The organism is Corynebacterium sp. HMSC064H12, from assembly GCF_001809925.1.
GTDB lineage: Bacteria > Actinomycetota > Actinomycetes > Mycobacteriales > Mycobacteriaceae > Corynebacterium > Corynebacterium jeikeium_D.
In genome coordinates this window covers 161,518-214,618 of the sequence record NZ_KV799341.1, presented here as the reverse complement: position 1 = coordinate 214,618, position 53,101 = coordinate 161,518, and the positions used below count along the sequence as shown (strand labels likewise).

Annotated in this window: 51 protein-coding genes (1 of these 51 cut by a window edge); 12 read left to right on the top strand and 39 right to left on the bottom strand. The window is 59.3% G+C overall.

Annotated elements, in window-relative coordinates:
- Nucleotides 1–68: 68 nt before the first annotated feature.
- Nucleotides 69–1,094 carry an o-succinylbenzoate synthase gene (locus HMPREF2681_RS05880; protein ID WP_016422030.1) on the bottom strand — a complete coding sequence of 342 codons (1,026 nt, stop codon included), beginning with the start codon at nt 1,092–1,094 and terminating at the stop codon, nt 69–71.
- A gap of 13 nt (nt 1,095–1,107) precedes the next feature.
- Between HMPREF2681_RS05880 and HMPREF2681_RS05875 the strand changes: the two genes are divergently transcribed.
- Nucleotides 1,108–2,088 (top strand): 1,4-dihydroxy-2-naphthoyl-CoA synthase, encoded by a 981-nt coding sequence (locus HMPREF2681_RS05875; protein ID WP_016422029.1) that lies wholly within the window; start codon nt 1,108–1,110, stop codon nt 2,086–2,088.
- 110 nt (nt 2,089–2,198) lie between these two features.
- Here the strand turns inward: HMPREF2681_RS05875 and HMPREF2681_RS05870 are convergent, their stop codons facing one another.
- From HMPREF2681_RS05870 to arfB, 14 genes are all read right to left on the bottom strand, one after another.
- A complete protein-coding gene (locus HMPREF2681_RS05870; RefSeq protein ID WP_080969612.1) occupies nt 2,199–2,858 on the bottom strand; it encodes an ABC transporter ATP-binding protein in 660 nt (219 codons plus the stop codon).
- 179 nt (nt 2,859–3,037) lie between these two features.
- Complete coding sequence (locus HMPREF2681_RS05865; protein WP_042389120.1) at nt 3,038–4,087, bottom strand: FecCD family ABC transporter permease; 1,050 nt, start codon at nt 4,085–4,087, stop codon at nt 3,038–3,040.
- A 95-nt stretch (nt 4,088–4,182) separates the two neighbouring features.
- Entirely contained in the window at nt 4,183–5,304 is a 1,122-nt protein-coding gene (locus HMPREF2681_RS05860; protein WP_224783767.1) for an ABC transporter substrate-binding protein, read from the bottom strand.
- Nucleotides 5,305–5,518: 214 nt separating this feature from the next.
- Nucleotides 5,519–6,919 (bottom strand): MATE family efflux transporter, encoded by a 1,401-nt coding sequence (locus tag HMPREF2681_RS05855; protein ID WP_016422025.1) that lies wholly within the window; start codon nt 6,917–6,919, stop codon nt 5,519–5,521.
- On the bottom strand, nt 6,916–8,001 hold the full coding sequence (locus HMPREF2681_RS05850; RefSeq protein ID WP_080985592.1) for a PLP-dependent cysteine synthase family protein: 1,086 nt from the start codon (nt 7,999–8,001) through the stop codon (nt 6,916–6,918). Before HMPREF2681_RS05850 ends, HMPREF2681_RS05855 begins: the two co-directional genes overlap by 4 nt.
- A gap of 20 nt (nt 8,002–8,021) precedes the next feature.
- A complete protein-coding gene (locus tag HMPREF2681_RS05845; RefSeq protein WP_016422023.1) occupies nt 8,022–9,515 on the bottom strand; it encodes a type III PLP-dependent enzyme domain-containing protein in 1,494 nt (497 codons plus the stop codon).
- A gap of 31 nt (nt 9,516–9,546) precedes the next feature.
- The gene (locus tag HMPREF2681_RS05840; RefSeq protein ID WP_070653449.1) at nt 9,547–10,545 is read right to left on the bottom strand and encodes an ornithine cyclodeaminase; all 999 of its coding nucleotides are present in this window, start codon (nt 10,543–10,545) and stop codon (nt 9,547–9,549) included.
- 164 nt (nt 10,546–10,709) lie between these two features.
- Nucleotides 10,710–11,462, bottom strand: a complete 753-nt coding sequence (locus tag HMPREF2681_RS05835) for an ABC transporter ATP-binding protein (protein WP_016422021.1) — start codon at nt 11,460–11,462, stop codon at nt 10,710–10,712.
- Entirely contained in the window at nt 11,459–12,409 is a 951-nt protein-coding gene (locus tag HMPREF2681_RS05830; protein ID WP_016422020.1) for an ATP-binding cassette domain-containing protein, read from the bottom strand. Before HMPREF2681_RS05830 ends, HMPREF2681_RS05835 begins: the two co-directional genes overlap by 4 nt.
- A complete protein-coding gene (locus HMPREF2681_RS05825) occupies nt 12,406–13,233 on the bottom strand; it encodes an ABC transporter permease (protein ID WP_016422019.1) in 828 nt (275 codons plus the stop codon). Before HMPREF2681_RS05825 ends, HMPREF2681_RS05830 begins: the two co-directional genes overlap by 4 nt.
- Entirely contained in the window at nt 13,226–14,164 is a 939-nt protein-coding gene (locus tag HMPREF2681_RS05820) for an ABC transporter permease (protein ID WP_224783768.1), read from the bottom strand. The genes HMPREF2681_RS05825 and HMPREF2681_RS05820 overlap by 8 nt, the downstream gene beginning before the upstream one ends.
- 135 nt (nt 14,165–14,299) lie before the next feature.
- Complete coding sequence (locus tag HMPREF2681_RS05815; protein ID WP_016422017.1) at nt 14,300–15,970, bottom strand: ABC transporter substrate-binding protein; 1,671 nt, start codon at nt 15,968–15,970, stop codon at nt 14,300–14,302.
- Between the two features lie 223 nt (nt 15,971–16,193).
- Nucleotides 16,194–17,120 carry a pyridoxal kinase PdxY gene (gene pdxY, locus HMPREF2681_RS05810; protein ID WP_222865278.1) on the bottom strand — a complete coding sequence of 309 codons (927 nt, stop codon included), beginning with the start codon at nt 17,118–17,120 and terminating at the stop codon, nt 16,194–16,196.
- A 41-nt stretch (nt 17,121–17,161) separates the two neighbouring features.
- Entirely contained in the window at nt 17,162–17,605 is a 444-nt protein-coding gene (arfB, locus tag HMPREF2681_RS05805) for an alternative ribosome rescue aminoacyl-tRNA hydrolase ArfB (protein WP_070546394.1), read from the bottom strand.
- A gap of 141 nt (nt 17,606–17,746) precedes the next feature.
- Here arfB and HMPREF2681_RS05800 point away from each other — a divergent pair, with 141 nt between their 5' ends.
- The 6 genes from HMPREF2681_RS05800 to HMPREF2681_RS05775 all read left to right on the top strand — a co-directional run bounded on the left by HMPREF2681_RS05800 (nt 17,747) and on the right by HMPREF2681_RS05775 (nt 23,539).
- A complete protein-coding gene (locus tag HMPREF2681_RS05800; protein ID WP_070546372.1) occupies nt 17,747–18,529 on the top strand; it encodes an SDR family oxidoreductase in 783 nt (260 codons plus the stop codon).
- A gap of 16 nt (nt 18,530–18,545) precedes the next feature.
- Complete coding sequence (locus HMPREF2681_RS05795) at nt 18,546–19,226, top strand: alpha-ketoglutarate-dependent dioxygenase AlkB family protein (RefSeq protein ID WP_070546371.1); 681 nt, start codon at nt 18,546–18,548, stop codon at nt 19,224–19,226.
- A gap of 33 nt (nt 19,227–19,259) precedes the next feature.
- Nucleotides 19,260–20,489, top strand: a complete 1,230-nt coding sequence (locus HMPREF2681_RS05790; protein ID WP_049192988.1) for a sensor histidine kinase — start codon at nt 19,260–19,262, stop codon at nt 20,487–20,489.
- Between the two features lie 52 nt (nt 20,490–20,541).
- Entirely contained in the window at nt 20,542–21,249 is a 708-nt protein-coding gene (locus tag HMPREF2681_RS05785; RefSeq protein WP_070546369.1) for a response regulator, read from the top strand.
- 116 nt (nt 21,250–21,365) lie between these two features.
- Nucleotides 21,366–22,109 carry an ABC transporter ATP-binding protein gene (locus HMPREF2681_RS05780; protein WP_049172353.1) on the top strand — a complete coding sequence of 248 codons (744 nt, stop codon included), beginning with the start codon at nt 21,366–21,368 and terminating at the stop codon, nt 22,107–22,109.
- Nucleotides 22,106–23,539, top strand: coding sequence for an ABC-2 family transporter permease (locus HMPREF2681_RS05775; RefSeq protein ID WP_070546367.1), 1,434 nt, complete (start codon nt 22,106–22,108; stop codon nt 23,537–23,539). The genes HMPREF2681_RS05780 and HMPREF2681_RS05775 overlap by 4 nt, the downstream gene beginning before the upstream one ends.
- A gap of 23 nt (nt 23,540–23,562) precedes the next feature.
- Here the strand turns inward: HMPREF2681_RS05775 and HMPREF2681_RS05770 are convergent, their stop codons facing one another.
- Both HMPREF2681_RS05770 and msrA read right to left on the bottom strand, forming a co-directional pair.
- Nucleotides 23,563–24,744 (bottom strand): YkvI family membrane protein, encoded by a 1,182-nt coding sequence (locus tag HMPREF2681_RS05770; RefSeq protein WP_016422008.1) that lies wholly within the window; start codon nt 24,742–24,744, stop codon nt 23,563–23,565.
- A gap of 99 nt (nt 24,745–24,843) precedes the next feature.
- Complete coding sequence (gene msrA / locus HMPREF2681_RS05765; RefSeq protein ID WP_016422007.1) at nt 24,844–25,500, bottom strand: peptide-methionine (S)-S-oxide reductase MsrA; 657 nt, start codon at nt 25,498–25,500, stop codon at nt 24,844–24,846.
- A gap of 102 nt (nt 25,501–25,602) precedes the next feature.
- On the opposite strand from msrA, the gene menE reads away from it, so the two are divergent.
- Genes menE through HMPREF2681_RS05750 form a run of 3 tightly spaced genes read left to right on the top strand, consistent with a single transcriptional unit; the run spans nt 25,603 to nt 28,874 of the window.
- On the top strand, nt 25,603–26,751 hold the full coding sequence (gene menE / locus HMPREF2681_RS05760) for an o-succinylbenzoate--CoA ligase (protein ID WP_070546365.1): 1,149 nt from the start codon (nt 25,603–25,605) through the stop codon (nt 26,749–26,751).
- Between the two features lie 56 nt (nt 26,752–26,807).
- On the top strand, nt 26,808–27,704 hold the full coding sequence (locus HMPREF2681_RS05755; RefSeq protein ID WP_016422005.1) for a 1,4-dihydroxy-2-naphthoate polyprenyltransferase: 897 nt from the start codon (nt 26,808–26,810) through the stop codon (nt 27,702–27,704).
- Nucleotides 27,705–27,713: 9 nt separating this feature from the next.
- On the top strand, nt 27,714–28,874 hold the full coding sequence (locus tag HMPREF2681_RS05750; protein ID WP_049192983.1) for an alpha/beta fold hydrolase: 1,161 nt from the start codon (nt 27,714–27,716) through the stop codon (nt 28,872–28,874).
- On the opposite strand, the gene HMPREF2681_RS05745 is transcribed toward HMPREF2681_RS05750, so the two are convergent.
- Nucleotides 28,871–29,230 (bottom strand): DUF4229 domain-containing protein, encoded by a 360-nt coding sequence (locus tag HMPREF2681_RS05745; RefSeq protein WP_016422003.1) that lies wholly within the window; start codon nt 29,228–29,230, stop codon nt 28,871–28,873. The genes HMPREF2681_RS05750 and HMPREF2681_RS05745 overlap by 4 nt on opposite strands.
- Before the next feature lie 193 nt (nt 29,231–29,423).
- On the opposite strand from HMPREF2681_RS05745, the gene HMPREF2681_RS05740 reads away from it, so the two are divergent.
- On the top strand, nt 29,424–29,690 hold the full coding sequence (locus tag HMPREF2681_RS05740) for a hypothetical protein (protein WP_016422002.1): 267 nt from the start codon (nt 29,424–29,426) through the stop codon (nt 29,688–29,690).
- Here the strand turns inward: HMPREF2681_RS05740 and rfbA are convergent.
- The 17 genes from rfbA to HMPREF2681_RS05655 form a co-directional block, all read right to left on the bottom strand.
- Nucleotides 29,687–30,562, bottom strand: coding sequence for a glucose-1-phosphate thymidylyltransferase RfbA (gene rfbA / locus HMPREF2681_RS05735; protein ID WP_070546364.1), 876 nt, complete (start codon nt 30,560–30,562; stop codon nt 29,687–29,689). The two genes, HMPREF2681_RS05740 and rfbA, sit on opposite strands and share 4 nt — an antisense overlap.
- A 20-nt stretch (nt 30,563–30,582) precedes the next feature.
- The gene (locus HMPREF2681_RS05730; RefSeq protein WP_016422000.1) at nt 30,583–31,272 is read right to left on the bottom strand and encodes a dTDP-4-dehydrorhamnose 3,5-epimerase family protein; all 690 of its coding nucleotides are present in this window, start codon (nt 31,270–31,272) and stop codon (nt 30,583–30,585) included.
- A gap of 102 nt (nt 31,273–31,374) precedes the next feature.
- Entirely contained in the window at nt 31,375–32,367 is a 993-nt protein-coding gene (gene rfbB / locus HMPREF2681_RS05725) for a dTDP-glucose 4,6-dehydratase (RefSeq protein WP_016421999.1), read from the bottom strand.
- 52 nt (nt 32,368–32,419) lie between these two features.
- A complete protein-coding gene (gene ccsB / locus HMPREF2681_RS05720) occupies nt 32,420–33,430 on the bottom strand; it encodes a c-type cytochrome biogenesis protein CcsB (RefSeq protein WP_016421998.1) in 1,011 nt (336 codons plus the stop codon).
- Between the two features lie 172 nt (nt 33,431–33,602).
- Nucleotides 33,603–35,291, bottom strand: a complete 1,689-nt coding sequence (locus tag HMPREF2681_RS05715; protein WP_070546362.1) for a cytochrome c biogenesis protein ResB — start codon at nt 35,289–35,291, stop codon at nt 33,603–33,605.
- A 14-nt stretch (nt 35,292–35,305) separates the two neighbouring features.
- Nucleotides 35,306–36,166 carry a cytochrome c biogenesis CcdA family protein gene (locus tag HMPREF2681_RS05710; RefSeq protein ID WP_070546392.1) on the bottom strand — a complete coding sequence of 287 codons (861 nt, stop codon included), beginning with the start codon at nt 36,164–36,166 and terminating at the stop codon, nt 35,306–35,308.
- A 23-nt stretch (nt 36,167–36,189) separates the two neighbouring features.
- On the bottom strand, nt 36,190–36,804 hold the full coding sequence (locus HMPREF2681_RS05705; RefSeq protein ID WP_016421995.1) for a TlpA disulfide reductase family protein: 615 nt from the start codon (nt 36,802–36,804) through the stop codon (nt 36,190–36,192).
- 55 nt (nt 36,805–36,859) lie between these two features.
- A complete protein-coding gene (locus HMPREF2681_RS05700; protein WP_076772585.1) occupies nt 36,860–37,558 on the bottom strand; it encodes a histidine phosphatase family protein in 699 nt (232 codons plus the stop codon).
- A gap of 7 nt (nt 37,559–37,565) precedes the next feature.
- Nucleotides 37,566–38,912 (bottom strand): glutamate-1-semialdehyde 2,1-aminomutase, encoded by a 1,347-nt coding sequence (hemL, locus tag HMPREF2681_RS05695; RefSeq protein ID WP_049190552.1) that lies wholly within the window; start codon nt 38,910–38,912, stop codon nt 37,566–37,568.
- Between the two features lie 35 nt (nt 38,913–38,947).
- Nucleotides 38,948–41,539, bottom strand: a complete 2,592-nt coding sequence (locus tag HMPREF2681_RS05690; protein ID WP_016421992.1) for a heavy metal translocating P-type ATPase — start codon at nt 41,537–41,539, stop codon at nt 38,948–38,950.
- 19 nt (nt 41,540–41,558) lie between these two features.
- Nucleotides 41,559–41,939, bottom strand: coding sequence for a hypothetical protein (locus HMPREF2681_RS05685; RefSeq protein WP_016421991.1), 381 nt, complete (start codon nt 41,937–41,939; stop codon nt 41,559–41,561).
- Nucleotides 41,936–42,580: a hypothetical protein gene (locus tag HMPREF2681_RS05680; RefSeq protein WP_016421990.1), complete on the bottom strand. Its 645-nt coding sequence runs from the start codon at nt 42,578–42,580 to the stop codon at nt 41,936–41,938. The genes HMPREF2681_RS05685 and HMPREF2681_RS05680 overlap by 4 nt, the downstream gene beginning before the upstream one ends.
- A gap of 45 nt (nt 42,581–42,625) precedes the next feature.
- The gene (gene hemB / locus HMPREF2681_RS05675; protein WP_070546391.1) at nt 42,626–43,684 is read right to left on the bottom strand and encodes a porphobilinogen synthase; all 1,059 of its coding nucleotides are present in this window, start codon (nt 43,682–43,684) and stop codon (nt 42,626–42,628) included.
- 47 nt (nt 43,685–43,731) lie between these two features.
- Nucleotides 43,732–45,399, bottom strand: coding sequence for a bifunctional uroporphyrinogen-III C-methyltransferase/uroporphyrinogen-III synthase (locus HMPREF2681_RS05670; RefSeq protein WP_070546360.1), 1,668 nt, complete (start codon nt 45,397–45,399; stop codon nt 43,732–43,734).
- A 204-nt stretch (nt 45,400–45,603) separates the two neighbouring features.
- Nucleotides 45,604–46,536, bottom strand: a complete 933-nt coding sequence (gene hemC / locus HMPREF2681_RS05665; RefSeq protein ID WP_049190547.1) for a hydroxymethylbilane synthase — start codon at nt 46,534–46,536, stop codon at nt 45,604–45,606.
- A 15-nt stretch (nt 46,537–46,551) separates the two neighbouring features.
- Nucleotides 46,552–47,994, bottom strand: coding sequence for a glutamyl-tRNA reductase (locus HMPREF2681_RS05660; RefSeq protein ID WP_042388369.1), 1,443 nt, complete (start codon nt 47,992–47,994; stop codon nt 46,552–46,554).
- A gap of 224 nt (nt 47,995–48,218) precedes the next feature.
- Nucleotides 48,219–48,461, bottom strand: a complete 243-nt coding sequence (locus HMPREF2681_RS05655) for a glutaredoxin family protein (protein WP_016421985.1) — start codon at nt 48,459–48,461, stop codon at nt 48,219–48,221.
- Nucleotides 48,462–48,625: 164 nt separating this feature from the next.
- Here HMPREF2681_RS05655 and HMPREF2681_RS05650 point away from each other — a divergent pair, with 164 nt between their 5' ends.
- The gene (locus HMPREF2681_RS05650) at nt 48,626–49,750 is read left to right on the top strand and encodes an HAD family hydrolase (protein ID WP_016421984.1); all 1,125 of its coding nucleotides are present in this window, start codon (nt 48,626–48,628) and stop codon (nt 49,748–49,750) included.
- A 244-nt stretch (nt 49,751–49,994) separates the two neighbouring features.
- On the opposite strand, the gene HMPREF2681_RS10945 is transcribed toward HMPREF2681_RS05650, so the two are convergent.
- From HMPREF2681_RS10945 to HMPREF2681_RS05635, 4 genes are all read right to left on the bottom strand, one after another.
- Nucleotides 49,995–50,096, bottom strand: a complete 102-nt coding sequence (locus tag HMPREF2681_RS10945; RefSeq protein WP_003855542.1) for a 30S ribosomal protein bS22 — start codon at nt 50,094–50,096, stop codon at nt 49,995–49,997.
- Between the two features lie 243 nt (nt 50,097–50,339).
- Nucleotides 50,340–50,531, bottom strand: coding sequence for a helix-turn-helix domain-containing protein (locus tag HMPREF2681_RS05645; protein WP_005509751.1), 192 nt, complete (start codon nt 50,529–50,531; stop codon nt 50,340–50,342).
- Between the two features lie 263 nt (nt 50,532–50,794).
- Nucleotides 50,795–51,604, bottom strand: coding sequence for a pyrroline-5-carboxylate reductase (gene proC, locus HMPREF2681_RS05640; protein ID WP_016421983.1), 810 nt, complete (start codon nt 51,602–51,604; stop codon nt 50,795–50,797).
- Nucleotides 51,605–51,706: 102 nt separating this feature from the next.
- Nucleotides 51,707–53,101, bottom strand: the 3' portion of a protein-coding gene (locus HMPREF2681_RS05635) for a hypothetical protein (protein ID WP_016421982.1). Its footprint extends 9 nt past the window's final position; 1,395 of the gene's 1,404 nt are visible here — the last part of the coding sequence; its start codon lies off the right edge, out of view — the gene reads right to left on this strand; its stop codon occupies nt 51,707–51,709.

Below are 53,101 nucleotides of genomic sequence, written 5' to 3'. Positions count from 1 at the left end.
GTGGTGATGCATTCACCGCCTGAACCTACCGGGCTCAAAGTGTCATAAACCTAGTCACTTTCTTGGCGTTATAGATGGGCGTACGCCGCGCGGAGGCGGTCGAACCACCAATCGCGGCGGGGGCCCGGCGCGGCGAGCTCGGCCAGGCGGGAAGGGTCGGGAGCGGGGTTGGTGACGGGCAGTCGGCCATCGATAAGTGGCCGGGGCTCGATGACGTCCTCGATAAACAGCGAGGACGTGGCCAAACCCGCCGCGTTCGGCTCCGGCTGCAGCTCTGTGGCAGGCAGGGCCGCCGCCGTGAACAAACCGGCGGCCATGCCAACACCGGTGTCCAGGGCGCTGGCGACCGTCACCTTCATCGCGAGCTCCTCGGCCAACCGAAGCAAGCAGCGTGGTCCACCAAGCGGCGCGACCTTCATTACGCCCACGTCCGCCGCCTGTTCGCGCGCAACCAAATACGGATCCTCGGCCTTGCGAATCGACTCATCGGCAGCAATCGGGCAAAACTCCCCCACTGTGTCGCGGACCGCGCGGAGCTCGGCGACAGTCGCAACGGGCTGCTCCATGTACTCCAGCGGCCCCAACTCATGAGCGGCGCGGATGGCCTGCTCCACCGACCAGCCACGATTCGCATCCACCCGCACCACAGGTTCATAGCCATAGGCTTCGGCCACCGCGGTGCGGACGGCGGCTACGCGCTCGATGTCGTCGTTAAGCGATTGGCCGCTCTCTGCGACCTTGACCTTAAACGTGCGGCACCCGGGGTAGCGCGCCACGACCTCCGGCACCTGGTCGGGTGTGACGGCGGGGATGGTGGCGTTGACCTCGACAAACTCGCGCTTCGGGATGGGCAGGCCGACGTATGCGCATTCGATGGCCGAGCGCAGCCACGCGGCGGCCTCGGACGCCTCGTATTCCAGGAAGGGAGCGAACTCGCCCCAGGTGACGGGGCCGTCGATGAGGAGTGCCTCGCGGGTGGTGACGCCACGGAATTTCACTGCCATGGGCAGCGCGACGACGTGGGCGCGGTCGAGGATGTCATCGATGGGCGGAAGCTGGATGTTGGGCGCAGCGGACACAGACATACCCCTCATGCTAGAGACCTTTATGCTGGAAGCCATGACTGATACCGCGAAGTACTCGACCGATAACCCCTTCCGCCCCGAGCAGTGGAAGACGGTTGATGGTTTTGAGGATTTGACCGACATCACCTACCACCGCCACGTCGGCGAGGGCCGCGAAAACGGCATTGTGCGTATTGCGTTTGATCGCCCGGAGGTTCGTAACGCATTCCGCCCGCATACCGTCGATGAGCTCTACCGCGCGCTCGACCACGCGCGTCGCACCCCGGATGTCGGCGTTGTGCTGCTGACCGGTAACGGCCCGAGCACCAAGGACGGTGGCTGGGCATTCTGTTCGGGTGGTGACCAGCGCATTCGCGGTCGTTCCGGCTACCAGTACGCCACATCCCACGAGCATGACGACGCTACCGCGGACGCATCCACCATCGATACCGCGCGTGCCAAGGTCGAGGGTGGCCGCCTGCACATCCTGGAGGTGCAGCGCCTGATTCGCACTATGCCGAAGGTTGTCATTGCCGTGGTCAATGGTTGGGCCGCAGGTGGCGGACACTCCCTGCACGTGGTGTGTGACCTGACACTGGCATCCCGCCAGGAGGCCCGCTTTAAGCAGACCGACGCTGACGTGGGATCTTTCGATGCCGGCTATGGCTCGGCCTACCTGGCGAAGCAGGTTGGTCAGAAGTTTGCCCGCGAGATTTTCTTCCTCGGCCGTTCCTACGACGCTGAGACCATGCACCGCATGGGCGCTGTCAACGAGGTCGCCGACCACGCTGAGCTGGAAGATGTCGCGGTGGAGTGGGGCCGCATGATCAACGGTAAGTCCCCAACGGCGCAGCGCATGCTGAAGTTCGCTTTCAACCTGACCGATGACGGACTGATGGGCCAGCAGGTCTTCGCGGGCGAGGCTACTCGCCTGGCGTACATGACCGACGAGGCCGTCGAGGGCAAGGAAGCGTTCCTGGAAAAGCGTGACCCGAACTGGGACGAGTTCCCGTTCTACTACTAGGGGCAGTTAGGGGGGGGGCGCCGGCTGGGGCGCTCGTCGGGCCCTGCACTTTAGCGCTCATTCGTGGCTGTAGAACAGCCGAGAGCGTGCGCTACAGTCACGGGTCTGCGCTAGAGTGCCTCCGACGCTTCGACCGCCAGCCCGCCATTGCGAGTCGGGAGCACCGCACCTTCTACCTGATAAACCTCTCGCAGCATAGCTTCATTAATGACCTCTGCCGGAGGCCCTGCACTGCTGACCCGACCATCGGCTAGAACAACCACATGTTCGCAAAAGCGCGCCGCTTGCCCCAGGTCATGAAGTGTCATCACTACCGCGCAGGGCAATTCCCGCGCACACTTGCGTACCTGCCCGAGAAGCATCAATTGGTTACGCAGGTCGAGTGCGCTGGTGGGCTCGTCGAGAAGCAATACCCGAGGTCGTCGCACAACCGCCTGCGCAAAACTCACCAACTGCCGCTGTCCCCCAGACAACTCAGACATCAGCCGCGATGACAACGCAACCAACCCAAGTCGTTCAATGGTGGCCTGCACTTCTGCCCGCACTGTGGATCCGACACGCAGTGCGGAAAACCCAGAAAATGACTGTTGCCGGGCAAGCAGGACGCTTTCGTACACGGTCAATGAGCTCAGCGGCGGAGGGTCCTGTGGCAAATATAGAGATCTTTCAGCACGTACCTGCCCCGAGCAGTTTTCAAGGCCCGCCAAACACCTCAGCAGTGTCGATTTGCCAGCTCCGTTGGGACCGACCAACGCAGTCACGCTTCCCATCGGAAGAGGCCCAACGTCGACATTGTGCAGGACATGATGGCCGTCGTAAGCAAAAGACACTCCTCGCGCGCTAAGAGCGGACGATTCTGGAGGGGTTTCGCCGAGGGGTTTACCGTCAGGTTTACTGGGGCTGTCGTGATGACCATGTACAGCGTCGTTCCCGACAAAGCGACTTGCCTTTAGCCAACCCACATTTTCCTCCTCTGGCCAGCGATAATCGCGACAAATACGGGCACTCCTACAATTGCGGTAATAATGCCTACGGGAAGAATTACACCCGGTTGAATCACCTTCGACACTGCCGATGCCGCAACCAGAAGCAGCGCCCCTACCAAAGTCGAAGCAGTAAGAAAATAACGTTGATCTTCGCCTACCAATAAGCGCGCAACGTGTGGGCCGACGAGACCGATAAATCCAATCGTACCGGCCATCGACACAGCGGTTGCCGCCATAAAGGACACCACGATAAGGGTCAGCGCACGCAGTCGATCAACGTCTACGCCAAGGGCTTTTGCGCGGTCATCGCCCATCCGGAATGCAGTCAGCGACCAGGCATTGAGGTAAAAGAAGAGTAGCCCCATCACGAATATCACCGCGAGCAACGCAATCTGCGTCCAGTTCGAGCGGGTGAGACTACCCATCGTCCAGAACACAACCTGTTCCAACTGCGTCTCCGAGGCCAGGTATTGCATCAGGGCCAGTAGAGCGTCGAAAAAGAATACAATCGCGATACCGAGGAGAATCATCCCCTCGACTCCTGGGCCACGAAATCGGGAAAAGAGCAGAATCGCAGCGCAGGCCAGCATCGCGAACACCCACGCAGTCCCGGCCATCCCCAGCACCGCACCGATTCCCTCAGAAGCGAAGCCGGTGACCACAGCCAGGGCAGCACCGAATCCGGCCGCCGCTGACACGCCCAGGGTGTACGGCTCGGCCAGGGGATTTCCCAGAATTGTCTGCATTTGTGAGCCCGCCGCTGCCAGCGTCGCTCCGACGAGCACTGCAGTCACGGTCATCGGAAGCCGAATGTCGAAAACAATCTGGTGGTCAATGGGTCGCGCACCAACCGGATGGGTCAATGTATGCAAAACTTCGCTGGCAGGCATGCTACCGCCACCGAGTAGAAAGTCAGCAAGCGATGTCAAAGCCAACACCACAGTAATCAGAGCGATTATCACCCACTTCTTCCGTGCTGCGCGCTGATACCAGTGAAAAGTTGACTGCACCATTACTCTATCAGGGCTGACTTCCTGCTCCCCGCGAACGGCGTCTCCGCTCCCCTGCGTTGTTGCCAGGTTTCCGTGCGAAACTTGCATGTTCGACATCACTCCAGCCCAGTCCAGAAGGTGCCCGAGGCCTCGATTGGCAGGAACTTATCGTGCAGGTCCTGTACCTCTCGTTCAGTGTCAATGTCGCCGAACAAGTCCGGGTGCATGGCCTTTGCAAACATCTCGACTGCCAGGAAGTTATATGGCGAATCGTAAAAATGATGCCATGCGACGAAAGTACGCTTACTTTTCACCGCGTCGACTTCACGCACAGCGGGTTGCTTACCGACGACATCGTGAAGGGCCTTTTGCGCCTCTTCCTTCGATTCCGAGTAACCCAGCGGTACGTAATTTCCTTCCTTGACCGGAGTCTTACCCTGATCCCAGTCTGCGCCTGTGGCAATGATGACTTCAGGATTCTTCCCGGCCAATGCCTCTGGCGATACCTGCCCTTGCTTCGCATCAATCATTTCGTCGCCAAGGTTTAGTCCACCGGCAAAATTGACAATCTGCGCCAGGTTGGACTTGGCGAAGGTTGAGCAGCAGTCAAAGTAACCGGGTGCTCGCCACAGGAATGTCGGTGTCGGTGCTGGTTTCTTCTCGGCAAGGCGGTCAGCGACCTTGTTGACCTTCTTCTCGTAGTAGTTGATAAAGTCTTCCGCCTGCTTTTCACGCCCCAGCAGTTGTCCCATCATTCGAATACTGGGCTCGGTGTTTTTCACTGGGTCAATGAAGTAGTCGACAGTCACCGTCGGCACGCCTGCCTTTTCTAATCCATCAACGATTCCAGCATCTTTAGCCGCGTCGAAGACACCCGCATTTACTACGAAGACATCGGGTCGGGACTCCAGAGCCTGTTCCAGCGACATAGTGTTGTTGTAAATCTCGCCTGTGGTCGGGATGTCCTTGATCTTGGGGAACTTCTCAACGTAGCGGTCGTAAGTGGCTTTGTCGTTTTCCTTCAGGTCCTCTGGCCAGGCAACGATCTTGTCAGTTGGATTGTCTGGGTTCAGAAGCGCCGTCGTGTAAAGCATCTTCTGCCCGCCCATCAGGATTCGCTCGACATTCTGCGGGACTTTAACTTCGCGTCCTAGCGCATCGACGACGGTACGCTTCTCACTGCTAGCGGATGCGTCTCCATTTCCATCTGAGCAAGCGGCGAGAAGGACGAGCGACATGCATAGGAGTACCGCGAAAAGCACCCTTGCGGGGAAGTCACGCAGTAGCACGCTTGGAGTAAGAGGAGAACTAACCTTCATTTTCTTCTTTCCGGAGCAGGCGGTCAGTCGACCGCATATTCAGCTCCTCGGATCCCCTTCGGTAGAGGGAAAACGTCATCTTTACGTGGATGGTTCAGACTATTTCTGGATGGGTGTTACGAAGCTTCGGCCGTCACACGGAACTAGTGGGTTGCAGGTGACGCTGCAGAGCGCGGTAAAGCAGAGCAGCGGTCGTGGAAAAGCCAAGGATGAGCCCAACCCAAACGCCATATCCTTCCCAACGAAGGCCAAGGCCAAGAATCAGGAGAGCTGGAACCCCCACCGCCCAGTAGCCCCAAAGGGTCGCACTGAGACCCGACTTCGTGTCGCGCAGCCCACGAAGGAGCCCCACCAGCACGTTCTGGGAGCCTTTAGCGAACTGCTGAAGCACGGCAAGGCACAACAAGATTGTCGCTATATGGCGTACATCGGGATTGGCACTAACGTTGGAATCAGTAAGGAACAGTCCAACGACGTACTTGCCCAGTAGCAACCAGAGCAAACCGACGACGGCAAGATAAATACCCACTGCGTGCAAAACCCGACGTGATACCTGTTTGACTGCCTCGGCACCATCCGCTAATGCACGGCTGACCAGTATAGATCCTCCGTGCGAGAAGCCGATACATACTTGGTAGACGATATAAGCGAGTTGGTTAACAACGGTGTGCGCTGCCAGCATGACTGGGCTAACCAGGCCCATCGCTAGACCTGCGATAGTAGTAATCGCAGCTTCAGAGCCGTAGGTAAGCGAAACTGGAATCCCAAGCCGAATAATGCGCCTCATGCATGCTGCGTCGCCGGGCCTCGGAATGACCGCGAAGAATTTCCGTAGCTGACGGTCTCTTTGCAGCAAGCCAGCAAAGGACAGCAGGGTAAAAACCTGGACGCAGGTGGTCGACAGACCGATGCCCACCAGTCCCCATGCAGTTCCCCATTCATTGACACTTGTTAGCCGGAGGAATCCAGCGTTGAGAGCAGCGTTGACAACGATGGAGATGAGCGTAACCACCAGCAGAGAGCCCGGCCGACGCATGCCGACTGCAAACTGCCGCAGGACATTGAGCCAAATCATCGGGATAAGGCCTGGTGCAAGCGCGACCGTCATCGAGAACGCTAGCTCGGCAACAGTGTCGTCGATGGGCAAGATGAGTGCAAGCGCACCAAATGAAATCACGATGAGGCCACCAATGATTGCAGTTGCGGTACCGACGGCCATGCAACTGCGTACCGCTTGGCGGATTCGCTCAGCCGCAACTTCCTCGCCTGTCTTTTCCCACTCCGACGCGGCCTCGGCTACTAGGTTGCCTCCGGCGGTGACCATACCGACACACATGGTGCGAATCTGGTTGTAGAACTGCATTGCGAGTCCGCCGCCGGCAATTGCCACTACACCGAGGGTCTGCAGCATCAGCACATCGGTCGTGGTTAGCGCAACCCCCGCTAGCTGAACGCCCGCGATGGGTAGCGCAAGCGAATAGACATCACGGTAGGACACGGTTTGCTGGCCAATTGCACGAGCTGGTTTTATCACCCGGCCACCTCGAAGGAACTAGCAATGGCACGAGAATCACCATAGGCTCTGAGCATTCGCGAAACTTGACGCTCCATAACTTCTGAATACAAATGATTTTTCTGAAGCCAATCAGTATCAAAAATTGTGTCGAGATATTTCTCACCAGCATCACAAACAATGACGACCATTGTTGTTCCTGCCTGAAACTCGTGTAGATGACGCAAACCTTCGTAGATTGCAGCACCTGCTGTGCCTCCAACCATGAGCCCATGTTCCCTAGCCAACACTCGGGCCACAGCGAATGCCTTGACATCGCTAACTTTGACTCCATGGTCGATGAGGTTGTAGCGGACGTTATTGCCGATTTTGAAACCCGACGGAGCACCGGCACCTGATTGCTTATATGCCCCTGGCACCCCACCAAAAATGATGGAGCCTTCGGGTTCAACAGCCAACGACTCGGCGGTATGCCCAAGCTTCCTCAGATGTTCCGTTGTACCGCACAACGTCCCGCCCGTTCCGATTGCCGCAACGAGAACGTCAACCTTTTCTGGGATTTGCTCATCGAGTTCGTATGCAAGCTGCCAGTAACCAGCTGGGTTGTTGGGATTATTGTGCTGATCTGGCCACCATGCATCCGAGGTCTCGGCGACAATTTCTGCGGCCTTCGCACGTCTAAGGCTCGTAGACGGAACACAGGATTCTTTATCCCCGACGAAGACCAACTCTGCTCCAAGTGCTTGCATGGAACGCAGCTTGTCCTTAGCAGCGTGATGATCCACAATCGCCGTAAACTTGTATCCCCGCTGAGAGGCCACAAATGCCAGACCTAAACCAGTGTTTCCACTAGTGGGTTCAATGATTCTTCCGCCCGGCTTGAGCTCGCCGGAGATCTCCGCAGCAACAATCATCTCCAGCGCCATTCGCACCTTTACGCTTCCCGTCGGATTTAGGCAATCCATCTTCAGTAATAACCGGCTTCCGGATCCGGTATTACACAGTTCAAGAATTGGCGTGTTTCCAATTAAACTACAACTCTCAAGCGAACATGTTGCGCAAGGTTTTCTTAATTTTTTTTCAGAATATGGAAAATCAATCATGACAGACCCCAATTAGACATTTAAACCAATTCCCGATATAAAGGCCTATCTATTTTCGGCAAGCTTCCCCGACCTTCCCAAACAAACCGCATGGGCAGGCGAATTTGATGAAATTCGCTTTCATTTTTGTCCATCTGATAACCAGCCGTATTGTGATAAATAACCAAATCCCCAACTCTCGGAATTCGATTCATTTGGACCTTTCGCCAAGTGAGCATGTCATATTCCATACAGCTACTTCCGCCAACACAGACACCAACCGAGCGCGATAGACAATTACTGCCACCGCTAGGCCTGCCCATGTAATTGGCGCCATCATCTGAGCCGGGATTCTCCCATAACGTCATGTCAGGCATGTATTCACTGCCTTTCCATTGCTCAGAAAGGCTCATACTTAAACCCGCAACAGTAATAATTATGTAGTCGTCTCTCCATTTCACACCCTGAATTGGAAAAACGCTCAATCCACAACCATCTAACGCCGCTCGGCCTGGTTCAATGGCCAACTGAAATCGCCCATTTTTTAGCCGTTCCGCAAGCGAAGTGCTAGTTTTATCAATCCTCTCAACTGAAGGCGAATTAGCTACTCCTGAAAGAATTTCATCTAACATTTCAGGGCCATCATTGCCCTGCCCACCATACGGATAAAGCCCTTCTGGAATTCGACCAGAATGAAAATAGTCTCGCTTATCCGGTGAATCAATAACCTTTTCCCGAAACATTTCCCACTGGGATGGCTCACAATACTGAACCGAAAATCCTCCACCTATGTCCAGCATCTCTGCCGTCCATCCTTTAATTCGAAGAATTTCCATAAAATCCAAAGCTTTATGTGCTTGGCGGTTACGCTGAGCGGGACTGTATCCGTTCAAATGGAAGGTCACGCCCCTACAGTCAATCCCATTACTAGATTGTTCTCGCAGGGCCTCAAGCTCTCGAAGCCACTGTGCCATGGAGGTGCCGAAGCGAGTCTCAGGCTGTTCTTCAGGCAGTAACCTAATCAACACCGGAGCATCAACGACTCCAAGATCCTTAGCCAGCGAATTAATTCGGAATAGTTCGCTCGGAGAATCTACTGCAATTAGAACTCTCTGCCTGAGAGCAAGAGTCAAAAGCGATTGCGATTTTTCCGCACCCGTAACAACTAAGTCGGCAGCACACACACCAGCGCCTAAAGCGCCGGTGAGCTCCTCCCCGCTCGCAACATCTACGCGATGCCCCTCTTCGGCGACTGCGGGGATCCAGCACGCAGACTTATTTGCTTTGTGAGCGAAGTAGATATGCGAGTCGACTCCGTGACGCTCGCAAACAGCAGCAAAAGCATTCAAATTCTGGCGAAAAACCTGAGTATTTAGAACATGAAAAGGCCCTGCCGCTAGTGTGGCTAAACGAGTTAGTTCCGAGACGCCGTCACTTGGAATTGACAGTAAATCTTTCGCCCAGTCACGTTGTTTCGGGACCAGGGTCGAGGTCTTGGGCACAGAGGGTGTAGAAGCAAAAGTTTTATCGTTCACTTTTCATTTCCCGTAGTGCCGACAGCGAGCGTTACGACCATAGCGACACCTCCGTACCTCGCCCAGCAGAAAATGCACGAACCGCAAGTTCCTGAGCAACTGGAATATCCGTAATAATCATTCCCGTCGAGAATGCAAAAACTCGGTCAGTTTCATTCGTGCGCCCTGGGGCCTTTCGCGCGAGAATATCGGGTAGTGTTGCATCCAATTCCACTTCTTTGCCCTGGAGCAATCGCTGCCCAACTAGCTCGAACTGTCCGGCACTAGTAGCAATTACCCTGTCTGCAGCAGCAACAGCACCATCCGCAATTCCCTTGGAAGCAACAGAAATTAGCAGCCCACCTTCGGGAATCCATTCAGTTTGAATCGATGGGTGCCAGGCACGACCGGAAGCAACTACGGTGATATCGCTGCTTTGAACTGCCTTCATAACAGAAGCATCATCGCGTTCAACTAGTTCGATATTCCGCTCGGGAAACCAGTGATTAAGCGACTTCCGGCTTTTTTCTAATCCTCCCGGATGAGTTCCATGCAGCTGTAGTTTTTCGAGGCTCGGCACTGCTGTGACCAAGTAGGAAAGTGTGTTAACTGACTGAATCCCAGTGCCAAAAACAGTCACAGTCTTCGCATCAGCGCGTGCACATTCTCGCGCAATCAATGCTGTCGTAGCGGGAGTTCGCGAGGCTCCAACTTTTTGGCAGTCCATTAGCGCGTATGGCATGCCGCTTTCATCGTCGTAGAGACTAATGGTGGTGTAGTACTTATCTGGGTTGTCGCTTCCGTGGCGATAAGAGGTCTTGTATCCAACGAGATCACGGTTGGCATCAAAACCGAGCATCGAAAAAGCAATCGAGTCCCGGCTCTCAACCGGTAAGTCAATCATCATTTTTGTCGGGCACTGCGAGGAACCTTCCGCGAATGCCAAGTATCCATCTTCTACTGCACGGATAACCAGCGAAGGTTCGAGTTCGATATCTTCCAAGTCCGATCGGGTCAAAAGTCGAAGCTTTGGAGTTTTTGAATCAATCAATAGAAGTCCTTCAAGCAAGTAACGATTGATAGCCAACCATTCAACCAACAAAAGGAGAGCCTACACTACCTGTCATAGGTATGGCTACCCTAATTCCTAAATTCTATCGGCGATCACAGGCAGTGAAGGTTCAATGACTCCAAGCTGGGCGCTAAGCAATATCGCTACTCTAAGGCGACGACGCCGTCGCACACGGCGGCGAGAAGCCTGTGTTCATGGCTAATCATGAGAACACCGCCGCCAGATACGGCGAAATCCCGGATGACCTCGACGATTGCCGCGGAGTTGGCGGCGTCGAGCATGGCGGTCATCTCGTCGCAGATGAGGTAGCGTGGACCGGCGGCCAGGGTGCGAGCGACTGCGGCACGCTGGAGCTGCCCGTCTGAGACCTGGCTAGGGAAGCGATCGAGAAGGTCCGGAGTCAGCCCAACGTTTCGGATGAGCTCGTCGATGTCCACACTTTTCCCGGTTCGCTGACCATCCCGTCGCCCTTGCCGCCCCTGTCGTGCGGCTGAGCGAATGGTGCGCCCCAAAGTCATCCGCGGGTCGCAGGACCTTCGGGGAGACTGAAACACCATCCCAATCTGGCCACGAACCCGCTGCCCGGCGCGGCTGCGCACAGCGCCGACCGGCACCCCGTCGCAGAAGCACTGCCCTAAATCGGGCACTTCCAGGCCTGCGAGGATACGGCCGAGCGTGGACTTGCCAGCCCCCGAAGGCCCACGAAGCCCGACGATCTGCCCTGGATCAACCCTGATGGAAACGTCCGATAAAACGACTCTCGCAGAGCCGTCCTTGGCGCCGAATGACTTCGACACGTTCTCGGCGACCAGCGCTTTGCCACTCGCCTGCGCGTCACAGCTCACCGAAGCCTGCTCACTCACCAACGCCTTACTCACCACAGCCTCCTCGTTCATTTCCCCGCCTCCTCGAGCCTGCGCGCGTAGCAATAGTCCTCGTCCAGGTTCGTCAAGCTCGGCACCACGCCGGGCATCGGCCGCATGCCGTTTTCGGGCAGCGCTGCGAGCAGGTCGCGCATGTATTCGCTGGCTGGGGCCTCAATCACCTGTTTTGCCGGTCCCGTCTCCTCAAGGCGCGATGCGTACATCACTGCAACTCGGTCGGCGATGCCGCTATCGCGCAGCTCGGAAATGTCGTGCGTAATTAGCATGACTCCCACACCACTGTCGGCGATTTGGCGAAGCATGCGCAGCAGGGCCATGGTCAGGTCGGGGTCGAGGGAGGCCGTCGGCTCGTCAGCAATCACCAGAGCAGGGTCGCCAGCCAGGGCGAATGCCACTGCTGCGCGCTGCGCCATACCCCCGGAAAGTTCGTGGGGATACAGCGCCGCGACCTCCGCATCCAGGCTGACTCGCCGCAGCATCTCCTCCACCGTGTGGTTGCGTCCCAGAACGGAAATTGTTTCTTTTAGCTGTGCCCCGACCGTGCGCACCGGTGTCAAAAACGTCGCCGCCGACTGCGGTACTAGCGCGATTTGCCGCCCCGCCAGCTCCTCGTCAGTGCGAGCAAGGCCCGCGCCGGTACGTCGCCGCGCCAGAATTTCGATGGGCTCGGCGTTCCTCTCCGCTTCTGCACCACTGTCAGCTGCCCCTTCGCGCGGATAGAAACGCACCTGCCCCTCTACTCTCGCGTGCGGCGGCAGCATGCCAACCACCGCCGAGGCAATAATCGACTTTCCGCAGCCCGACTCACCCACAACCGCGACGACCTCTCCCCTACCCACAGTCAGGGACACGCCCGTCGCGGCATGCACCACGTCACCACCGCGCAGGGGAATCCGCACTGTCAGTCTCTCAATGTCCAGCAGCTTCTCTCGCTTGCCGACGCCCTCCCGAGCACTCACACCAGCACCTCCTGTCCGGTCACCCGCTCCTTCAAATGCGTGCCGACGGCCGCAATACACAACGTTGTGGCGACGAGGAAAAACGAGGGAAACACCAAAATCCACCAATGGCCGAGAAGCAGGGCGCCCTCGGCGTCGGCAAGCAGAGTCCCGAGAGACGGCTTGTGCGGCGGCAGGCCCACCCCAAGGAAAGACAGCGTCGACTCGTGCCAGATTGCGTGCGGGATCAGCAAGATAAGGCCGACCAAGGACTGCCCCAGTGCCGCCGGAACAACGTGCCGAGCTAGCACGCGTGCGCGGCTCATTCCGGACAGGAGCGCGGCCTCGACGAACTCGGCGCCCCGCAGATGCAGCACGGACGCACGGACCGTTCGGGTGATGGTCACCCAGTGCGTCAGTACCAGGGAGATGATGATTGCGGGGACCGAGCCTCGGAAAAGGCTGACGATGAGCAGCCCCAGTAGCAGGTGCGGCAGCGCGTTGGTGACGTCGGCGCTGCGCATAATGACGCGGTCGACGCGCCCGCCGAGCATGCCTGCGGTAACGCCGAGGACGATACCGACGATCGCCGAGCACACTGCCGTGACCAGTGCAATGAAAAGGGAAATGCGCATTCCCGCAGCAACTCGAACGAAAACGTCGTGCCCCTTCGAATCGGTACCGAAGAAGTGCTCAGGCCCCGGGGCGACACCGGAATTGGCGAAGTCGGTGAGCACCAGGTCGGAGTCGTGAAACAGCGGAGTTAAAAAGGCGTAGGCAGCGATGAGGACCAGGCACGCCACGGCCACGACCGGGGCGACCGGCCTCTTTGTCGTTTTAAGCATCTGCATCCACCCGTGGGTCGAGGACGACGAAGGCGACGTCGGCAAGCAGATTTCCGAGCAGGACGATAGCCGTCGTCGCGATAGTGAGAATGCTCAGCAGCGGAAAGTCCAAGCTCTGAGCCGATTTGACCAGCGCGGTTCCGAGCCCAGGCCACGCGAAGACCGCCTCCACCAGTGTCGATCCGACGACCAGCTCAGACAGTCGCGCGCCGATGAGCGCGAGGAAAGGCGGCACTGCGGTCGGCAGGATATGGGAGAAAATGATCGTTCGGCGCGGAATGCCGCGGACCTGCGCTCCGGTGACCGCGCCGGAGTCCATGACCTCGACGATGGACTCACGCAACGACAGCACCAGCCACGGCACCTGCGTAATCGCAAGAACGACAGCTGGCAGCGTAAGGTGCGCCACTGTAGAGGAGAAAGTCACGGGCTCGCCCGGGTAGGTCAGGCCTCCGGTGGGAAATAGCTTCCAGGCCAACGCAAAAAGGCCGAGGCCGCCGAGTGCAACGACGAAGGGCGGGGTCGCCTGAATCACCGTCGAGATCGACAGGACTAGCCGGTCTAGCACTCCCCCGCGCCGCACCGCAGCCCACAGTGCCAGAACGAATGACAGCGCGATAGCTCCGGCAAGTCCGCAGGCGCCGAGCAGCATCGTCCACGGCAGACGCTCGGCGAGCACCTGCGTCACCGGCTGTGAGTAGGACCTCGAAATGCCAAGGTCGCCCACCGCCAGGCCCTGCAGCCACACCAACCACGACTCCCACCAGGGCCTATCCAGCCCCAACTGGTGAGAAATCGAGACTCTCTGCGCTTCGGTCAGGTTGCCCGCCTGACCTTTGAGATACGCATCCAAAGGGTCGAAGGGGCTCACCGCCGCCAGCGCGAACACTGCTGCCGTCACCGCCACAACGATGGGAACGGCTACCAGCACTCGCCTCACGACGATTCCTGCGACCTGCCGTTTCCGGCTCTTGAAACGGGGTTGATGCTCAGAGGGGTGTAGACGCGGGTGTGAGTGCGGGCGCGAGCGAGGGTGAGGACGTGGGTGTGGCTCGGCTTTTGTCATTTACTTGTGCCATGCCCCCAGGTTGAACCACGGGCCGAAGTTCAGGCCGTGGGCATGGGGCTCAAGGATGGCATCCGGGTGCGTGTAGCCACGGTCGCGCTCGACATAGACATGGTCAACGTAGACCAGCTGCAGCATGGCGGGCTTTTCGGCGTAGAGCTTCTGAATCTTACGGTAGAGCTCGTCTCGCTTGGCCTGGTCCGCTTCGACGCGCGCCTGGTCGAGCAGCTTGTCGATCTCCGGGTTGACGTAGTCGGAGCCGTTATCCCACTTGGCACCGGCACCCGGCTCAGCGTACTTGGAGTGCAAGATTGAGTAGATCTGGCCGTCGACGGAGTACGGGGTACCGCCTCCTCCCAGCATGACCGGGGTCTTGGCGTAGTCCTCGCGGGTGACAGACTTGGAATCACGGGCGACCGGATTGACCTCAATGCCGACCTTCTTCAGGTCGGAGGCTGCGGCCAACGTCAGGTCTGTGCGGGCGTGATCGCGGTTCGGGAAGTAGATGACATCGAACGCGGCGCGCTGGCCGTCCTTGACGCGGATGCCGTCCGAGCCCTTCTTCCACCCGGCGTCGTCGAGAAGCTTCTCGGCCTTCGCGGTGTCGTGCTTGATCTCGGCGGTCGGGTCGTAGGCGTCGCCGTAGAAGTCCGCGAGGAAGGTGGAGTTCGGCTTCGCGTGGCCCTTCATCACGTCTTTCGCCATGGCCTCACGGTTGACAGCCAGGTTGACCGCATTGCGGATTGCCTGGTCACCGGTGACCGGGTTGCCCGCTGGAAGGGTGATTCCGCGCCAGTCCGCCGAATGCGCCGACTCGACCTTGAATCCCTCCTGGCCTTCAAATTCCTGCGCCAACGCCGGCTCCATAATGGTTCCGTCGCCCTCGCCGCCGCGCAGCTGCTGAGCACGGGAGTTTTCGTCCTGATTGACTCGGTAAATGACTTTCTTCAGCTCAGGGGCCCCGCCGTGATAATCCTCGCGGGCCGTGAAGATGGCCTCGTCGGCACGCAAAGATTCGAGCTTGAACGGGCCAGTTCCCACGGGCTTGGTATTGAGATCTGAGTCCTCGGCGGGCTTCAAATCATCGAAGTTGAAGGCCTCCGACGGGGCGATGCCGTTGAGGAGCTGGTGATCGAATTCCGCGTACGGGATATTCAGCTCGAAGACGACCTTGTCTCCGTCGGCGTGCACCTCATCGAGCATTTCCCAGTTCGGAGCCTCAGAGGAGGCCGAGCGCTCGTCGAGGATGGCCTTGTAGGTCGCCACGACGTCCTCCGGCCCGAAGGTGGTCCCGTCGGAGAAGGTGATTCCGTCCTTGATTGGAACGGTCCACGTTTTGTTGCCATTGCTCGGCTCGGCGGGGCCGGAGGCTAGCAGAGGCTCAAAGTCGACGGGCTTCGTGGAGGTGTCACCCGACACCGGCTTGAGCCGGAAAAGGCCCTCGTAGACCGGGGAATCGCCGGACCTGCTGTAACCAGCAACCGGGTTGTATCCGCCGGTTTCGTTGTTATCCAGCAGGACCAGGGTCTGCTCGGCGCTGGCGCCGGAGTCCCCGGCGGCACCGGAGGCGGACTTATCATCGGGGTTCGAACAGGCGGTCAACCCGAGGCCACAAATCGCAAGTGCAGAGACCGAGACAGCCAGGGTTCGCCCCGTGCGGGTAGAAAACATTTACTCCCCTTTATTGAAGGATAGGCACAACTAAGTAGTAACCGTTTTCATTATCTACTCATTGGAAACTTTATTTCAATGGTTCAAAATCTTTTCTTCTTGTTGCGCAAATGTTTAGAACCCAGGTAAAAGGCAGAAAAATCCCGAAGACCTGGTACGACGATGGCGGCAACACATAAGTGCTGCCGCCATCGACTCCCCCCCTATATTCGCTTATAAAGCGCTACGCTACCTTCGTAACCTCAAAACGCTGCTCCGGGTGAACGTAGGCCTCCTGCGCGCGCACGAGCTCCAGCTCGCCAGAGCCGGACTCGTGCGTGACCTTCAGCAGCTCAAAGATACTGGCCGCTGTGTTACCCAACGCGACCGAAAGGTCACCGTAAATACCGCGACCGCGCAGCAGGTTGCCTGCAAACAGCGCAGCCGCGACATCGCCGGAACCGTTGCGCTTCAGGGGCAGGTACGGCGTCGCCACCAGCCATGCGCCCGCACCATTGACGGCGAGCATCTCAATCTCGCCCTCCTTGCGCTCCGGACGCAGCACACTGGTCACCAACACGGCCTCCGGGCCCATCTCACGAGCAGCATGGGCTGCCGCAATGGTGGACTCCAGGTCGTTGACCTCGCGGCCCGTCAGGTATCCCAGCTCGAACTGGTTCGGCGTAATCACGTCTGCCACCGGCACAACCTTGTCGCGCAGCAGCGGCGGAATGTCATCCGAGACGTGGCAGCCGCTCTTGGCATTTCCCATCACCGGGTCACACGAGTAAATGGCCTTCGGGTTGCGCTGCTTGGCCATCGCCACGGCCTCGATGATGACATCCGCAATATCGCTACCGCCCTGGTAACCGGAGATAATCGCATCGACGTCGTCAAGCTTGCCCAGCTCATCGATACCCTTGATAACCTCGCGCACATCCGTGGCCGGAATCATCGGGCCGCGCCACTGGCCGTAGCCGGTGTGGTTGGAGAAATCGACGGTGTGGACCGGCCACACTTCAAAACCTGCGCGCTGCAGCGGGAAGACCGCAGCGGAGTTGCCCACGTGGCCATAGCTCACATGCGACTGGATGGACAGAATCGAGGGCACGCGGTTGAACTCCGCGACAGTTTCAGCTGCCTTTTCAGTAGGGGCCTGGTTTTCGCTCATACCATCTATATTGCAACGGATGCACGAAAATCCCATATTCCCTAGTAGGCGCTGGGGCGACGTCGGCTGGCTTTGAGCTCGGAGCGGCGCTGCTTCTGCGCTTTACGACGGGCAATCGAGGCCCGACTCGGTCGAGTCCGCCGGCGCCTCGGAGGCGGTGGCTGCACAGCTTCTCGGATGAGTTCCGCTAAGCGCCGCCTGGCTTCCGCGCGGTTGCGTACCTGGGAGCGCTGCGTGGTAACCGACACGGTGAGTGTCGTGCCATCGAGTCGGTGGCTGAGGTTCTGGAGAGCGCGGCGGCGGTAGACGTCGGAAAGCACGCTGAGCTCGGCGATATCGACCGATAGCTGCACCTTGGAATCCGTGGTGTTAACGCCCTGACCGCCCGGCCCTCCGGAGCGCGCGAAGCGTTCGGTGAGCTCCGCCGCGGGGATGACGAGGCCCTTTGGGATGCCGGGACCTGGTGGGATGTTCAGGGGTTTCATGGTGGCCAGTGTAGTCAGGACGCGTTTGTGATCGGGTCCCGTTTCCTCCAATCCGCTGTTAAACAACAAATGCTCACCTAAGCTGGCAAATAACATTTATCCACTTATAAAAACAGCAAGAAAAGGCAGGATTGAGACACCATGGCCACTTCTGATTCCCCGTCCATTTTCATCTCCGGCGGCGCGCAGGGCATTGGCCGCGCGGTGGCCGAGAAGTTCCTGGCTGCAGGCTGGACCGTCGGCGTCTACGACATCAATGAGGATGCCCTGGCGAAGCTCAAGGCTGAGCGCCCGGAGGTAATCGTCGGCAAGCTGGACGTGACGGACTTTAAGCAGTGGGAGGACGCGCTTGCGGACTTCACCTCCCACACCGGCGGCAAGCTGACGGTGCTGGACAATAACGCGGGCATCATCGGCGATGGCGATATCACTGACCAGTCACCGGAGATTATCCGCGCGCAGGTGGACATCAACTGCACCGGCCTGACACTGGGCGCGAAGGCGGCGCACCCGTACCTGAAGCGCACTAAGGGGTCTCACCTGGTCAACATGGGTTCGGCTTCGGGCATTTACGGCCAGCCGCACATCGCGCCGTACTCCGCGTCGAAGTTCTACGTCTCTGGTCTGACGCAGGCTCTGGATCTGGAGTGGCGCAAGGACAAGATCCGCGTCGTCGCAATCATGCCGCTGTGGGCGAAGACCAAGCTGGCGGACGTTTCCGCCGGTTCCACCCGTCGTCTTGGCGTGCGCATTACGCCGAACCAAGTCGCTGATGCTGTGTGGAAGGCAACGCACCCGCAGAACTTCATTGAGCGCCAGCGTCACTTCTACTCGGTGTCGGCGGCAGACTTTATCCTGCGCTACCTGGGCAAGATTGGTCCGCAGTTCCTTTCCCGCCCGGTTAACGCAATCATCGCGGGTTAAGAGGCAAACTAGACCTATGCTCTTCGATCAACTCCCGCGCGACGATGCCCGCATCACGCCGGGAGTTGTTCATTTGCCGGGATGGCTTCCCCTGGACCGGCAGGCGGGCATCATCACGCAACTCCGCGACATCGCCCGCGACGTTGCCGGCACTCCCCTGGCCATGACTCGCCCGCAGCTCAAAAGTGGCCAGATGCAGGTCTTTATGCTGCATCTCGGCCGCATGTGGGCCACCAATCCCTACCGCTACGTCACGCACGCAGGCGGCGTTCGCGTCCCGCCCGTGCCTGACAACCTGCTACAGCTCGCTACCGAAGCACTCGGCGCTGCCGCGCTTTACGACGAATCCCTCAGCCAGTGGCCCACCACTTTTCGGCCCGACATGGCGTTGGTCAACTACTACCCGCCCGGGGCCACCATGGGGATGCACCAGGATCGAAACGAAAACTACCCTGCCCCGATTGTGTCACTCTCTATCGGCGATGAGGCTCTGTTCCGCATTGGCGGGACTGAAAACCGCAACAAACCCTGGGATGACGTGACTCTCGCCAGCGGGGATGTGATTGTGTTTGGTGGTCCGAAGCGGCTTGCGTTTCATGGTGTGCCCAAGACTCGTCCGGGCACGCTGCCGGAAGGGTGCGGGCTTAAAGAGGGCCGCATCAACATCACATTCCGGCAAGTGGAAAACTCACACTAAACCGCGCAAGCCACCGACCGCTAGCCTAGACACATGCAGCGCACCGCTTCCTCCATGCACGCACAGCCTGCCACCGCGCAGACCCCTGCCCCACTCGACTGGCGCAGCCGGGTACGTTTCTTTGTCGGCTCGTTCCCAACTGCCGATCTCGCTATTGCGACTGCTTTCCTGCTGTGCTGCTGGTTGAGCATGACGCCGCTACTTACTTATGGCCCGAGCTTTACTTATGTCACCAATGTGATTCTGTCCGCGATGATTGCCGGGGCCGCAGCGTTTCGTCGTAAAGCAGTGCGTGCATCGTTTGTGGTTACGTACAGTGCCCTAGCGGGTCTCGCCTTGCTGGTGTGGCTATCCCCAGTGAACCTTGGGCTAGACCCCATTATTGTTGCTGCCCCACTATCTCTATGGGCTGTGACCAGGTGGGAACCGAATCGCACCTGGGGCATCGTTGGGCTGTTTTTAGGGTTGATTGGCAGCTTCCTCAACCCGGCAGTTCCTGCCTTCGGCTTTACCCCGGAACGACTATTGGTCTTCGGACTACCGGCGGTGCTTATCACGGCGAGCGCGTACGCAGTGCCACTATGGCTGCGCATCAACGCCGAGGAACATGCCGCGGAGTTGGAGAACGTCGTGGCGCTCAACAAGCTGGAGTTGTCCAGGGAGCTTCACGACGTCGTGGGGCACGGACTCACCTCTATTAAGGTTCAGGCCCAAACCGCTCTGTACCTGGCGGAGATGGATGGCTCACGAGCGGAATCCGCTGCTGAAAAGACCACGCTGGAAGGTATTGCCCAGACCGCAGACCAATCGTTGCGGGATGTGCATGCGCTTGTCGATGCGCTACGTGATGGCGGCGAGATTAGCGCTGACCCGAATGAGATTCCGCGTCTGGTTGCGGCAGTTTGTCCGCCGGGTCGCGATGTTTCGGTGACTCTGCCGGAGTCTTATGGAGACCTGGCGGATTGGCCACTCGCGAAGCGTTTGACTTTGGTGCGGGCAGTGACGGAGTTGGCCGCGAATATGGCCAAGCACTCATCGGGCGCTGGTCAGCTGGCACTGGTAATCGATCCACCTGCCGATGCTGATGACAGCCCGGCGCGGGTTCATTTGGTGACTGCAAACCGGGCTGAGAGCGAAACTTTGGAACCCAGGAAGCGAGCTGGCGCTGGCCTGATTGGTCTGGAAGAACGCGTGGCTCAGCTCGGTGGCGAGATGACTTATGGTGAAAGCGACGGCATGTTCCGCGTCAGTATTCGGCTGTAAGCGGTTCGACCGAAGCAGGGCTGACTGTCAATCCTGTTGAGAAAGACGAGCAATGGATGTAATTCGAGTATTAGTGGCTGAAGATCAGGCTTTGATTCGGCAGTCTTTCGCGCAGCTTATTGATGCCCACCCGCAGATGAAAGTCATTGGTGCCGTGGGCGACGGCGCCGAGGCTGTGCGTCGTGCCTCCGGAGCCGATGTGGTCGTCATGGACATTCGAATGCCCGTGATGGACGGTATCGAGGCCACACGACAGATTGTGCAAGGCGTGCCGTCCGGAGGTGCGGCTCGCGCTTCCACTCCAAAAGTCTTGGTACTGACCACTTTCCGCGAAGAAGACCTGGTGCTCGGCGCTTTAGAAGCTGGGGCCGCAGGCTTTTTGCTCAAAGACTCCAATCCCCGTGAGCTGCTTTCGGCCATCATGCGTATCCACCGTGGTGAAGGAGTCATCGATCCGAAGGTGACGCCGATGGTGTTGCGGCATGTTTCACCGCGCGCACCGCACTCAGGACAGCCAGCGAGAGCGTTCTCGACACATGGCGCTGACTCAGACCCCACTCACACAGGAACCCAATTCACACCCCGCGAACAGGAGATTTTGAACCTCGTCTGCCAAGGGCTTTCCAATGACGAAATTGCTCGCAGGTTGGTTGTCGCCACGACGACAGTGAAAACCCATGTGAAATCCCTGTTGACCAAGACAGGCTCACGCAGTCGCGTGGATCTTGTCATTTGGGCTGCGAAAAACGGGCTGCTGTAGCTTCTCCTCGCTGGTACCGTCATCCTCGCTATCGCCTCCTCCCTAGGGAGGATATTTCCGCCACCTCATCCTCAGGGAGGGCGCGAACCGTGCCAAACACTCCTATTACTTAAGGCATGAACGCACCAACCCCCACCTCAGGCCCTTCCGCAGACGCCGCCGCTCCCCTCCTCCAGCTGCGCGGCATCACTGTCTCCTACGGCAAGAACGAACCTGTCCTGAACGGCCTCGATATGAACGTCCGCGCCGGCGAGGTCTACGGGCTATTGGGACTCAACGGCGCAGGTAAATCCACGTTGATGAGCACGGTGCTTGGGCTAATTCCCTACTCCGGTGAAATCAGCATCGCGGGACACCCGTGGTCCGTTGTCGACCTGGACCGCATCGGCGCCTCCATCAATGGCCCGGCGTTCTACCCACAGCTCTCAGCCACCGACAATCTCAAAGTGCACGCACATCTGACCGGCACGGACAAGAGCCGTATCGCCGAAGTCCTCGACTTGGTCGGGCTTCATGCTGGTAACAAGCGTGGCCGCGCTTTCTCAACGGGCATGAAGGTTCGTCTTTCCCTGGCGATGGCGCTGCTCACCGACCCCGACATTGTGCTTCTCGACGAGCCCACCAACGGCCTCGACCCCGAAGCTATCGTGGGCCTGCGCACCTTGTTGCGAAATCTTGCCGCTAGTGGCAAGGCCGTCGTGGTGTCCTCCCATCAACTCGGAGAGGTCGAGAAGAGCGTTGACCACCTTGGCGTCCTTGCTGGTGGCCGACTGGTCTACGAAGGCCCGCTGGCTGACTTTGCGGCTGCTGGTCAATCCCTCGAGCAAGCTTTCTTCACCGCAGTAGGTGTTGCCCGATGAGCACTCAACCGCACACGCGCACTCTTAACACGCGCACCGTTCCTGCCCGCCGCTACTTCCGCGCCGAGCTACTGCGGGCAAAGTGGTCACTCACCATGTTTCTTCCCATCATCATGGTGGCAATCGCTCTGGTCAGCATGGTCTTTTCTAGAGGCGTTGACGCCACCGCCATGGCGAGCGCCCACATCTACTCGCTTATCCTGCTTCCTCCCCTGGCTGCTATTACGTCCGTCATCGGCCAAAACCGTGAAGAAAAACTCCGCCAAGGCGGCCTAATCTGGCGCAATATCTCGGGCACTCGAGTGCTCCTTGCCCGCGCAGCCACTGTCATTGCCTCCGCGGCCCTCGGTCACGCATTGATGGCTGCACTCCTTGCCCGGAGCGTGAGCACCGCATTGCAATTCACGCTCTTTAGCACGTTGTCATTCTTCGTCTTCTGGACATTCGGCCTTGCCCTATGGCGCCTTGTGCCACGCGCAGCTCTCTTCCTCGCTCCGCTCGCTTCCATCGCTTGGGCCATCGCAGGAACACTGGACGCCATGAGCCCAAACTGGAAAGATCTCCCGTGGACCTGGGCAATCCGCCCAACGTTACCTATCCACGGAGTGCAGGCTAATTCCATCTCGGCTCCCGCCGACAGCGAGATCTGGAACATCGCCATCCTGCCGCCCGCGTTGCTGCATTTACTCCTCGGGCTAGGTCTATTTGCCATCGCATTGCTTGCGCACGGAAAATCTCTCAGCTTGCCGACGGGCCGGGAACGCAGCACTTCGTCGTTAAGCCATGGCATGAGCGCGACCCTTCCCTGGCGCACCTGGTGGAGTCTCGCAGCGCTGATGCTTGCCGGACTTGCGGTCGTGCGTGTGGTGTGGAACCCGGAGTATGCGCTGGGGCTGCTGAGTTTCGTCTGCGTGCCGACGGCCGCAACCGTGGTGGCCATCATGACATGGACTTCGCAAGCCGATGCCTGGCCAGCACTGATGCATCGGCGTGCGCGACGCAGCATCACGCTCCGACTGTTTGCCTTGGATATGGCGTTTCTCCTGCCGGTGCTGGTGGTTGCGGTGGTTATCAGTGGTGCAGGCGGCGAGACCAATAGCCAGACGGGCATTAACCCCTGGCCGTACCAGGCGGTAATCGCGTCTCTTGTGGCCGCGATGATTGTGGCCGTGACCGGCTTAATTGCGCGTCGAAGTGTGGCGGCCGCAATCTTTGTCTCGGTCGCGCTCGGCGGTTGGGCGGTGATGGTTGGCGGTGATGTCCTCAGCGCCTCACCGCTGTGGTGGACCTCGGAATGGGGATGGACCTGGGTGGTACGTGATTACCCCGAGCGGTGGCCGTCGATGGTTCTCGTATCCGCCATTGTGATCGTGGCTTTCGCGGCTTGGGCTCGGGCGACATCGCTAAAGGCCATCCGATCCCAAGATTGACAGCGGTGCCGCGAGCACCCCACCTACTCCTCGATCGCCTCGCGGACCTCTTCGACACTGAGGTTGGAGTCTTCAATCTCCTCGCGGGCCTCCTTGTTCCGGCCACGGCGGACCAGGCGGAAGATGCGCTTGCGGCGGGAAGTCTCTTCACTGATGCGCTCGCGGCCGCGCAACCAGGCAACAAGCATGACAGTAATGAGCAGCAGACCGATGTAGCCCAGGATTGGGTAGACCCAACCGATTAGGTTCTGGAAGCCCATGAAGCTCAAGGCGAAACCGAGCAAGACCAGCGCGACGTAGACAATCTTGAATTTTTCCGGGTGATTTGCGGTGACGCGACGCCCCAGTGCGTAGAACATGCCAAGTGCCGTGTTGAAGATCATGCCAAGGATTACCACGGCCATGGCCTGGCCTAGCCACGGGTGCAGTCGATTAATGACGGTGAGCATTGGCACGGCATCGGTGGCGACGGTACCAACAGTGTGGAACAACGTGATGGTGGTGATCAGCAGCATCGCGGAGTAGATCAAACCACCGGTAAACCCACCGGCTCCAGCGGCGCGGGGATTGAACAGGCTACCGCCAATAACAATCGCCATGGAAACCGCAACCATCAGGTTAAAACCGACATAGTTCACTGCGGCGACAACCCAGTTCGGCAGAGTGGTCGGGACTTCCGCAACGGCAGCTGCCTGCTCCGCGGCTGGGGTGGCATCGGTGAACGCCAGCGTATAAACACTGGCCAGCAGAATAAAGCCGACGATAAACGGCGTGATGGAACCGATCACTGTGGTCACTCGGTCAACATCGAGGAAACCGGCTGCAATGGTAACCAGCACCATGATTACGGCACCGATCCACACGGGGATGCCCCACTGCTGCTCCATGTTGGCACCGGCACCGGCGAACATGACGAACCCTGTGGCGAAGAGCGTGATAATCACGCCAATGTCCAGTACTCGCGAGAAGATGGGGTGCGATACGCGTCGGAAAACTTCGCCGTGCTCGCTGGCCTGAAAGTAGCTTCCCAGCTGCAAAATGATCATCGCCATCAGGCTCATGATCACCGCTGAGAGAACGGCACCCCAGACACCATTGATGCCAAAGGCGACGAAGTATTGCATGATTTCCTGACCCGTCGCAAAGCCCGCGCCGACGACCACGCCGACGAAGGCAAATGCAACGCGCAGTACTTGCTTCACCACAAGGGTTCACTCCTATTCGACTATCTGATTGATATAACCACCTTACTTTTCTCAGTGAGTTTTACTAATCGCGACTGACCGTTCTAAAAAGCTTCGCCTTTAAATTCCGCAGGCCACGCCGGTCGAATGCACTGGGCAGTAGCCGTTCGGATTCTTAAACAAGTACTGCTGATGCTCATCCTCGGCTCGGTAGTACTCCCCTGCCGGAGTCTCCGCGAGTGGCTTAATCTCCGTGGTGATGGCCCCCAGGCCAGCGTCGGCAAGCTTCGGCGCGTAGGCATCGGCGATCTCCTGTGCCCGGCGCGCTTGCTCGGGCGTCGTCGTGTAGATCGCGGAACGGTACTGCGTGCCGACATCATTACCCTGGCGGTAGCCCTGCGTGGGATCGTGGGCTTCGAAGGCCTTGGCGATCAGCTGGTCGAAGCTAATCTGCTCCGGGTCGTAGACGACCTCCACAATCTCGGTGTGGTTGGTGCGTCCGGTGCAGGACTCGCGGTAGGTGGGATTTGGCGTCACGCCACCGGCGAACCCGACCGATGTGCTGAGCACGCCCGGTGTTTCCCAAAACAGCTTCTCAGCGCCCCAGTAACAGCCAATCCCGATGTAGACGACCTCCTGGCCTTCCTCCCATGGGCCGGTGATCGGCGTGCCGAGCACCGCATGCGGCTTCGGATTTTCCAACACCGGGTGCGAGCCGCCCTTGAGCGCCTCATCTTCCGGCACCAGCTCTGCGGACCTGCCAAAAATCCAACCCATCTTCTACGCCTTTCTATCTATGACTGTCTTTGGTCTGCGCAACGCGCCCGAGGCCACGATTGTTCCGACCTCGCCACCAGAAACTACGGCACAACACGGGCTATGGTTTGGGTTGTGCGTACGCTCAGCCTGCTTTCCGTCAATCCCCACGACCCGACCGCCATCCTGCCCGACCTCCGCGCCGCGCTGGACGGTGAGGTCTCTCTTCTTCCCGTTCCGCTTCACGACGGCACGCGCGCCTCAATCTTGCGGAACTCGCAACGCGCAGGTGAGCCGATTGATGAGTCCATCGCGCTTGTTGTCGGCACTTCCGGTTCCACCGGCACACCGAAGGGTGCACAGCTGACGGTGGATAACTTGGTCTCCTCTGCTACCGCTACACATCAGTGGCTCGGCGGTGAAGGACAGTGGATGCTGGCGATGCCGGCCTACCATATCGCTGGCCTGCAGGTTCTCATTCGTTCGCTGCTCGCTGGCACGGATCCGGTGTGTGTGGATGTGACCGACGGTTTTGATGTTGCCGCATTCGCCGACGGCGCCGAGACCCTCACCAGCGATCGCGCCTACACGTCGCTGGCTCCGATGCAGCTGGCCAAGGCTATGGAAGAACCCTTTGGTGCGGCAGCCCTGCGCCTGTTTGATGCCGTCCTTGTCGGCGGCGCAGCTTTGAACCCGCAGGTGGCAGCGCGGGCCGAAGAGCTCGGCATCAACGTCGTAACCACCTATGGTTCCTCCGAGACAGCCGGCGGCTGCGTCTACGACGGACAGCCCATCGAGGGTGCACAGGTCGCCATCGAAAATGGTCGTGTTTGGCTGGGCGGGCCGATGATTGCACACGGTTACCGCAACGCGCCCGGTCACGAGGCTTTCCATAAACCAGGTTGGTTCGCCACCTCCGATGCGGGCGAGATCCGCGATGGCCGACTGGTCATCACGGGCCGCTTGGACACCATCATCGACTCCGGCGGGTTGAAACTGCACCCGGAAGTTCTCGAACGTGAACTGCTCGCCATCGACGGAGTAACAGGTGCCTGCGTGGTGGGCGTGCCGCACCCACGGCTCGGCCAAGCCATCGTCGCAGCGTATGAAGGCACGGCTGAGCTCGGCGATATTATGGACGAGCTCGGCGATGCTGAAGACGCCGGGCGAATCAATCACTGGATGATTCCGAAGGACCTGCGTCGTGTGGAGGCTCTGCCACTGATTGGTCCGGGCAAGGTCGACCGGAAGAAAGTCGCGGCGCTCTTTTAGCTCATTCAGACACGCATTAGTTCAAGGCATTTGGTGTCACGTCCTATTATTAATTCATGTCTGAAGCACCAAAGAGTCCTGCAACGGCGTCGTTAAGCGATTGGCTGGAAGGCGCGCGCCCCCATACCTGGGCGAATGCGTTTGCGCCGGTCATCGTCGGTGTCGGAGCGGCATCGACGCACGCGCCGATTATCTGGGGACGTGCGGTGCTCGCGCTGGTTGTCGCGTGGGCGTTGATTGTGGGCGTGAACTTCGCCAACGACTACTCCGATGGCATCCGCGGCACTGACGATGACCGCTCGGGCCCGCTGCGCCTGACGGGTTCTGGTCTGGTCGAGCCGAAGGTTGTGAAGTACGCGGCGTTCGGTTCCTTTGGTGTCGCCGGTCTTGCCGGTGTGGCGCTGTCCCTGATGAGCGCGTGGTGGCTCATTCTGGTCGGTGCACTGTGCATCGCGGCTGCGTGGTTCTACACCGGCGGTAAAAATCCCTACGGTTATCGCGGACTTGGCGAGGTCTCGGTCTTCGTCTTCTTCGGTCTCGTCGCGGTGCTCGGCACGGAATTCACCCAGACGGGCTCGCTGTCTTGGGTCGGCCTGGCCTGCGCAATTGGTATTGGTTCGGTGTCTTCTGCCGTGAACCTGGCGAACAACTTGCGCGACATCCCCACCGACGCCGCTACCGGCAAGATCACCTTGGCAGTTCGCCTGGGCGACTTCCGCACCCGCATCGTCTGGCAGATTCTCTCCCTCATGCCCGCGCTGGCCAGCAGCTTTATCGCTTTCTGGCGCCCATGGGCGCTGGTGGGTCTGCTCATCGTGCCGCTGTGGGTGAAGGCCTCCGAGCCAATTCGCATGCATAAGAAGGGCAAGGAGCTCATCCCGGTACTGGGGCTTACCGGCAAGATGATGCTTGCCTGGTCCGTCATTACGGCACTCGCACTCGCGCTCAGCTAGGGGGTACCGATGGACTTCCGCACACTGACGCACAAGGCGCTTGACGACGTCCAGGAGGCCGCAACCCGAGTTGGCGACACAGCAGCCAAGGCTCCAGCTTTCGCCCGCAGCGCTGCTCTGCGTTTGACCAAATCGGGACGCCGCCGACTGGCGCTGGAGCACGGTGCGCTGCATTCGCAGACCCGTGAACCGGGACTCACCGATCTCACGTCAACCGGCGTGGTGCATATCAAGACCGCACCGGTCACGGCCGAGATTGCGGCCAAGGACGACGAGCGGAAGGCCAGCGACAAGCCGGATGCTGTCACCACCGATATTCCGGTGCACTGGTACGAGGTTGAACCTAGCGAACCCGCCAAAGAACCCGTGACCATCGTCTTCGTCCACGGCTTCACCCTGGCTGGTGAGTCCTGGTACCGGCAGTTCAACGCGCTGCGCAAGTCGCACCCGGAAGCACGCCTGTTGACTATGGATCTGCGCGGCCACGGCCAGACCGGAGCGGTTCCGGCTTCACTCTGCACGGTCGAAGGGGCTGCGGCCGATGCGCTGGCCGTGATCGCCGAGCGTGCCGCGACCGGAAAACTCATCGTGGTTGGGCATTCGCTAGGCGGTTTGATTGCACTGCACATGGTGCGGGCTGCCGAGGAAAGCATTCGCCGTCGGATAGCAGGCGTAGTGTTGATTTCCACGTCTATCGACAAGCTGGCCGCCCAGGGTGTGCCGCAGATTCTGGCGTCCCCGGTGGCGGATGCGGCGCGCAATGCAATTGAGTCCTCGCCGAAGGAGATTCGCAAGTTCCGCGAGGCAATCGCGTCACTGATGGCGCCGTCGTTGGCGGTGGCGGTGTTCGCCCGGCGCACGGACTACGAGATCATCGAGTTCCACGCGGCCATGATTAATGAAACACCGCTGGAAACTTTCGTGGGATATCTCGACGACCTGCAGGATCACGACGAGTTCGCATCCGGGCCTTACTTGGAGGGCTTGCCAGGAGCGGTACTGGTGGGCACGAAGGACGATGTCACTCCGCGCAAGCAAGCAGACCTAATTATGGAAAAGTGGCCGGACGCCGAACTGGTTGAAGTCGACGGGGCCGGCCACATGTTGCCGCTCGAGGCTCCGGAAGCGGTGAACCGGGCTATCGAGCGGGCCCTGGAGAAGGTGCGCTAGTTTTCCTCGCGGTCCTTAATCTGCTGCGCAATGTATTCCTTGTGCGCGCGGCGGTTCTCCGACCACACTGCAACAGACTCATTGGCCTGGACGCGCAGCTTCGGGAACACAAAAACCGACAGCGGCATCGCAATAATCAGTGCGAACACAGCCGTAATTGCAGCCGGAATCTGCACATTAACGAGGTAGATAATCACGAGCAGAATGAAGAACAGCACTAGGAATAGCAGCAGACGAGCAAGGCCGTACCAGAACAGCCCCTTCATGGCATTGCCGCGACCAGCATTCTTGGTCACCGGAGCTGCTGGCATCTGAGCCTCAGAAGCCAACTTGTCCTGCTCTGCTGGATTGGTCATTAAACCCTCACCTCTACGTGTTACGCCTGTGCTGTGCCCGGGCGTTGCTAGCGTCCATGGCTGTTCGTGTCCAACGTTCCTTTGTACCCTAACGAACTCTGTACGCCGTACCGCATGCAGTGCGATACCCCTCGTGGGCACTACGGGACTCGTTGCGTATTCTAGTCGGTAAATCCAGGAGGTTAGCTATTACATGGGTCGGCTCATTCTGCTGCTGTTCATCATCCTTGTCGTAGTCATGCTGTGGAAGGCATTTGGCCCCGGCAGTCGCGGCAACGGCATGCGACGTATTTCCGCTCCGCAACCGGAACCCCGTCCGCTCGCTCCCGACGATGATCCGGAGTTTCTCTGGAAGCTCAAGAAGGCCGAATTCGATCGCCGTAAACGTGAGCAGGAGCTGCAGGAGCGGCGCGAACGGGAGCAGGACGACAACCCCGATAATCCCGGCGAAACTGACTAAACGTCCTTGCCACGCAGCAACAACTGCTGTAGATATTCCCCGTAGCCACTGGCGCTGAGGGCGTCGGCACGCGCGCTAAGCGCAGCATCGTCAATGAATCCCATGCGCCACGCCACCTCTTCCGGCGAGCCAATCTTTAGCCCCTGCCGCTGCTCAATCGTGCGCACGAAATCACCCGCGGCCATCAGATTGTCCACCGTGCCCGTGTCCAGCCATGCCGTGCCGCGCGGCAGCACCTCTACCTGCAGTTTCCCGCGCTCCAAGTAGGCGCGGTTAACATCCGTGATTTCCAATTCGCCGCGTGACGACGGTTGCAGCGAGCGAGCTATCTCAACAACCTCGGCATCATAGAAGTACAAACCAGGCACCGCGAAATGGCTGCGTGGTTTCTTCGGTTTCTCCTGGATCGCCACGGCTTTGCCGCTTTGGTCGAAGTCCACGACTCCATAGGCTGTGGGATCTGCGACCCAGTAGGCGAAGATCGCTCCGCCATCGACGTTATGGAAGCGGCGCAGCTGCGTGCCGAAGCCAGCACCGTAAAAGATGTTGTCGCCGAGGATGAGGGCAACGGAGTCATCGCCGATGTGGTCCGCACCGATGATGAACGCTTCAGCGAGACCACGGGGCTCGTCTTGGGTGGCAAAGGTGAGGGTGAGGCCCCACTGCGAGCCGTCGCCAAGCAAGCGTTCAAACTGCGGGGCATCATGTGGCGTGGTGATGACGAGGATGTCCCTGATTCCCGCTAGCATCAGCGTGCTCAGCGGGTAGTAGATCATCGGCTTGTCATAGACGGGAACCAGCTGCTTGCTTACGCCAAGTGTGATGGGAAACAGCCGAGAGCCCGTACCACCTGCGAGGATGATGCCCTTCATAGTGCTCGCGCCTTTCTGCCTTACTGCCCGGCCGCTTCGTTGGCGATTGCCCACTCGTCGCGAGCCATGTTCTCAAGATCCTTGCAGTCAAACTCACTGGGGAGCTTATTGCCCTCGGCCTCGAACTGCTCGATAGTCGGAGCCTTCTGATCGCGCTCGGAGAGAATCATGTCCGCGTCGGTGAGACCACCCTTGGCCAGCAGCGCAGCCAGGTCAATTCCGAGAGTCGGGTCCTGGATGCTAACAGCACGCTCTGCCTCCGGGTTGTAACCGGTGGAAGTGAGGTAAGTGAGCACAGAGTCGTCGGCAAGCGAGACGAAGCCATGTCCGATGCCGTTGGGCAGATAGACCACTCGGCGGGTCTTGCTGTCGAGCTCGAAAACCTCGACCTTGCCGAAGGTATCGGAGCCGCGACGCAGGTCAACCGCAATGTCGAGGATGTGGCCCGCGGGACAAGTAACCAGCTTCGCCTGGCCGGGGTGGCCATCTGGCGCGGTGCTGACGTCAGCGAAGTGCAGGCCACGGACAACGCCTGCGGCGGAGACACTCATGTTGGCCTGCTCCGGGAAGAACGGGTAGCCCGTGGCCTCGGCGAATGCGTCGAGGCGATACCACTCGTGGAAACTACCGCGGCTGTCGCCGTGGATGACCGGTTCGAAGGTGAAAACGCCGTCGATAGAAGTGGGCTGGAATGTGCTCTTAGGGCTCATGGGTAACAAGTGTAGACGGGGCGCCCGGGCTGAGGCTGTGGCACGCGTTGAGTGTGCACTGAGTGTGCGTTGAGGGTTCGCTAGGCATGCCCCAGCAGCGAACTACAACTCCTGCTCGCGCTCCGCGTAGCCAGCCTCAGCGGCATCGTAGGCCGCCGCCCACCAGGACTCGTTGGCGCGATACCAGTCGATGGTCTCGGCGAGCCCCGCGGAAAAGTCTTGGTAGCGCGGCTGCCAGCCAAGGCTGCGGATGGATGCGGGGTCAATCGCATAACGACGGTCATGCCCCGGGCGGTCAGTGACATGGACAAAGTCGGACCGCTCACGACCGAAGCCCTCCAGGATGTCTCCGACCACGTCGAGGTTGGAACGCTCGCCATCGGCACCAATCAGGTAGGTCTCCCCCACCTCGCCAGAATCCAAGATTGCCCAGACCGCGTCGTTGTGGTCATCGACGTGAATCCAGTCCCGAACATTCTCGCCAGTGCCGTACACGCGAGGGCTACGACCGCGCAACAGACCACAGATCTGGCGGGGAATCAGCTTCTCCGGATGCTGCCTCGGCCCGTAGTTGTTCGAGCAGTTACTAATCGTCGCAACCAACCCGAAGCTGCGCACCCACGCCCGGACAAAGTGATCCGCTGAAGCCTTGGAGGCCGAGTAGGGGCTGGAGGGTTTGTACGCGGTGGCCGTCGTAAAGCGTGCTGGATCGTCGAGAGCGAGATCGCCGAAGACCTCGTCGGTGGAGATGTGGTGAAGGCGGACGTCGTGGGTGGCGCAAGCCTTGGCCAGATTCACGGTGCCCATGACATTAGTGGTGACGAAGGGATCGGCATCCACCAGCGAATTGTCGTTATGGCTCTCTGCGGCGAAGTGGACGACCACGTCGAAGCGGGGCACGAGGCGATCGATCAGCTCCGCGTCACGAACATCGCCGCGGATGATTTCACAGTCCGCGCCATCCAAGCTCGCAGGGTTCGCGGCATAGGTGAAAGCGTCCAGCACCGTGACATTCACATCGGGCCGTGTAGCCAGAGTGCGGAGAACGAAGTTGGAACCAATAAAGCCGGCACCACCGGTGACGAGAACGCGCATGGAAGCGATTCTAGTTCACCCGGCGATGCCGGCTTTGTACAAGTGTGAAGACTTAGTTCAGACCAGCGTAGGAGTGCAGGCCCGAAACCACCTGGTTGATGAAGAAGAGGTTGAACACCATGGTGGCAAAACCGAAGATGTTGATCCACGCGGCCTTGGTATTACGCCAACCCGAAGTCGCGCGAGCGTGCAGGTACAGGGCGTAGATAATCCAGGTAATCAGCGCCGTGGTCTCCTTCGGGTCCCAGCCCCAGTAACGACCCCATGCGGACTCGGCCCAGATAGCGCCCAGCACAATGCCCAGACCGAACAGTGGGAAGGACCAAATAGCGGTGCGGTAAGCAATCGCATCCAGCTTTTGAGCATCCGGCAGCGGCGCGACCAGTTTGCCCAGGAAGCCCTTTTCCTTGCCCTCGCGGTTGTACATCCGCAGCATGTAGAGAATCGAGGCAACACCGGAAATCAGTGCGATACTGCACCCGATAGAAATAATCGAGACGTGAACCGGAATCCAAATCGACTGCAGTGCCGGCACCACCGGAGCAGCCTCAACATATAGGTTCTTACCACCGTAAAACATCAGCGCCAGAATCGGAGCCAACAGCCACGGCCAGAACACACGCATGGTTTCACGATGCAGTACGCCAGCTGCAATTGCCATAGCAAAGAGGATTGAAACTGATACGTACTCGTAGAGGTTGCCCCACGGGAAACGCTGCACGGCCAGGCCACGCAGCAGCACCGATGCAAAGTGCACGGCCACCCCGACGTAAATCAGCATTTCCGTCACAACGCCGAGTCGGTTCGTCAGCACCTGGTTCTTAGGCTCGCTTGCCGACGACTTCGTCGCCGACTCCCCCGAGTCAGCAACACTAGCGGTGGTAGCTCCCTCACCCGCACCGGCGGCTACCAGCTCGCGTTCCGCAACCTGGCTTTTCGCTTCAGCGGCCGCGATACGACGACTGTAGTAGGCAATGGAAATAACAAAGGCCACAAGATAAAAGGCGAAGGCCGTGAAGTACGACCAGTCCGAAAACTGCGCCAGTGTCTTATTGACGAGCATGTACTTGGCTCCAAAGTGTGGAATTAGCGGAATACTTCTTCAAACCCTAGTACTAAAGCAGGACTAAGCAAAAGGGGACCGGGGACACGGGGGACGCAAAAATGCGCGGAGGCGCAATTCTCGCCCCCGCGCATTCACCCTGCAGTAATGATGGACCAGACTTAGTGGTCAGTTAGCTTTTGTCCTTGTCGTCCGCGCTCTCGTCGGTCGCAGCATTGTTGTCAGCAGCATCCTCGTCATCACTGTCACGTTCCAGGATGTCATCTACGATGTACTGGAACTCCTCGCCCCAACCTGCCTTGTCGGTGCGGGCAAGGCCACCGAACTCAACGCGAGTGCGGCCATCTTCCAGCGGGAACATGCGCACCCAAACACGTCGGCGCTTAATGCCCAACGAAAGAACCATGCCCGCCAGTGCGGCCACAGTTGCCACCAGCACCCAGAACTGCGTGGGATCGTGCGAAACCTGCAAGTTGACGAATTCCTTCGCACCGAGGAATTCAATCTTGGTGCCGTCGGCAAGCTCGGTGGATTCGCCCTGCTTGAGGTTGACGCGGGCTTCCTTAGCCAGCTGACCCGAGTGCATCAGATCGCGGTCGAGGGAAAACAGCCCCTGCGAACGACCGGTGTCCAAGCCCGCGTCGCCGCGGTAGATGTCGACAGCCACGGCCGGGTCTTGCATCGCCGGGTAAGAGGACTGCAGCAGAGCACCCTTTTCACCAGTAAACTCCGCGGTCGGAGCGAACAGTCCCTCGATTGCAATCTGGTTCTGGCGGCGCTCGAACAAGTCCGGGTACATGCCTGCTGGTGGGTCGAAGCGCAGCGCACCAGAGGACAGGAAGAAGGTCGGATCATCCGGACGGAACTGGACAATCGACGTACGCGACTCGCCATTCGGCCAGGTCACCTTGAACGCAGGCGCAAAGCCGTGCCCCTGCAGGTAGACGCGGTCACCGGCGATGCGCAGAGGGTGGTTGACCTGCAGCGTGGTCTTTTCCCACTCATCGACCGGCTTGCGCATATCCTCTTCTTCTGCGAATCGGATATGAGAGGTAAACATCTTGGCCTGACCGTTCGGCAGGTAATCGGCGAAGAAGTCATCGACCTGAATACAGAACGGGTTCAGAGTTGTACCGTCGAAGGTGTTGCCAGCACGCAGCGAGTCATAGTTCGCAGCAGCGGTGTTACAGAACGGAACGCCCACCGCGCTATTGACGTTGTCGTCAGAAATCTCGGTGCCGGTGTTGGTCAGCAAAATGACCTGACCCTCGTAATAGATCATGCGGCCCAAGCCGACGATGATAATCAGCAGCGCAATGCCCAGGTGGAACACCAGGTTGCCAAACTCACGCAGGTATCCCTTCTCCGCGGAAAAGGATCGTGCCCCAGCGCGATCTTCATCTGCTGGAGTCTCGGTCAACGCCCACTTGTTCAGGCGCTCACGCACCCGCTTAGAAACTTCATCCGCAGAGGCATCGACCACGGCTTCGTCGTGAAGCGGAAGACGCGCCAACCGTTTCGGCGCCTTGGCCGGTGGCGTCTTCATGGCCTTGTAGTGGTCGATGGTGCGCGGAATAATGCAGCCAACCAGGGAAATCAGCAGCAATGCCACGATGGCGACGAACCAGACGGACGAGAAGACATCGAAAAGCTGCAGCTTATCCATGATCTCGGCGGTCTTGCCGTTGGCGGCTAGATACTGGTCGACCTTGTCCTTATTCAGCGAGCGCTGTGGCAACAGGGCGCCCGGAACCGCTGCGAAAGCGAGGATGAACAGCAGAATCAGCGCTGTGCGCATGCTGGTCAACCAGTTCCAGACCTGCTGGAAGGGCTGTCGTACCTTATTCCAATTCACCGACATCGAAAAATCTTTCACTAAATTGGCGTTACCGTATCAGTAATAAAAGCGGCCTGAACCCAGGCAACAAAAACATCCCACAGTCCCGTGACCAGGGCAATTCCGACCAGCACCAGCGCCACACCACCGATGAGCTGAATAGTTCGCGAGTGCTTACGCAGGAAGTCCACTCCACGCATCGCGCGTGCCGACCCCAGCGCCACCAAAATGAACGGCAGCCCCAGCCCCAGGCAGTAAGCGATAATCAGCGCCACTCCCCTGGCCGCGGTCATACCCTGCGTGCCCGCGGACACCGAAATAATTGCAGTCAGCGTCGGGCCCAGACACGGCGTCCACCCCAGCGCGAACACCGCGCCAAGCAGTGGCGCTCCCAGCCACGTGGTCCAGCGCTTCGGCGCCATGCGGGTGTCCTTCTGCAGCGCCGGCACCATGCCCATGAAGGCGAGTCCCATCACGATGGTCACCACGCCACCGACAATCGTCAGCGTGCGCGCCTGCAGACGCAGCGTGGACACGAGCCCGAAAATTGAGGCCGACCCCAGCACGAAAATGACAGTGAAGCCCAGCACGAACAGCAACGCAGCCAGGCCGACGCGGGCAGTTGCGGAACGCTTGCCACGCCCTCCATCGCCGTCACGCTTATCGACGGCGGTTGCGTCCGCAGTGCCCGTCGTCAAGCCCTGGCCCTGCGCCCCCGATGCTCCGGAAAGACCGGTGAGATACGAGACGTAACCGGGCACGAGCGGAATGACGCACGGGCTGGCAAACGAGACGAGACCAGCCAGCGCAGCAGCGAGCAGGCCTAATAGGATGGGACCGCCGGTGGCGGCGTCGGCGAACTGCTGGCCGATGCCATCGGCAAGATAAATCGTGTCCATGGCAAGAGTTCCCATGCTGGGGCCTAGCCCTCCGCCTTCACTTCATTAACAGCCTTCATCAGCATGGTGTGATCGACCTCGCGGAGGAAGACCTTGGCCGGGCGGTGCTGCTTGTCCAGAATGATGGTTGTCGGAATCACCGAAGCCGGGATGCCGCCCAGTGCGCTGGCGTTGACGAAGGCCGGGTCATAGATGGACGGGTAGGTGATGCCGTTGTCCTTCACAAAGTCGATGGGAGCCTGGCGGACATTGTCGCGGACGTTGATGCCGAGAACGGTGCCGATACCTTGCTCTTCCATCTGTTCCTGGACATACTGCAGGTCATCCGATTCGGATCGGCACGGTGCGCACCACTGCCCCCAGGCGTTTAGGACCACAATCTGGTCCTTGAAGTCATCGAGGGAGATTTTCTTGTCGTCGTCCTCTAGAGAAGGACCGAACACCTTGCCGACCGGTTTGCGCTCCTCGGGTGCGTAGTCAATGATCTGCTGACCCCCTGGAGAAACAAACTCGAACTGACCGCCGACGGCAACGGCATCGTGTCCCACTGAATCTCCGGGGTTACATGCTGCGAGCGACAGAGACAGAGTTGCTGCCGCTAGCGTTGCTGCAATTCGGGACGATGAGACCTTGGCCACTTGGGGTGCCACCTTCCGGGGGTCAGTGAAACTTCAACAAAACTATTTATTCACCTTACAGGTGACCGGCCGGTTCACTGTAGCGCACGTCGACAATGGTGTCGCCGACGAAGACCAAGGAGGTCACGCTGGCCAGATCGCACTGCCTAGTTGCCGGGTTGTGGGCGAGCTTCAAGTACCGCGCACGACGCTGAGCTGCAATGATGCACAGCTGGTGCGTCACCAGCACCGCTTCCGCTCCTTCGGCGGCCTCGCGGGCTCGCTCGATGGCGTGGAACATACGGTCCGCGATCTCCTCGTAGGGCTCGCCCCAACTGGGCACGCTCGGACGACGCAGCCGTGGCCAGTACTTCGGATTCCACAGTGCGGAGTCAATGCCCTTGATGTGTAAACCCTCAAAGGAGTTGCCAGCCTCCAGCAAATCTTCATCCAGGGTCGGCTTCATGCCGATTATCTCGGTGAAGGGCCGTGAGGTTTCCTGCGTGCGCTGTAGCGGGGAACAGGCGAAGTAGCGGATGTCGTGGCCTTCGAAGGACGAGGCCGTGGCCGCTGCCTGACGCTGACCGCGCTCAGACAAGTGCCAGCCGGGCAGGCGACCGTAGAGAATCTTATCCGGGTTATAAACCTCGCCGTGGCGGACGAGATGTACGACCGTGGTCTTGGCGTGCTTTGTTGCACGCTTAGACGCCTGGTTTTCCGGCTGTGTCGGCTGCGATTCCTGCTGTGCTGCCTGCGAATTGGTCTTGTTCGGCACGTGTCACCTACTCCGGCTTGGCGGTTGCCGCCGCCTCGGCCGCGCGGGCTGCTGCACGCTCGATAATCTCGAAGTCGGCGTCGGTCAGCGCAGCGGAGACGAACCAGGTCTCGTAGCAAGAAGCCGGCGGGTAGACACCATTGGCCAGTAGGGCGTGGAAGAAAGCCGGGTAGCGGAAAGTATCCGCTGCCTGCATCTGCTCAAAGTTATGGCCCTCGCCCTCGGCGAAGCGTGGCGAGAGCATCGTGCCCGCACGCTGAATGTGGTGGGCCACGCCCTGCTTGGTCAGGGCGTCGGACAGAATCGTGGCCAGGCGATCTGCATTGGCTGCGACGGTGTCATAGACATCCTTCGTGGCATTCTCCAGGTTGGCCAGGCCAGCTGCCATAGCGACCGGGTTACCGGAGAGTGTGCCTGCCTGGTACACCGGACCGTTCGGAGCCAAGTACTCCATGACGTCGCGGCGACCACCGAAGGCAGCTGCCGGCAGACCACCGGAGACGACCTTGCCGAAGGTGGTCAGGTCACCGGCCACACCATCAATGCCGTACCAGCCGTTGTAGGAAGCGCGGAAGCCAGTCATGACCTCATCGAGAATCAGCAGTGCGCCGTCTGCGTGGCAGACTTCCTTCAACTTCGCGTTGAAGTTGTCCTGCGGTGCGACGGTACCCATGTTGCCCGCTGCCGCCTCAGTGATGACACAGGCAATCTCGCCCGGGTTCTCAGCGAATGCGGCCTTGACGGCCTCAATGTCGTTATAAGGAACAACAATGGTGTCGGCAGCCGATGCACCGGTGACACCCGGCGAATCCGGCAGACCAAAAGTAGCGACACCGGAACCGGCCGATGCCAGCAGCGCGTCCACGTGACCGTGGTAGCAGCCGGCGAACTTGATGATCTTGGAACGGCCAGTGAAACCGCGAGCCAGGCGTACTGCGGACATAGTGGCCTCAGTGCCGGAGTTGACCAGACGCACCTCATCTACCGACGTGCGCTCAACGATGTGACGAGCCAGGTCGGTCTCAGCCGTCGTCGGAGCGCCGAAAGACAAACCGCGAGTGGCGGCGCTCTGAACGGCCTCCACCACTGCCGGGTGCGCGTGGCCCAGAATCATTGGACCCCACGAGCAGACCAAGTCCACATATTCGTTACCATCAACATCCACGAGACGAGAGCCCGCGGCGTGGTCAATGAAACGTGGGGTGCCACCGACGGAACCGAAGGCGCGGACCGGCGAGTTCACGCCACCCGGCGTCACTGCCTGAGCCTGCGTAAAGAACTCTGCCGAACGATCGGTGAGCTCAACGTTTTCTGGGACATGAGGAGCATTAATGTCTTGAGTCACGGTGACCATCGTAGACGGCCACTCGGATGAAGGGCTACCCTGCCCTACCAACGTCCCAGCTTCACCCTGAATAGATGCTTGCGGCGAGAGGACACTCGACGGGATCGCCAGTCGATCCACAAGCTGGAGAAAATCATCAAAAGCGATGCCAGCAGCGGGTGAATCATACCGGTCATACCCAGCAGGATGACCGCAACGTTGTAGAACCACGCAAAGTAGATGTTGGAGTCCATCATCCGCACCACAGCACGTGCGATTTCAATGGCCTCCGGAATCGACAACACGTTGTTACGCAGTGCCACGACATCGGCGTAATCAACATCAAGATTCTGATTGCCTTCGGTGTTGTCCATCAAAACACCCACGTCAGCGGCACGCAGAGAGTCCCGGATGTCCTTGTCGCCAACCATCACGACAGTCTCGCCGTCACTGTGGACCGAACGCACCGCAATGGCCTTGCGGGAGGCAATGATGCCCGCGAATACTCGTGAGATATTCAGCCGGTCAGCAAAACGACGGGCTACTGGATACGGATCTCGCGTGATCATCATGGTGTCCACGCCCATATCCTCAAGCTGGTCAATGCTCTCGACCGCATCGGGCTTAATGTCCTCACCAATGGTGATGACACCACGGACCTTGCCACGCCACGACACCACCATCGGAGTACCGCCACTGAGCGCAGCCACGGCCATTTTCTCGCTGAGTGCAGTGAGATCACGCGGACGCCAAACGCGCCCCTCAACAAAGCGCATCTCCAACTTGTCGTCCGAGTCCTTCACCGGGATCTCTACCTGGCCAACGAACGCACCGTCTTCCGCAATTGCGACGTGTACAGTCTCAATCCAGTGCGGCACCTCGCCACCGCCGGAACCGGCGTCGCGGGATACACGGCACGCGCGCACGATTGCCGCTGATGCCGGGTGGTTGCTCTCCATCATGAGAGCGCCCGCCACACGCAGAACCAGATCCGGATTTTCATTGCGCTCAGCGGCGACACCGAGCACGTGGGTGTCACCCTCGGTCAGCGTTCCAACTCGGTTAAAAATCACCACATCGGCAGCGGCCAGCTTTCGGAAAGTCTCATTGCCACGAATCAAGATTCCGTTACTAGCACCGGCCAGAATCCCGATGCGCTGCACGGTCGACGTAGACATTGCCAATGCCACCGGCGCGATGCCCGAGAGCATAGCCAGCGCCACCGCGAGGGCACCGCTCATCGTGCCAGTCGCCAGCCACCAGCCGCAAAAAGCCACGCCCGCCAACGACAGCGTCCATGGCACCAGCTCTGATGCCGAGTGCACTGCGGTCTGGTGCATCACCGTTTCTTCTCGAACCGCTTGACGAAGCCAGCGCGCTATCGATGACGCCCGGGTCTTGAAACCGGTGCGTTCCACGCGCACCTTGAGCTCCGAATCCAGGTTGATTGCACCGGCCCAAACCTTGGAATTGACCTTGACCTTCTGCGGTTCAACGCCGATACCGAGTAGCTGCGCATCCATCGTGGACGCACCACCGATGACTGAGCCATCAACCGGAATCACCGAGTGCGGTGGAACCACGATGTCATCACCGATATTGAGCTCCGCGACCGTCACCTCCACCCGTTTCGGCTCCGCGGATTTAGCGCTCTTGCGCACGACTGTCACGTTTCGCTCAGCTGGAATGCGCAGGTTGCGCAAGATTTGTCCAGTACGCACCTTGTTGTAGCGCGTAAACATGCGACCTGTTAGCAACAGCACAGTCAGACCGCAGGCAACGTCGAAAAACACCTCTGCCGAGGCGCTTTCCCGGTAGTTGAAAGCAAACCAAGTGGGCGCAGTGGTATATCCAATCTGTCCCGCGGGACCAAAGATAAGCTGCGCTAGCGACCACAGCCACGCCAGCAGGATGGCAATGGAGCTCGCCCCATCCAGCGCCGACATCCGCCGACGCAGGGACGCCGCCATTGCCCGGTGGAACGGCCAACCACCCCACCACACCACAATCGTGGTCAGCACAAGACACATCCACTGCCAACCCGGGAACTGCCAGTTGACGTTCAACGACGTCACCAGCACCGGAATCGATAGGAACAGGCTTCCCCAAAAGCGTTGCTTGGTCACCAGTTCACGCGCCGTGAACAGTACTTCCGCGCCACCGCCGCTTCGGCGCAAGGCCGCTTCACGACGGCGAATGCGCTCCTCCTCATTCTGTTGAGCGGCAGCCGGAACAGCGGGACGGCGATGTTGTGACACATCCAGCCGAGTTGCACGACGCCGAAGCGTGCTGCGCGTGAGGTACGACTCGACCCCAATTTCGCGGAGAGCTTCGATGAACTGATTCGGATCGATGGTATCGGGCGCGGTAATCCACGCGCGTCCGGGCTTGTAGACCACAGAGGCGGTCACATCTGGAAAGGATTCCAAAACATGCTCAGCACGCTCAGCGCTCTCGGCGTTTTCCAAGTTTTCCAGGATGAGTGCGAAAGCTGTGTTGGACTGGCCTCTGCGGTGTGCAAGCCGCTGATGGGCACTTTCTTCGTCGATGTCCTGACGGCTTCGTGGCAATGCCTTACGAGCAGCGACCTTGGCATCCACAATCGCTTGTTCAACGCGATTGTCCAGAGAGAAATCAAACTCACCGGTGTCACTCATGGCCTTTGAAACTTTCCGTCTAATCCTGTGGCTGGTTGGCGCGCGTGAGCGCTAATTCACGATAGAGCAACAGTAGTCCACACGCCATCGCCAGGCTGGGCGCGATAACCCATACAGTCAGCGCTCCAGCCATAATGGCAAAGAACATGGCGAGAGCCGTGATAATCACCATGATGAGCAGGCAGTTCCGGGAGAGTTTGAACTCAGTGGCCGTCGGCAAGCAGCCGCTACCAATAAGCGAGCAGACCAGCGTCACACCGGCGACGATGTAGATATCGCGGCCAACGGCGGCGGGAGCCTGCGAATAGTCGCCGGTGACCAGTATCAAGCTCAGGACAATCTGGGCGATGAGCGCGACGAAGAGCACCCACTGCCAGGGCCGACTCGGCAGGGACATCATCGCTTGGACTCCTCAGGCTGCTTGGATTGCTTGGGCTGTGACTGGCCCAGCTGCTGTTGCCGCTTTGGATCAGCGCCATGCTTCGACGCTCTCGGCAGATGCGATTCCGGAGCGGACGGGGTCCACGGTTTCGACGGGCGCTGATGATCGAAGTAGTCCTTGGATTCCTTCGAAGCGGCGAGCACTAGACCCGCTACCGCGGCAGTGGCCGAGGCGATTCGCACAATTCCGCTGATAAGAACGAGGGATGCCGGCACTCCCGATTCTGAAGCCGTAGAAGAGAAGAAGGACATCAGCGCCGACAGTGCCAGGTAAAGCGAGCCGATAACCAGCACGGTGCGAGCACCTTCGCTCCCCTTGCGCATTCGCTCGATAATGGCGAAGAACGCGATGCAAAGCCCCACTGCGAAAAAGAACGCGATAACGATAGTCGCCTTCATGGCAGCATCAATCTGGCCCTCGCTGAAACCCGGGAAATTCTCCTTAGCGGTTGAGGGGCTCATCAGCATTTCCGGATGCAGCCAGTAGGTCACCGTAGCTACCGCAGCGACGAGCAGCTGCAACACGGCCGTAACCCGCCACGCCTGCCTAGCTCCCTCGACCTGCTCGGGAATTGCGGGCTTCTTCTCTTCTTTAGTCATCCGTCCACTTCTCGATATTTGCTACTGCACGTTCACCCGAGCGAATTAGAACTGGGCGCGCAGCTTCTTCGCCAAGTCCACCGCTGCGTAGGTCAAAATCTGCTCCGCACCGGCACGGCGAATGCTCAGTACTGCCTCCATCATCGCAGCATCCAGGTCAATCCACCCGTTGGCGGCAGCGGCGTGAATCATCGCGTACTCACCAGAGACCTGGTAGGCGGCAACCGGCACCGGCGACATATCCGCGACCTCGCGCAGAATGTCCAGGTAGCTCATGGCCGGCTTGACCATCACCATGTCCGCACCTTCGTCAACGTCGAGCTGCACTTCAAGCAGGGACTCACGACGGTTTGCAGGATCCTGCTGGTAGGTACGGCGATCACCCTGCAGCGAGCTGCCCACAGCTTCACGGAATGGACCGTAGAAGGCGGAGGCGTACTTTGCCGAGTACGCCATGATGGAGACATCCTCATGGCCAGCGGCATCCAAGCCCTCGCGAATTGCGGCAATCTGGCCGTCCATCATGCCCGAAGGGGACACGATATGGGCACCGGCGTCGGCCTGCGCAACGGCCATCTTGATGTAGTTAATCAGCGTGCGGTCATTCTCAACGACCGTGTTGCCGAAGCGGTCCTTGCCCAGCACACCACAGTGGCCGTGGTCAGTGAACTCATCCAGGCAGGTGTCGGCCATAATCAAAATGTCATTCCCGAACTCGTCGCGGAGACGACGCAGGGCACGGTTGAGTACGCCCTCCGGATTCCAGGACTCAGAGCCCTCGCCGTCCTTGTCCGCATCCAGCGGGACACCGAAGAGGTCAACTGCCGAGATACCTGCCTCAACAGCCTCGCGCACAGCTTCTACCAGGGAGTCCTCGGTATGCTGCACTACCCCGGGCAGGGAGCTGATTGGCTTCGGCTCATCAATCCCATCTGCAACAAACATGGGCAGGATGAGATTTTTCGGAGCCAGTGTCGTCTCCGCCGTCATCGCACGCATCACCGGGTTGGTGCGCAGCCTGCGTGGGCGACGAATCGGGAGAGGAAATCCAAACTGTTCGAGATCGATTTCGCGGGATGATTCAGAAGCTCCAGATGTAGTCATAAAGACAACCTTAATCAAAACGCGAACTCGCTCCGGTACGCCCCTGCTCAGTCCTTGGTTTTACGCGAACGACGACGCTTCTTGCGCGGTGGTGGCAGCTGCCCTGCCGCCCGCAGTTGCGCAACATGCTCTGCCAGCGCATCCACCAGCTCCGGGATGCTTGCGCGCTCCGGCACGACATCTACCCGCAGGCCGTACTCGCGAGCCGTGGCTGCGGCCATCGGCCCGATGCAGGCAATGATGGTGCGAGCATGCGGCTTACCCGCGATGCCGACCAGGTTCTTCACCGTCGACCCCGAGGTGAAGCACACTGCGTCGAAGCCACCGGACTTAATCATGTCGCGGATATCCGCACTCGGTGGCGCTGCCCGCACGGTACGGTAAGCGACCACATCATCAACTTCCCAGCCCAGGTCAATCAGACCGTCGACAAGCACATCGGTGCCGATATCGGCGCGCGGCAGCAGCACGCGGTTGACCGGATCGAGATCCTCGATGTACTCCGGGAACACGTCGACAATGCCCGCGGCATTTTGACGAGTGTCATCCGGAAGCAGCTCCGGAGTGATGCCGAGATCGCGGATGGCAGCGGCGGTGCGATGGCCGACGGCTGCGATGCGGACCCCAGCGAAGGAGCGCGCGTCCAAGCCGAATTCCTGGAACTTCTCCCACACTGCGGTGACGGCGTTGACGGAAGTGAAGACAACCCACTGGTAACGGCCGTCGACAAGCCCCTTGATGGCGCGTTCCATCTGCGCCGGGCTGCGCGGTGGCTCGATTGAGATGGTCGGGACCTCAATCGGGATGGCGCCGTGCGCAACGAGACGGGCACTCATCGGGCCTGCCTGCGCCTTGGCACGTGGGACCAGCACCTTCCATCCGTAGAGAGCGCGGTTTTCCCACCATGAGTACTTCGAACGATTGTCCACACCCTTGCCAAGCGTGACCACCAGCGGACCGGTCAGGTCACCCGAGAGCTGCGCCAAGGTGCCCAGCGTGACGTCGTAGGTGCGCTGCAGACGAGTCGTACCGTTGACAGTCACCGACACCGGCAACGACGACGGCAGGCCGCGTTCGCCGAGCTCAGTTGCAATGGCGGACAGGTCGTCCTGCACGGCCTGCAGTACCAGCGGCTGCGGTGCCTGGGCCAGCTCGTCCCAGTCCACATCGGCGCGATCGAGATCGGTCTCCGTGTACGTCGAGCCCAACGCGATACCGGCAAATGCCGGGACGGTGGAGGGCACGGACATGCCAGGGACGATCTGGAACTCAACATCGGCGTGCGAGACCTCGTTGATTTCGGCCAGCAGCGAATCGTTGGTCAGCGGATTGCCTGCCACCAAACGCACCACGTCATTGCCTTTAGCGGCTTCCTCGACGAGCAATTCTGCCATCTTCTTGGGATCGTCGATAGGCGTGCGCAGATCTGCGGCGGTCGGTGGTGCCGGACGCGGCGGCTTACGACGAGATCCCTTGGCCTTGGCTGCGGCGCACATGCGCTCGTACTCTTCCTCGGCTTCCTTCAGCAGCTCGGGAGGAACAGGCACATCGGTTGCGACGAGCTCTCGAACCCCCGGCATGACATCGGCGTCGACGTAGGCGATAGCGGTGTCTGCGAGAATCTCACGGGCGCGAAGCGTCAGCAGGTCGGGATTTCCAGGACCAGCGCCGACGAACAGGATGCGTCCCGTTGCTGAGGGGAGGGAGGTGTTCATCGTTGCGGAGTGATTTCTTTTCTATTGGTTGTTCACTTTTCGTGCCGATGAGTCTCTAAGGAAGAAAGCGGACATGCGCCAACGCATGTGAGGGGCAGGTAGATACCTGAATCTCACATGCGAGCACACGAAGGAAACCCTTATCCCAACGGCATGCATACAGGCCTATTAGCATAAAGGGTTTGAGCCAAATTAACTAACCGGCTACTTTTGAGATTCCCGCAGGGTATCGCCCATTACCTCATGAGCACCCCGTTCGAGCAGGGCCGCCGCAACCTTCCGGCCAAGCTCATCGGCCTTATCCACGTTTGCGGTAGCGGTCTCGAGCAACTGACGCGAACCGTCGAGTGCGAACACCCCCGCCTGCAGGGTGAGTTCACCACTGTCGCTCACGGTTGAGTAGGCCGCGACCGGAGCGGTGCAGCCCGCTTCCAGCTCATTGAGTACCGCGCGCTCAGCGACAGCCCGGGCATGGGACACCGGGTGGTCAATCTTGCGCAGAATATCCACAATTTCGCGGTCAGCAGTGCGGCACTCCAGCGCCAGGGCGCCCTGAGCCGGGGCTGGCATGAGGACATCCACATCCAGGGATTCCGCAATCTCTCCGAGGCGACCCGTGCGCTCCAGCCCAGCGCGAGCCAGAATGACAGCGTCCAAGTCCTCAGAGACGCGCCCCATGCGGGTTTCGATGTTTCCACGCAATGGTACAAGTTCCAGATCGGAGCGCAGCGCACGCAGCTGAGAGACACGACGCGGCGCGGAGGTACCCACACGAGCCCCCTCAGGCAGGTCCATCAGCGGCGTGGCATCGCGGGAAATCAGCGCTTCTCGCGGATCGACGCGCTCCGGCACGGCTGCGACCATCATGTCGTCTTCCGGCAGGGTCGGCAGGTCCTTAAACGAGTGCACGATAATGTCGCACACCCCCTCGCGGAGTGCATGACGCAGCGCCTGGGTGAAGACACCGATGCCAATCTTTTCCACCGGGTCGTGGCGGTTATGGTCACCGGCGGTCTTTACAATCACCAGCTCTGCAGGCTGTCCCAGCTCAATCAGTGCATCACGGACGTGACCGGCCTGTGTCGTGGCCAGTTCCGAGCCCCTGGTACCGATACGAATAGTCGCTGGGTCAGGCATGTTTCCCTCCGGGTGTTAATTTTTGGTGGTTTCAGCAACGCCTTCAATGATGGCACTACTGTCAAGACCATACTGCTCAAATCCCTGCATCCGCCCAATTCGGCCCTCTACCATGAGATCTGCGGGGATATCGGTGTCAGCATACAGGCCAGAGGGGGTGGATAGGGGCAGGTCGAAGAGCTTCTGCAGGGCAAGCGCGTAGTTGCCACCACCCTGCTGGCTAGAAAGCTTCTTGACCTGAACCGTTGGCGCGTGCAAGAGCTTATCGACGACGCGGCGAACCGTGGACTCGACCTCGCGACGTTCCTTTTGAGTAAGACCCGGTGTCTTCGCCTCCAGGCGAGCGAGCTCAGCCGCCGCCACATCCGCCGCGCGCTCACGCAGAGCGCGAACAGTCGGTGCTACCTCGCTTGCGCGCTGCGCCGTGAGGTAGGACTCCAACTCTTCGGCCACAATGTCGCGCGCTGCAGCCTCATCATCACGACCCGGAACCTCCGTGCGAGTCATCTGCAGCAATTCGATGTTGAAGAGTGCGATCCCCTCAAGCCCGGAGACATCCTCCGCGACGTCGCGAGGCATAGACAAATCGACGATGGCGAGCGGGCCGTGGTCGACAACATCTGCAGCTGAGACCACTGGAGTCATGGCTCCGGTGGCACTGACGAGAATGTCCACATCATCGAGGACATCAGCGAAATCATGCAACGCAATAGCAGTAGCGGGGATGCCCGCTTCGATCGAGTGGTTAGCCAGGTTCTGCGCCCGGTCAACGGTGCGGTTGGCAATAATCAGACGATCAATGCCGCAGCGCCCCAGGTAACTGGCGGCCAGCGAACTCATCGCACCGGCGCCGAGGATAAGGGCCGAACGTCCGGCCAGAATATCGGTACCCTCAGCGACGTCAACACCAGAGTTGAACCCAGGATGCAGCGCAGCAATCGCCTCGTCGATGGCCACGGAGACCATCGATGCGCCCGCATTATCAATCAGTGTTTCGCTGTGGACTCGCTTGCCTGTGTGCAGCGCCTTCTGCGCCAAGTCATGCAGCATGCGACCGACGGTGCCGGCTTCGTCCGCTTCCTGGTAAGCATTGCGAAGCTGACCGATAATCTGCTGTTCCCCCAGCACCATCGAGTCAAGACCAGCACACACCGAGAAGGCATGCTCCGCTGCGGCCTGTGCGTACCGCACATAGAGGTGCGGTGTCAGTTCATCGAGTTCGAGCCCAGTACGACCGACAATTTCACGGACCACGGCCGATAGGCCAGAGTGGAAGCCGTTGGCCACCACGTAGTACTCAACGCGGTTACAGGTCGACAACAGCATCGCTTCGCTGATCGCTTCATCCGCGACCAGCCGAGCCAAAATGGCCTCTCGCTCAGTTTCACCGACGGAGACCTTTTCAAGAAGGGTCACCGGTGCAGACCGGTACGACATTCCGACGAGAAGCACACTCACCGCTCAATCACCGCTCTATTGCTCCTTCACAGGCCCCGCTACGGGCTTTTTCACACAGCTATGACTGTTAACGCTAGACAACTCTGCCATCTCGTCACAACAAAGGCATACTTTACTTAGTCTCTACCTCGATGTTCGCAGCACTCCCCTACTTCTTTGCCGCTACTCCACATTCTGCCATGTCTCCGCAGCTCCTAGCAGTTCGGCAGAGTTGTCTCCCGAACTTATTCGGCCTCCGCTATCGCTTCCAGGAGTTCATCATCATCGATTTCCCAGCAAGCGATTTCCTCATCATTGACCAAAATCACCGGCACGCGATCGCCAAATTCCATGGCCAAGTTCGGATCGGTATCGACGTCTTCCACCTGGAACTGCGCATTTTGGTCCCGAACTAGCGGCTCAATCTGCGCAATCACTCGGGCGCACGAACCGCACGTCTTCCTACTCATCACCGTCACAGTCACCATAACGGCCAGTCTAAAGGTCGACTGTTTCGCTTTACGACGTCCCCCTCCCCACACTTCCCCTGCAAAAGTGACTCTTCTTATCCTTGCCCCATCCGCTCCTTGAATCTCAGCGCGCAGCTTTGCCTAAAGACCGGATACTATTCAACAAGAGCTTCCGATAACGGATGTCGGTTGCATACACCGTGGAAAGAGATTTTCGTGCCGTGAGTGAGTTCAGTGCCGACAACCGCTCCCCCTTCCCCATCGACATGCTGGGTGACCTTGCGTCCTCGCAGGGTAACGTCCGCAACTTCCTCGAGCAGGTAGTTCTCGCTCCGCTCAATGACGAAGCACAGGAGGAAGCTGGTGCTGCAGCGGCTGCCAATGCACTGGAAGCTCTCGGCGAAGTCTACGACGTCGGCGGCGAAGAACTGGCTACGGGATTTCGCAGTGTAGCTGGTGCCGAAGATGCCGCTGGCGGTGCCCGTGTGCTCTCGCAGCCCATTCCAGGTGTCGAACGCGATCAGGGCGCAGCCGCTTTCTTCGATGTGGACAACACGCTTGTCCAAGGCGCATCAATCTTCCTCTTTGCCATGGGTTTGGTCGAGCGCGGCTTCATCAAGAAGCGTGATTTGGCCGGCATGATTTGGAAGCAGCTGAAATTCCGAATCTCAGGCGCGGAAAACGCTGCCGACGTAGCTAAGGCCCGTGAACAGGCATTGGAGTTTTTCGCCGGCCACGATGTGAATGAAATGGTCAAACTCGGCGAAGAAATCTTTGAAGAAAAGATCAGCGACCGCGTTTACCAGGGCACCCGCGATCTGGCGGAACTACATATCCAGGCTGGCCAAGAGGTCTGGCTGGTCACCGCCACCCCGGTGCAGCTGGCCCAGGTTATCGCTAAGCACATCGGACTGACCGGCGCCCTTGGCACGGTCGCCGAGGTCAAAGATGGCAAGTTCACTGGCCGCCTGGTAGGCGATATTCTCCACGGCCCGGGTAAGAAGCACGCGGTGGCAGCTCTGGCAGCCTCTTCCGGGTTGGACATGTCTCGCTGCACGGCATACTCAGATTCCGCCAACGACATTCCCATGCTGTCCATGGTGGGCACCGCCGTGGCCATCAACCCGGACCGCAAGTTGCGGAATTACGCCCAGAAGATGGGGTGGACTATCTACGACTATCGCCACTTTCGCTCCGCAACCTTCGCCACGATGCGGTGGCTCTCGATCGGAGCACTGCTGGCAGGAGCTGTCGGGGGCGCGGGACTCGTCGGCAAGCGACTGTGGGACGCGAACAAGGAAAGTTAAACGCTGCTAGGCGCACTCGAGAGTTAGTGACTGCGTTTATGACAAAAATGGCTCGAAAAATGGCCTGAAAGTGTCATAAACTCCTACAGTTTCACATTTGCAGCCCGTAATCGGCAGCCCGTGATTAGCCCCCCCCCCCAACGACAAAACCCGCCCTATCTCAACGAGACCGGGCGGGTTTTGCTTTTAAAACGTGTACGCGACGCAGCACGCGCGCTCCTGCGATAACGGCAGGAATGCTGGCTTACTTGCCGAGCTTACGACGCTGCACGCGGGTACGGCGAAGCATCTTGCGGTGCTTCTTCTTCGACATGCGCTTGCGACGCTTCTTAATGACGGAACCCATCGGCTCGACCTCGCTATTCGTTGACGGAAATTTTTTCTTGCACAATGGCGGCGTACTCAATGCGGCCTTACAACCGCCGAGATGTCACGCCCTTTTTTTCCTTCCGCCTTCACAGCTCGATACTTCATGACTTGAAGACGATAGGAAACAGGGGCGCAGCACAGCACCATGTACTAATCGGATTAATCATAGCGGGGACATATGCGTTCAGGTCAAACAGCCCCGCTTAAAAGGCAGAAAAAATTAACCCGCGTTGTAGAAAGAGGAGTCCAGGTACTCCTTGACTGCGGACTCATGGACGCGGAAAGAACGGCCAACGCGCACTGCCGGCAGCTCGCCAGCGTGAACCAGGCGGTAGACGGTCATCTTGGATACGCGCATGATGTCAGCAACTTCCGCAACGGTCAGAAAGGTGCCTTTATCTGCATTCTGCATTAGTAAATATTCCCTTCAGCGCACGCGACGCGCTGCAGGCTTCCCCTCCTGCAGAAAATCGTGACACGCACGTGCTTTTCATATCCTACCGGTAGGCAAGGTGCCGGTGCGATTTTTGATAAAAAATAGGGGCATTGGCGAATGGTGTGACAGTTGTGACTAACTCATCGTCCCTGCGTATCGGATTAGCTACTGCCCCTAACCATTTCCAATGCCCCAAATATTGGGGTTACTTGTACACCCGCGACCACTCGGCGAAATACTTATTTACCCATCTCATTGGCCTTGTCATAGCAAGCCTGCAGCGCGCGATGCACCGCGCGACGAATACCCTCTTCCTCGAAAACTCGGGTGGCCGCTGCCGTTGTACCGCCCGGCGAAGTGACATCAGCACGCAACGCAGTCGGGTCCGCGCCTTCCTGCATCATCATCTCGGCTGCACCAGCAGCCGTAGCCGACGCCAGACGCTTAGCCTGATCACGCTTGAGGCCCAGATTCACACCCGCGTCGGTCATCGCCTCGACGAACTGGAAGAAGTAAGCCGGACCGGAGCCCGAGACTGCAGTGACTGCAGACATCAGCGACTCATCGACAACCTCAACGCTGCCGACCTTCTTCAACAGTTCGACAACCTCGTCGGTCTGGCTCTCCGTGACAAAGCGGCCCGGCGCGACTGCACAGACCCCCTTGCCCACCAGCATCGGGGTATTCGGCATGACGCGGATCACCGGAGTACCGACAGCACAGACGCTTTCCATCTTGTCCAGCGTGATGCCAGCCGCCATCGACACCACAATGGTGTCGACCTCAGAGTCATCGAGCACGTCGGCAATCTGCTCGAGCATGTCGATAATCAAGTACGGTTTTACGCACAAGAACACCACGTCGGCACCGTCGACGGCCCCTACTGGGTCGTCGGCATCGACAATGCCGTAGGTCTCCTTCAGACCGGCCAGGCTCTCCTTGGTGCGCCCCACCACATAAATCGAGGAGGGCGAGACACCACCGTCGATGAGACCACCGACGAGTGCGCTACCAATCTTTCCGCCACCAATTACAGCAATTCTTGTCATGGACGCTAAGTGTGCCAAAACTGGCCCACACATGCGAATGCAGGGACCGGAAAACTACGCTTCCGACCCCTGCATCAGGTGATGATTATTCTGTTGACCCCACTACAACTGGAAGAGAATCCAGGGGCCAAATGTCAGCGCCAAACCGACAAGTCCTGCAAGAATCGGTGTCAGTTTGTCCTTCTCACGGCGCAGGTAGTTCGCCATTCCCGCGAAGCCACCAGCGACCACGAGAGCCATGATGACAACCACAATCTTTGGCAGCGACGACCAGGCCATGGTGAAGCCCAGGAACACCAATGCACCAGCAATCAGACCCACGAAGACCTGGATTAGCAGCAACGGCACCGAGAGGGAATTGTCCTCGGCGTAGCCATCGCGCGCGACGGCCTTGCCCTTGGAGCTCTTGGATTCTTCACGCTTAACGACGTCCCGGGGCTCCGCCTGCTTCTCGTCAGCTGCGGCCTGGGTCGGTGTGGTCTCGACCTGCGCAGCCTCAGTGGGGGCGTCCTCGGCCTGCTCGATATCGGCCTGTGCGTCTTCTGCCTGTGCAACTTCAGGAGCGACAGCGGCTGCCACTGCCGCCTTGGAAGCGGCACCGGTATCGGCGTCAGCGTCGGCAGCCTCGAAGGTAGCGGTTTCCTGAGCAGCTTCAGCCTCAGCAAATTGTTCACCGTCGACGTCATCCGATTCAGCGGATGCCTCGGACTCTTCGTCGACATTGTCCTGGACAACCGGAATGGAGGCAGTCGGACGGTCGTCGTAAGCGTTGGAACCGGTGAGTACCGCACGAGCGACTGGCCCCGGCTCCCCAAGCTGCTGCGACTCGTCTGCCATGTCACGCAGTTCGGTGAAGGTGTAGGTAATCTCCGAACGCTCGGAGTTGACCATGACCGGACGGGGTTCCATCGGAATTGCCAATGGCACCGCAGGGGCTGCTGGCTGCGCAGTTGGTGTGCTCTGCGCGGCTTGCTCCTGCTGCGGAGCTGCCGGTGCAACCGGTGCAACCGGTTCTTCAGCAACTTCGGCAACCTCGTCAGCTTCGGCCTCAGCGACCTCGGCGTCAGCTACTTCGGCGTCAGCCTCAGCTAATTCCGACTCCTCTTCTTCCTGATCAGCAGCTTCAGCCTCGGCCTCAGCTTGAACCTCATGCTCCGACGAATCCGCCCCTTCAGCAACTACCACTGGCTCAGCGACAGCCTCCGAGTGCTCCGGAGCTTCTACCTCCGGTTCGGTTGCCTGCGCTTCTTCGGCGGCGTTGGCCGCAGCTTCGTCGGCAAGCAAATCACTCGTAGTCGTCTGATCGTCGTCTGCGTTGGAAAGAGCGTGAGCACCACGTCGCGGTTCGTCGGCCTTTACACGAGGGATTGAGCCGGTGAGCTCCTGAACAGACACACCGCCTTCTTCAAGGCTGCGTCGACGGCGGCGCCGCGGTGGTTCAGAGGGGGCTCCCTCCTTCTGCCGCCGCGCCAGCAGTTCGGCAACGGTGAGCTTTTC

Excerpts from the sequence above, each read along its gene's own strand:
- HMPREF2681_RS05880 (WP_016422030.1), bottom strand. The coding sequence starts at position 1,094 with ATGAGGGGTATGTCTGTGTCCGCTGCGCCCAACATCCAGCTTCCGCCC.
- HMPREF2681_RS05875 (WP_016422029.1), top strand. The coding sequence starts at position 1,108 with ATGCTGGAAGCCATGACTGATACCGCGAAGTACTCGACCGATAACCCC.
- HMPREF2681_RS05870 (WP_080969612.1), bottom strand. The coding sequence starts at position 2,858 with ATGGGAAGCGTGACTGCGTTGGTCGGTCCCAACGGAGCTGGCAAATCG.
- HMPREF2681_RS05865 (WP_042389120.1), bottom strand. The coding sequence starts at position 4,087 with ATGGTGCAGTCAACTTTTCACTGGTATCAGCGCGCAGCACGGAAGAAG.
- HMPREF2681_RS05860 (WP_224783767.1), bottom strand. The coding sequence starts at position 5,304 with ATGTCGCTCGTCCTTCTCGCCGCTTGCTCAGATGGAAATGGAGACGCA.
- HMPREF2681_RS05850 (WP_080985592.1), bottom strand. The coding sequence starts at position 8,001 with ATGATTGATTTTCCATATTCTGAAAAAAAATTAAGAAAACCTTGCGCA.
- HMPREF2681_RS05835 (WP_016422021.1), bottom strand. The coding sequence starts at position 11,462 with ATGAACGAGGAGGCTGTGGTGAGTAAGGCGTTGGTGAGTGAGCAGGCT.
- HMPREF2681_RS05825 (WP_016422019.1), bottom strand. The coding sequence starts at position 13,233 with ATGCTTAAAACGACAAAGAGGCCGGTCGCCCCGGTCGTGGCCGTGGCG.
- HMPREF2681_RS05815 (WP_016422017.1), bottom strand. The coding sequence starts at position 15,970 with ATGTTTTCTACCCGCACGGGGCGAACCCTGGCTGTCTCGGTCTCTGCA.
- pdxY (WP_222865278.1), bottom strand. The coding sequence starts at position 17,120 with ATGAGCGAAAACCAGGCCCCTACTGAAAAGGCAGCTGAAACTGTCGCG.
- arfB (WP_070546394.1), bottom strand. The coding sequence starts at position 17,605 with ATGAAACCCCTGAACATCCCACCAGGTCCCGGCATCCCAAAGGGCCTC.
- HMPREF2681_RS05800 (WP_070546372.1), top strand. The coding sequence starts at position 17,747 with ATGGCCACTTCTGATTCCCCGTCCATTTTCATCTCCGGCGGCGCGCAG.
- HMPREF2681_RS05795 (WP_070546371.1), top strand. The coding sequence starts at position 18,546 with ATGCTCTTCGATCAACTCCCGCGCGACGATGCCCGCATCACGCCGGGA.
- HMPREF2681_RS05790 (WP_049192988.1), top strand. The coding sequence starts at position 19,260 with ATGCAGCGCACCGCTTCCTCCATGCACGCACAGCCTGCCACCGCGCAG.
- HMPREF2681_RS05785 (WP_070546369.1), top strand. The coding sequence starts at position 20,542 with ATGGATGTAATTCGAGTATTAGTGGCTGAAGATCAGGCTTTGATTCGG.
- HMPREF2681_RS05780 (WP_049172353.1), top strand. The coding sequence starts at position 21,366 with ATGAACGCACCAACCCCCACCTCAGGCCCTTCCGCAGACGCCGCCGCT.
- HMPREF2681_RS05775 (WP_070546367.1), top strand. The coding sequence starts at position 22,106 with ATGAGCACTCAACCGCACACGCGCACTCTTAACACGCGCACCGTTCCT.
- msrA (WP_016422007.1), bottom strand. The coding sequence starts at position 25,500 with ATGGGTTGGATTTTTGGCAGGTCCGCAGAGCTGGTGCCGGAAGATGAG.
- menE (WP_070546365.1), top strand. The coding sequence starts at position 25,603 with ATGGTTTGGGTTGTGCGTACGCTCAGCCTGCTTTCCGTCAATCCCCAC.
- HMPREF2681_RS05755 (WP_016422005.1), top strand. The coding sequence starts at position 26,808 with ATGTCTGAAGCACCAAAGAGTCCTGCAACGGCGTCGTTAAGCGATTGG.
- HMPREF2681_RS05750 (WP_049192983.1), top strand. The coding sequence starts at position 27,714 with ATGGACTTCCGCACACTGACGCACAAGGCGCTTGACGACGTCCAGGAG.
- HMPREF2681_RS05745 (WP_016422003.1), bottom strand. The coding sequence starts at position 29,230 with ATGACCAATCCAGCAGAGCAGGACAAGTTGGCTTCTGAGGCTCAGATG.
- HMPREF2681_RS05740 (WP_016422002.1), top strand. The coding sequence starts at position 29,424 with ATGGGTCGGCTCATTCTGCTGCTGTTCATCATCCTTGTCGTAGTCATG.
- rfbA (WP_070546364.1), bottom strand. The coding sequence starts at position 30,562 with ATGAAGGGCATCATCCTCGCAGGTGGTACGGGCTCTCGGCTGTTTCCC.
- HMPREF2681_RS05730 (WP_016422000.1), bottom strand. The coding sequence starts at position 31,272 with ATGAGCCCTAAGAGCACATTCCAGCCCACTTCTATCGACGGCGTTTTC.
- rfbB (WP_016421999.1), bottom strand. The coding sequence starts at position 32,367 with ATGCGCGTTCTCGTCACCGGTGGTGCCGGCTTTATTGGTTCCAACTTC.
- ccsB (WP_016421998.1), bottom strand. The coding sequence starts at position 33,430 with ATGCTCGTCAATAAGACACTGGCGCAGTTTTCGGACTGGTCGTACTTC.
- HMPREF2681_RS05715 (WP_070546362.1), bottom strand. The coding sequence starts at position 35,291 with ATGTCGGTGAATTGGAATAAGGTACGACAGCCCTTCCAGCAGGTCTGG.
- HMPREF2681_RS05710 (WP_070546392.1), bottom strand. The coding sequence starts at position 36,166 with ATGGACACGATTTATCTTGCCGATGGCATCGGCCAGCAGTTCGCCGAC.
- hemL (WP_049190552.1), bottom strand. The coding sequence starts at position 38,912 with ATGGTCACCGTGACTCAAGACATTAATGCTCCTCATGTCCCAGAAAAC.
- HMPREF2681_RS05690 (WP_016421992.1), bottom strand. The coding sequence starts at position 41,539 with ATGAGTGACACCGGTGAGTTTGATTTCTCTCTGGACAATCGCGTTGAA.
- HMPREF2681_RS05685 (WP_016421991.1), bottom strand. The coding sequence starts at position 41,939 with ATGATGTCCCTGCCGAGTCGGCCCTGGCAGTGGGTGCTCTTCGTCGCG.
- HMPREF2681_RS05680 (WP_016421990.1), bottom strand. The coding sequence starts at position 42,580 with ATGACTAAAGAAGAGAAGAAGCCCGCAATTCCCGAGCAGGTCGAGGGA.
- hemB (WP_070546391.1), bottom strand. The coding sequence starts at position 43,684 with ATGACTACATCTGGAGCTTCTGAATCATCCCGCGAAATCGATCTCGAA.
- HMPREF2681_RS05670 (WP_070546360.1), bottom strand. The coding sequence starts at position 45,399 with ATGAACACCTCCCTCCCCTCAGCAACGGGACGCATCCTGTTCGTCGGC.
- hemC (WP_049190547.1), bottom strand. The coding sequence starts at position 46,536 with ATGCCTGACCCAGCGACTATTCGTATCGGTACCAGGGGCTCGGAACTG.
- HMPREF2681_RS05655 (WP_016421985.1), bottom strand. The coding sequence starts at position 48,461 with ATGGTGACTGTGACGGTGATGAGTAGGAAGACGTGCGGTTCGTGCGCC.
- HMPREF2681_RS05650 (WP_016421984.1), top strand. The coding sequence starts at position 48,626 with ATGTCGGTTGCATACACCGTGGAAAGAGATTTTCGTGCCGTGAGTGAG.
- HMPREF2681_RS10945 (WP_003855542.1), bottom strand. The coding sequence starts at position 50,096 with ATGGGTTCCGTCATTAAGAAGCGTCGCAAGCGCATGTCGAAGAAGAAG.
- HMPREF2681_RS05645 (WP_005509751.1), bottom strand. The coding sequence starts at position 50,531 with ATGCAGAATGCAGATAAAGGCACCTTTCTGACCGTTGCGGAAGTTGCT.
- proC (WP_016421983.1), bottom strand. The coding sequence starts at position 51,604 with ATGACAAGAATTGCTGTAATTGGTGGCGGAAAGATTGGTAGCGCACTC.